The following is a 55,229-nucleotide window of genomic DNA, read 5'->3' on the forward strand; positions in this document are numbered from 1 at the left end:
AGGAGCTTGCTACGAGGATAAGGGACATTATGATTATGATACCCCGAATGATGTTAAGGTTGATTGGGGTAGTGTATGGAATCCTACCGCTTACGTGGGGGAAGAGTTTCGTTTGCAGCCGGAGAAACTGACATGGACTCGACCGCAGGATTCAACGAATTTTAAATTCTGGTGGGAATTGACCAACAAGCTGGATGCCAATGGCAATGTGATCGTCTTGGGCACGGGGCGGGAATTGGTTTTTACCCCGACTGAAGCAGTACGTACGCTTGTGCAATTGTGTGCTCAGGACACGACGAACGGAATCATCACGCAATTGGGTTTTGCTTTTAACGTGAAATCTCCTTACGAGAAGGGCTGGATGATCCTGAGTGATGAAAACGGGCAGTCCGTGCTCTCTTATATCCGCCCGGAATATAAAAAGGAGAATGAGGAGGAGAAGCGGGTGTATGTCCCGTATCTGGATTTCTTCAAGGGACGGCAAACCTTGGGTACGGGGCCCGTGAAGCTGAGAACACTTTACAATTCCTCTTCTCTTTTGTTGGTTATTCAGGAGAGTGGGGCCGTCTGGTTGAATGGGAATTCTCTTGATAAGGAGGTATTCCTGAAAGATGAATTTGTCGGCAGTGGCGTGACGGGCTTGAAGGTGAAGGATTTCGCACAAAGAAATTATGCCGGGTTAGTGCTGGACGAGAGCGGAAAAATCTATACGCGGGTTACCTCGAACGGATCGAGTACTCCTTTCTATTCGACCGAATTTGTGAATTTCCCGTCGGAATACGAGGGTGAGGTTATAGAAATCGATCGGTTGTTACAAGTGGAATCCACTCAGTACACGGCCATGTATGACAAGAAGAAAAATCGTATATTATGGATTAATACCGATTTTTATAAACCCGGCCGGATTATGAAAACAGAAAAAATAGAGTTGGATGGATTTCTGGATTTGAACGATATGGGCGATGCCCGGTTGATTTATTGTGCCGGATATAAAGAGGTATATCCTAATGCGGATATGGTTCTATTGTATGAAAAGGACGGGAAGATTTATTTCCAAAAGTGGCGGGCTACTTACAACAATCGTGAAGATCCGTTATATACCACGATAAAAGATGGCTCGGTGATAGAATTTTCCGGGGCGCAGTATATCACGGAAAATACACTTTTCTATCAATTGCGTATTCGTGATTACTTGTTCTTTGCCGAGAGTGGGGCCATTTATTATTATGATTTAATGACGAAAAAGACAACTCTTTTTTATGACAACTTTCCGGCGGGAACCCGTATCATTGATTTCTCGTCTAATCCACAGGAATCGGAGTTGGGTGTGGTGGTGGAAACACCTTCTGGTTCCAAGTTTATGACCTTTGATATAACAACAACCGGGTTGATAGAACGGAACCCTCCTATTTGGGAGACGAATATTCCCGGCAGGGTATTGGATTTGGAATATAAATATATTTCAGAGACTGATTTTGCTAATAGATCCCGTTATGCAGATTAAGGGGAAGGGATAAACGGGAAATAATGTTAATGCGAGATGCGTCAGAAGTCCAAAACACTTTTGACGCATTTCTTTTTAGTTATTTTCTATGCCATGTTGCATTTCTATCTTTTGTAAATGAAAAAATAGCAATTCGATGTGTTGTGCGAGGTGTAATTTTGAAATTTTCTAATTCGTTCGTGATTTTCTTTGAATGTCGCTATATTTGTATTCATTTTAATATAATGCATGAATGTCAAATGCTGTATTTGTAGATGGGATATGTTTGTCGAATTCGAGAATATTTAAAGAGGTATATGAAGAGTACTTTACCGCTTTAAAGTATTTCGCTATGCGTTATGTGAAAGACGAGGAGGTTGCATGTGATTTGTTACAGGATGTATTTATTAAGCTGTGGGAGAAAGGAGATCGGTTTGAGGACGAGATGCAGTTGAAAACTTATCTGTACCGGGTTGTTCGAAATCATTGCTTGACTTTTATTCGGGATGCTCAACGAAAAGAGAAACGAATGGAGGGCTTTAAGGTGGAGGAGACGGAAGAATCGTTTGTTCAGCAAATGATAGAGGCGGAGGTGTACGCTTTGATAAATGATATTTTTGAAGAGCTTCCGGATGCCTGCAGGAATGTTTACATGAAAAGTCTGGAAGGGAAAAGTCATAAGGAGATAGCCGAGGAGTTGAATATCGCTATCACGACAATCAAGAAGCATAAGACGAATGCAAATAATTATCTGAGAGGGCGTTTGAAGAATCTGATGTGTTTTATGATGTACGTCGGATAATCTTATCTTTATTTTTTTGGAAAAAAAGTGCTTTTTGGAGTACTACCATTTTTACTTTTTGGAGTTCTTAATTAAAATCGAAATAAACGATCCTTTTTTGATCTCTTCAATTTGAAATTTTTATCTGTATTTTTTATTAGACAAAATTCCATTATCAATTCATTCTTAACTCATTAGTTATTTTCTACAAATCAATATTCTTAACCTTATTAATTGATCGTTTGTTGATATTAAGGATTGAGGAAAAATGAATCGTAGAGAGATTGAAAATTTGGTAGTTAAGGCTCTTTTTAAAGAGATTTCGGATGAAGAGCAGCATCGTTTGGACGAATGGCTGGGAGCATCCGAAAGTAATCGAGCTTTGTTTGAACGATTGCATTCTGAAAATTATTTGAAAGGAGCTATTGGCGATCATAACCGGAGATTACGGGAAGAGAGATGGCAAAGATTGAAGAAAGAGACTGTTCAAACGAAAGAACGAAGTCTTCGATCACTTTTGCCACGGGTGGCAGCCGTGTTAATTTTACCGTTGTTGGCGGGTGCAGTTATGTGGTATATGTCGAATGCCGGTAATCCGGGTTCGCAATTGGCCCAACGGGAGATTAAGGTTGGGGGATCAAAGGCGGTTGTCACGTTGTCAACGGGAGAGCGAGTTTCTCTTTTCGGTGATACAACCCTGTGCGTGAATGATGGATTGGCCACGTTGGTGAACACGAAAGATACATTGAATTTCATGAAGAATAACGATATTGTTGTTGCAGATAATAGTTTTAATGTTATTCAGATTCCTCGGGGTGGCGAGTATATCGTGCGTTTGGAAGATGGTACGACCGTGTACTTGAATTCAGAATCGGAGTTGCGTGTTCCCGTGCATTTCGGGAAAGGCGAACGGGTGGTTTGGTTTACCGGAGAGGCTTATTTTAGCGTGAAACACGAGGATAACCGGAAATTTATCGTGAGAACGGATAAAGCGGATATCGCCGTATTGGGTACGGAGTTTGGGGTGAGAGTGTACACGGAAGAGAAGGAGTTATTGACCACCTTAGTGAAAGGTTCCGTGGAAGTGAAAAGCGATAATGACGTGTATCGAATTGTTCCGGGCGAGCAGGCAAAAGTCGATCATGAGGGAAAGATTGTTGTGCGGGAAGTAAACGTGGATGAATTTGTTGCCTGGAAATCGGGACGTATCGTGTTCGTGAATGCCCGCTTGGAGGATATTATGAACGAATTGCAACGATGGTATGATTTTAATGTCTTTTATTCAACTCCAGAATTAAAAGATATACGTTTTACAATGGATATAATGAAGTATAAAGAGGTATCGGAAATTTTTGAATTGATGGAGAAGATTAAGAGAGTGTCATTTAGCGTGAACGGGAATACCGTGATACTAAAATAAAGAGAGCGGTACCGCAAATACCACTCTCCTATATGCCTGATAACAGACTAATGTAAAATCAAAGACAAAGTTATGGAAATAAATTAAAAGAAAAAAGGAAAAATTTAATCATTTCTGCCGCAAACAGAAAGACGAAAAAAGAAGAGAAAATAGATTAATGTAAAATCAAACAAATTACTTTATGAAAAAAGAACGCAAGTGTTTCCGGGTTTTGCCCCGGTGGCTATGCCATTTACTATTATCGGTGAAGATTGTACTGGTTACAGTATCGTTTTCATTCGCGCAACAAAACACGGATCGGGTGAATATTGACATGAAGAATGCTTCATTGTCGGAGGTGTTTGACGAGATTAAGCGTCAGACGAAACTGAGTATCATGTTTAGCAATGATGACGTGAAACATGTGCAACGGAAAGATTACGCGATAAAGAATGCAACGGTTGACGCTGCCTTTAAACAATGTTTGGAAGGTACCGGTTTGGAATACGAGTTGACTAGCAATCAGGTTGTGATTATCCGTAAGGCCCCGATAAAAGCGGAAAAGGTAGAACGTGTTACTCTGACCGGTGTGGTGAAAGATAAACAAGGGGAGACATTGCCGGGCGTTACCGTGATGATTAAAGGAACAACGTTGGGAGGGACTACGGATATTGATGGAAAGTATGCGTTGACGGTACCTTTTACTAAAGATATGATTCTTGTGTTTTCATTCGTGGGAATGGAACCCTTGGAAATAGCTTATAAAGGACAAAGTGAAATCAATGTGGCCTTGGCTCCTTCTGTAACAGAAATGGCTGAAGTGGTTGTAACCGGTATTTTTACCCGAAAGGCGGAAAGTTATACCGGAGCTGCCCGGACATTGAAAAAAGAAGATTTGGCACGGGTGGGTAATACAAACGTGTTGCAGTCTTTAAAGAATCTGGATCCTTCTTTTCAAGTAATCGAGAGTAATGCTTTTGGTTCTGACCCGAATAAAACTCCTGACATTCAAATGCGTGGAGCTTCCAGTTTTTCAGGGATGAAAGATAAATATCAAACAAATCCGAATCAACCTTTGTTTATCGTGGATGGTTTCGAACAGGCTATTGATAAAGTGATGGACATGGATATGAATCGAGTGGAATCTATTACTTTATTAAAAGATGCGACCGCAAAAGCATTGTACGGTTCTAAAGGTGCTAACGGTGTTGTGGTTATCGAGACCATTCGTCCGGAAGCCGGAAGTTTGAAAGTAAGTTACACGGGAAGTTTGGATATACAAGCTCCTGATTTAGGTAGTTATGATTTGTGTAATGCCCGTGAAAAATTGGAGGTTGAGTTGTTGGCCGGGCGATACACTTCTGTGAATAATAATCCGCTTGTTCAGCAACAAAAAGATGAGGCTTACGCGAAGATAAAGCAAGAAGTAGAACGTGGGGTGAATACTTATTGGTTGGATAAACCCTTGCGTACGGGTGTCGGTCATAAACATTCTTTGAATTTTGAAGGAGGAGATGAAGCTATTCGTTATGATATTTCAGTGAATTATAATGATGTGAAGGGTGTAATGAAAGGATCTGATCGGCAGAATTTTGGAGGTGGTTTTACTTTCTCTTATCGTTTCGGGAATTTATTATTCCGGGAGCAACTTACGTTGTCAATGAATAAAGCATCTAATTCACCTTATGGTTCTTTTGCGGATTATGCGAAACTGAATCCTTATTGGAGACCTTATAACGAGGATGGTTCTGTTAACGAGATTTTGGGGTATTATGATAACAATCAATCTACTCCTATTTATAATCCATTGATTAACGCTTCGTTGAACACGAATGATAACAGCAAATACACGGATATCACGAATAATTTCTATATCGAGTGGAATATTTTGAAAGATTTGAAAGCAACCGGACGTGTTGGAGTTACTCACCGTACGGATGAATCTGATATTTTTTATCCCCGTGATCATACGAAATTCAGAAATGTATCTATTAATGATGAGGATTATTTTAAAAGAGGCGAGTACACGAAATCTAACGGGAAAGTGTCTAACGTGAACACGGATATTTCTTTGAACTATTCTAAAATATGGCAAGAGAAGCATGTTTTGTATGCGAATGGTCAATGGAGTATGAGTCAGAATAAATCAGAATCGGTTGCTGTTAAGGCACAGGGATTTGCGAACAATAAGCTGGATTATATAACCCATGCTTTGCAGTACGAGGAAGGTGGAAAACCGACGGGAAGCGAATCATTATCCAGAGAAACAAGCGTTCTGGCATCTATCAACTATTCCTATGATTTACGTTATTTATTTGATGCAAACTACCGGGCGAATGCTTCTTCCTTGTTTGGGGCAGATCGGAGATGGGGACATTTCTGGTCGGTAGGAGCCGGTTGGAACGTGCATAACGAGGCGTTTATGAAAAATCAGGCTTGGTTACAGCAATTGAAACTTCGTGCTTCAACGGGTTATACCGGATCGCAGAATTTTAATTCATACCAGGCGATGTCTACTTATCGTTATTATGCAGAGGAGGTATATGATAATATTATCGGTGCTTACTTGATCGCGTTGGCAAATCCAGATTTGCAATGGCAGAAAACGCAGGACAATAATATTGGTGTAGACTTAAGCATTTTCAATAAGTTCGATATTTCTTTTGATTATTACGTGAAGAACACGAGTAATCTTTTGACTCCTGTAACATTGCCTCCTTCTGTCGGTTTCGATTCTTACGTGGAGAATTTGGGTAAATCTCAGAATAAAGGTTTTGAGGGACGTGTGAATTGGAGAGCCATTAGCGATGCTAACCGGGATTTGCATTTGAGTGTGTTTGCTTCTGTAATGCATAATACAAACAAAATCAAAGAAATTAATAAGGCTTTGTCAAGCATCAATGATACCAATGATGAGGATAAAGGTTTGAATTATAATCCGGATGATAAAGAAAAAACAACGAAACCTTCTGTTCGGTATATTGAAGGACAATCCATGAGTGCAATCTGGGCCGTACGGTCTTTGGGGATTGATCCGGCGACGGGAGATGAGATGTTCCTGACAAAAGACGGAAAGTTGACTTATAAGTGGAATGCCGCTGATCAGGTTGTTTGCGGTGATGAATTACCCAAATACACCGGAACGTTCGGTTTTAACATGGAGTGGAAAGGTTTTTCCGTAAATACTTCTTTCTATTATCGTTTGGGAGGACAGACTTATAATCAAACGTTGGTAGATAAGGTGGAAGATTCTGATATTGAATATAACGTGGACAGACGGGTTTACACGGGACGTTGGACGGCACCCGGTCAACATGCCAAGTATAAACGTTTGACGGATCCAGCTTATTTCACGCGGCCGACTTCACGTTTCGTGCAGGATTTGAATGAATTGCAGATGACATCATTGAATATCGGGTATGATTTCAGGGATTGGAAGTTCTTGCAAAAAGGAATTGTTGAGCGACTAAAGCTTTCTTTCTATATGAATGATGTATTCCGTGCTTCTACTGTAAAAATAGAACGAGGAACAGAGTATCCTTTTGCTCGTTCTTTCTCTTTCCAGTTGCAGGCAACTTTTTAATTACGTGAGGAAATAAAAGAAAAATGGGATTTATGAAACAGAGAATATTAAAATATAGATTTATCACGGGAATATGTTTGGCTTTATTTGCCATGACGTCTTGTGATAGTTGGCTGGATGTTAAGCCCAAAACAGAAGTGGAGGCCGAGGATTTGTTTAAAACGCAAGATGGTTTTAAAGAAGCATTGGCTGGGGTTTATACTTCAATGAATGCAACAGGCCTGTATGGGAGGGAGTTGACATTCGGTATGTTGGATGCTGTTGCTCAGCAATGGAATATTACAGCAGAGGATAATAGCCATACTTATTATGATGCTGTAAATTATGATTATGAATCCACTAGTATCCGTCCGAGAGTGGATACAATGTGGAGTAATATGTACAAGACGATCGCTTATGCTAACAATATTCTGAAATATGTTGATGAAAAGAACGTGTTTACCGGGGATAATCAGCAGATTATAAAAGGAGAGGCTCTGGCTATTCGTGCTTACGTTCATTTTGATCTGTTACGATTGTTCTGTAAAAATGGAATTAGTACATCGGATGAAGACGGGATTCCCTATATATCCGAGATTTCAAAATTGGTAACAAAGTCTGTATCTCCGAAACAGGTGATTGATAACGTGATTGTGGACTTGGAAGCGGCAGCGGAATGTTTGGCTAAAGATCCGATTTTGACGGGACGTGAGGTTTCAACTGATGATGATCACGGATACTTGTTAAATCGTCAATATCATTTGAATTATTATGCCGTTCAAGGTTTAATGGCCCGAGTATACATGTATGTTGGAAATACCACGGAAGCTCGGAAGAAAGCAATGTTAGTGATCAAGGCCCATGATGAACAAGAGAAGTTCCCGTGGGTAAAAAGCGATGACGTGACTGCGGACAAGGAGATGAGAGATCGTACTTTTGCTTCAGAGCATCTTTTCGCCTTGAATAACAAAAAGTTGATTGATAATATTAAAGGTTATTTTACCTCAACTGATAAACCTCTAATGGTGAGAATTCCTACTTCCGAATTATTCCCGGTTTCTGAATACAGATCGTATGCTTTTGATGATATTGCTAATTTGCCGATGAAATTAGCCCAGTATAATGGAAAATTCGTGGCCGGAGTTGGAACCGTGTATCCTAAACGGGATCGGATGCCGATGATTCGTTTGAGCGAAATGTATTATATCATGGCTGAATGTGATAAAGCAGAGCCGACAACCGCTGTAGGTTGGTTGAACACGGTGCTTGCTGCTCGCGGTTATGAAGCTAGTAATTTATTGAAGCCGTCGGAAGTAAACGTGGAAGACGAGATATTGAAAGAGTTCCAGAGAGAGTTCATTTGTGAAGGACAATTATTTTTCTATCACAAAAGAAAAGGAACTTCTTCTTTGAATAACAAAGAGGTAAAATACGTGTTCCCGAAACCGGAAACTGAGTTAGAGTTTGGTAAATAATTTAAAATGAGAATCATGAAAAGGAAATATATGATATTTGTTCTTTTGGGGGTATTGGGAGTATTCTCTGCCTGCCAGAAAGAAAATATTGCGGCCTATTCGGATGCAGAGCGTATCAATGTGGATTTGAGACAAATGAATTTGACGAAAGATACGATAGAGGTTTCTTTAGGTTTTTACGAAGGAGACGTTATGGATATTGACATGAAATTATATGTCATGGGGTACCCGAAAGATTACGACCGGGAGGTTGCTATAGAGGTGGTTAGCAGTAATAATGCCGAAGCGGGTAAAACGTACGAGTTACCGGAGAAAATTATTATGCCTGCAAATGATATCCGGTGTACGATTCCATTGAAGGTTTTGCGTGACCCGGATTTAATGAAGGCTGCCAAATCTTTCCGGATAAATCTGAAAAGTTCTGATGATTTTGAGGTGGGTCTGTATCCCACACTTTACATTAGTGTTACAGATGATGTTCCCACGGTATGGATTGGAGATGAGAATTGGATGAAGGACGGGTCATTCTACTTAAGTATTGAAGATTGCTTTGGGAAGTGTAGCCGGGTTAAATATAAATTTGTATATGAGGTACTTGGAATCTATGATTTTTCTGTTTGGAATGTATGGGGATTCATGTATGATAAAGCCAAATTTGTGCCTGCTAAGAAATTGTTGAAGAAAGAATTGGAGAAGTGGGAGGCCGTTAATGGCCCCATGATGGATGAAAATAATGAACGGGTGACATTTCCGGATTAATGATTAAAAGACGAAGATTATGAACAAAATGAGAAATATTGTTTGGTGTCTTGTGTTCTTAGTAACAGGACTATGGGGTTGTTATGATGACAAGGGTAATTATGATTATAAAGAGTTGCCCGGATTGGAAATTGATACAACCGGATTGAATATCTCGGGTGAGAAAATTGCTTATCAATTCCAGACTTTACTGGTGGATCCTAAAATTAATTATGCGGGTAATAAGGAGGATTTGAGTTATTCTTGGAGATTATACCCGACGAATCCGGTTTTGGATGCGGATAAAAATAGATTTGATACAATTAAACCTTTGGCAACAACTCCGGTGTTTAATGAGGTTATTTATAATGCTCCCGATTCTTATTATTTGACACTGACCGTGGAAGATAAAAGTGTGGATGTGAAATATTACTGGACGTGTAAAATTAAAGTAGAGTCCGAGTTGACCAGCGGATTATGTGTGTTGGACGAACGGGATGGAGAGTACGATTTGAATTTGATCAAGAGTGCTCGTCTGATTACGAACCTGAATCCAGAAGATGAAGGTGCTTTGTATAATATATTCTCGCAAGTGAATGACGGAGAAAAAATAGTAGATGGCCGTTGTTTAGGACTTTCCGGTAGTTCGGTGTTGAATGGAGTCTATGTTTTCGCTAAAAATTCAAATAGTTATAAGTTGAATTTTAACACGTTTGAAAGTATCACGGAGGGTTTTGGTGATTTATTTACCTTCTCTTTAGGTATAATTCCTGATCCGGCATGTTTTGCTCGAAGTACAAATGGTCCGACGGAATTATTTATCAATGATGGTCTGCTTTATTACGTGGATCACATGGCTATGGGAGGGGCGAAAACTTTTGGTGAGGTTACAGGACCCGTTTATGATGCTGCTCCGTTTATTGCAGAAGTAAATACAAGTACTTATACTTCTGTTATTTTTGATAAGTCTCAACACCGTTTCTTGGGAGCCGCTCGGAGTTCCGTGAAAGAATTCTTGAATCTGCCTTCGGATGCAGTGTGGAACATAAATAAGGTTAATAAAGAGTTGGTTTACTTGGGGAGCGGGATGGATAACGAAACTTATGCTGTGTTCAATGACGAGGGAACTTCCAATTATTATTTGTACGTGGCGAATTTCACGGAGGCTTCTTCGGATGAGAATCCGACACCGGCCAAAGCTGTCGCTATTTATAACATGAATAATTGTCCCGGGGTGACGAATAGCACGTTATTTACTTTCGGAAATTTGGGAAAAGTATGTTATTATGCGGCTGGCGATAAATTGTATCAATACAATTACACGGAGTCTGCCAATAAGGCTAATCCAATTGCAGATTTTCCGGCAGCAGGAGAAACAATTACTTATTTGAAAGTCTTTAAACAAAATAATCATGTTCAAAATGGTAAGACTCTTATCGTTGGAACGTGGAATGGTACGGAGGGGAAAGTCTATTTGGTAAACTTTAACGAGGTAAGTGGAACACTTGATCTGAGTAGTATACAATCTTTTGGTCAGTTCGGAAAAATTGTCGACGTGTTATTTAAGTAATATAGGATTAGATTCATGGAGAGTTGATTCTCTCCATGAATATTAATAAGATGAATGGAAATGAGAAAAATCAGAAACATCAAGGTATGGTTTGGTATTGTTAGCTTATTGCTAATATTTGCGTTACCCGTGAATGCGCAGAAGTCTAAATCGATTTTTAAAAATTTGACCTGGGAGCAAGCCGCGGAACAGGCCGAAAAAGAGGGCAAAATTGTGTTGGTCGATGCCATGAGACCGGGGAGAACACCAGAGGATCAGAAGAAACAAGATCAGGCTGAACAAAAGCTATTTGCTAACCCTGGTATTATGGATTTTTGTAATCAACATGTTATTGCTATTCATATTAATATGAACACCGAGGCAGGGAAGGCTTTTGCTCCGAAATTGATGATGAATATGTATCCGACATACGGTTTCTTTATGCCTAATGGCGATATCCTGGGTGTTATTAGTCCTTATTTGTTAGCTCAGAAACCGGAATTGTTCTTGCCGGCAGGCGAGAAGGCTGTGAAAGCGGCAGAGGAGAAAAGAAGTAATAACCGTTCTATTCAGTTTGAGGAAATTGGATTGAAGGAGGCTATGGAGAAAGCCAAGAAAGAAAATCGTTTGATTTTTATTGATGCTTACACGGATTATTGTCAACCTTGTATGTTGATGGTGAAAAATGTATTCTCGTTGAATAAGGTTGCTGATTTCTATAACCAGAATTTTATTAATTTGAAGATACATTTTGGAAAGGAAAAAGAATTAGCGGAGAAGTATGGAACCAGTGGTTATCCGGCCTTTCTGTTTATTAACGGTGACGGTAAGGTCGTGTATTCGGCCGGAGGATATACCGAAGGGGATGAATTTATCGGTTATGGAGAGATGGCTTTGAAAAAAGCAAAGGGGATCGAATTTATCGAAGGTGATTGGCAACAGGCTTTAAAGCAAGCTCAACAAGAGAATAAGTTGATCTTTATGGATTGTTATACTTCTTGGTGTGGTCCTTGCAAACAATTGGCAAAAACAGTATTTACCGATCCGGATGTGGCGAATTTCTTCAACGAGCATTTCGTGAATCTGAAAATGGATATGGAGAAAGGGGAAGGTAAGGAATTGAAAAATCGTTTTAACGTGAAAGCTTACCCCACATTGAATTTTATAAATGGGAAAGGAGAAGTTGTGCATTGTTTGGTTGGCGCTCCGGGAATGAAAGAATTGATGGAACAAGCTCAGATTGCTTTGGAAGGGAAAGGCTTGGCGTATACTCAAGCAGAGTATCAAAATGGTAACCGGGAACCGGAATTAATACAAGCTTATTTGGTTTTCTTGGGGAATGCCGATTTAAGAGATGAAGCTGAAAAAGTTAGTCTGGAGTATTTTGCTACATTGGATAAAAATAACCTGAAAGAAAAAAAATACTGGGATATGTTTGTCAAGTATGTGAATGATGTCGATTCAGATATATTCCAATACGTGTATGAACATCGGGATGAATTCTATTCTATTTACGGGGAAAGAGATGTAAAACGTAAAATTCAAGGAGTGTGGTCTCTGGGTGCAAATGAATTTGTAAATAAGGTCGGGGATCAGATGGAATTGGATAAAAAGGGCTTTAAACGTTACGTGAAGAGAATGGAAAAAGCCAAAGTTGAGGGGAGAGAGGATATTGTGATTAACGCGGAAATGACTAATGCCGAAAAAATAGGGGATTGGAAAACTTATATAGAAATAGGTACGGAGCGTCTTAAAAAAGGTGGTGTTTCTGATCTGTTGCTTTATAATTGGGGTTTGCGAGTAAATAAGCAGTGTAAGGATAAGGTATTGAGATTATTGGCTGCTAAATGGTTTGATGATGCTGCGGCTGAAGCGGCTAAAAAAGAAACAGAGGGGAAGAGGAATATGATGTCGTATAAAACTTACTTTGAGAGAATCGCAAAAGATTTGAAAGCGGATGCTCAGTAAATTGAAAATAATGGATTTGAATGAATTAAAATAATATTTATGAGAAAGATGTTAAGATTATTGTTTGTAGTTTGTATGTTGATTAGTACAAGTACAGTTTTTGCTCAAAAAACCATAACGATCAAGGGAAAAGTAAAATTCCCGTATGATCGTTTCAACATGGAGATCGTGGAGCGTCAAGGATTTGACAAGATTATCCTTGATTCATGCAAGGTAAAACCGGACGGGACGTACGAGTTTAAGATGAAAGTAGACAAACCGGGTGTTTACACGTTGGATTGTCAAAAATGGCAGTCCGTGTCTTTCTGGGCGGAAGATGAGGATCTGGAAATTAATTTCCGGGGAGAGGATACGGCCAAGATTAAAATAAAGAATCCTCCTTACGTTTATATCAATGGTGGGCCGAAAAATGAGGTGATGAACCTGATGAATTGGGATGGCTACCGGGGATATCAATTGATGATCGGAATTTCTCAAGGTGTGTATCGTATTCCGGGAATTGATGATCAGGCAAAACAAGAGGTGTCCGGGAAGTTTTACACGATGTTAGGTGATGAGTCAAGAGCAAGAATGAGATTTCTGGCCGAGCATTATGCTGATCGGAGTAGCGTGTTAGCCGTGTTGCCCATGTTGCGGGGAGAGGAAGATGCCGAATTGGTGGAACAAGTAATCGCCCGTTTGGAGAAAATCAATCCGAATTATGCGCCTTTGTTGAAATACAAAAAAGACATGGCCGAGGCTAAGGCTCAAAAAGAGCGTTTGGCAGAAGGTAAGGTTGCTCCCGAGTTTTCATTCCCGACACCTGACGGGAAAAAGAATCTAGGACCTCAGGATTTCAAGGGGAAGATTTTGGTGTTGGATTTCTGGGCTTCTTGGTGTGGACCGTGTCGGGCGGAGATTCCTCACTTGAAAGAGGCTTACAAAGAATACAGTGATAAGGGCGTGGCTTTCTTTAGTGTTTCTATCGACAAGGACAATGCCGCTTGGAAAAAGGCCATGAAGGAAGAGAATATGGCTTGGCCGCAAGTATGCGCCCCGAAAGCCGGAAAAGACGTGATGAAACAATATCAGTTCTCCGGTATTCCTTATATTCTGGTGATCGACAAAGAAGGTCGTATCGTTGCCAAGAATTTAAGAGGTAAAGCTTTGACCGACAAGTTGGCCGAATTAGTTAGCGGGAAAAAGAAAAGCGTGGCTATGCCTGCCATGGGAATGTAAGCATATCAAAGAGATAGGGGGATGTCGTGTAAGGTTGGGAGTAAATGCTTCTTCTTATCACACAGTTCTTTGCATGCATCTCCCTACTTCTTTTGAAATAGATTTAAAAATGTAAGATATGAGATTATTGCTTTGTTTTGTATTGATGTGCTGTATGTCGGGATTGGCTTCCGCGCAGATGACCGCGGCAAAAAAGATTCCACCAGCCGTTGAAAAGAAAGTTGTGTTGAACGCTAACGCGCAGAAAGTGTGGGATTATCTTTCCGAACCGGGAAATTACAAGAAGTTTTCGGGCGTGCAAGAATTCACTTGCGAGGAAAAAGCGTTGAATGCTAAAATTGAATTGACAACGAAGGCTGGTAAAAAAAGAAGTCAATATATCAGCGTGATTGACTATGATAACTTCAAAATTTGTTACTTTGTAACGAAATCCGATTATGCCGGGGATAAACAATGGGTTTATGCTTTTGAAGTTAAATCGAAGGGGAGCAAAAAATGCGAGGTAACCTTGTCTATTTATTTCGGATTTGATGAACTCTCGCCCGAATTCAAGGAAGGTATCACCAAAGAATTTGATGATATTGTTGCAGGCTTGAAGAAAAAGTTCTAGTAAGAATGGATGTTTGATCTAATATTGTATGTAATGAAGAAAATGTGTTTATTGGTCATGTTATTGGCCGGAATTATTTTAGGTTCTCAAGCTCAGGAAAAAGGTATTCGTTTCGAGCAGACGAAAGAGTGGAAGAAAGTATTGAAGAAAGCGAAAAAGGAGAAGAAGTTGATATTTATTGACTGTTACACTTCTTGGTGTGGCCCATGCAAGATGCTTTCATCACAAGTTTTCACTCTTGAAAACGTGGGAAATCAGTTTAACGCGGATTTCGTGAACGTGAAGTATGATATGGAGAAAGATGCGGATGGCGTGAAGTTGAAAGATGCCTTTGAAATAAAAGCATTCCCGACCTTGGTTTTTGTTGATCCGAAAACGGAACAAGTGGTACACAAGATGGTGGGAGCCGGTTCTGCCGAATGGTTGATGGAAGGCGGAAAGATTGCTAAAGATCCCCAGAATAACCTGAGCGGGTTGACAAAACGCTATGATGCCGGGGAACGTAATGTTGATTTGTTAAGTCGTTACCTGAATGCTTTGGCTTCTGCTTACATGCAAGAGAAACAGGGTGCCGTGGCGGCCGAATATCTGAATGCGTTATCGGATGATGAAATCGTCACGAAAGATAATTGGGATCTGATCAAAAAGAACGTAAACGATCCGTTGTCAAAACCGATGCGTCAAGTTTTAGCTAATGTTGAACGTTTCTATGAAGTGGCTGGTAAAGAAGTCGTGGACTATAAAATAGAAATGACAATCAGGGGAGCCGTGGTGGGAATCTCGCTTTGGCGTCCGGAGCGTGGAGAGTTTGACGAGGCTAGAAATGCCGAGTTGATTAAACTTCTCCAATCTTTGGATTATGCTTTTGTTCCAGGAGCTTTGGCAACCCTGTACACGGCTGAATATGTTCGGAAAGGGGATTATAAAGGTATGTTGAACAGCATGCGAGAGGCATTTAAATATAACGTGTTCAGAAACGGGGGAGAACAAATGTATTTCCAGAATAATATTGAAGCGTTGACGGGATGTGATGATAAAGCTTTGGTGCAGGAAGGAATTGATTGGATTGATGCAAGATGTGCACAGACAAAAGATTATTTCGCAAAAGCCAACTTGATGAATTCAAAGGCTCGCCTATTGACGAAAAATGGCGATACGCTGGGTGCAGACAAAGCCAAGATGGAAGAAGAAAAATATAATAAGGAGGGGGAGAAGAGAAGTGGAGGTAAAGCAGTTAGAGCGATTCGTATGAATTGATAATGGTTTTTTTGTGTGTAGAAAGCAGTCTGCGGTTTATCTTGCAGACTGCTTTTTATTTTGATTATTTGTTTTTAGCAATTTTCGTGATGAAAAGGATGAAGAGGCCTATTCCCACGATGGCTCCAACCGGGTAACTGATAGAGGGCGAAAGGAATAATCCTCCCACTTTGTAGGGGGCGATCAGGAAGTAGGTCGCGCACACGATGCTGAGGAAGGTGGCGGGGATGGACATCATCCAGTGGGCTTTACCTTTTTTAGCCAGATAGGTGGCGGCTGTCCATAAGGTAATGGTTGCCAAGACCTGATTCCCGATCCCCACGTATTTCCAGATCGTGGAGAAGTCCACGTTACAGAGCAAGTAGGCAATGACGAATATGGGAATGGACACCATCAAACGGTTTCTGATCGGTTTCTGGTTAAATCTCAAGGCGTCGGCAATGATCAGTCTCATGCTGCGGAAGGCCGTGTCCCCGGAAGTGATCGGGCAAACGACAACCCCGATGATGGCGATAATCGCTCCGAAGCGTCCTAGCCAAGTGTTGCAGATGGCATCCACGATGATGGCGGGTGTTTTACCGGTGGCGGCCGCCTCATTCAATCCTTCGGCTCCCCCGAAGAAAGCCATGGCCGCCGTGGCCCAGATCATGGCAACAATACCTTCCGAAATCATGGCCCCGTAGAAAATGGGTCTCCCGTATTTCTCGTCTGCCATGCAACGTGCCATCATGGGAGATTGGGTGGCATGGAAGCCGGAAATAGCCCCGCAGGAGATCACGATGAACAGCATGGGGAAAAGAATATTGTTTGTCGGGTCAGCGTGCATGTTTCTCATGGCGTCGAATGTCAACTCTTCCAAATAGAGTTTTCCGGAAAATCCACCGTAAAGGAGGTATCCGCCCACGGCGAGAGCCATGAATATCAAGGCCATTCCCATGAATGGATAAATCTTTCCGATGATTTTGTCGATAGGTAATAACGTGGCAAGGATATAATAGGCGAAGATGATATACAACCACGGGGTCATGCTCATGTTAGTCAGGTTCCCGAGCAGATCTGCCGGGCCGTTCACGAAAGAAACTCCCACGGCTAGCAACAGGAATCCGGTGAAAAAGGTCATGAATTTACGAACGTTGTTTCCAAGGTATTTCCCAACAATATCGGGAAGGCTTGTCCCGTCGTGGCGAATGGAGAGCATACCGGAAAAATAATCGTGGGTGGCACCCATGAAGATACAGCCGATCACGATCCATAAATATGCCATTGGCCCGTAGGCGGCTCCGAGGATGGCCCCGAAAATCGGTCCCAGGCCGGCAATGTTTAAAAATTGGATGACGAAAATACGCCAGGGTTTCAATTCGTGGTAATCAACCCCGTCTTCCAGACGTTTTACAGGAGTTGCGTTTGCCGATGAGGCTCCGAAGAATCGTTCAACGAATTTCCCATAAGTGAAATAAGCAACGATTAATAAACCGATAGAAATAATGAATGTTACCATTTGTTTAAATTTTTCGCACGATCACAAAGTTATAAAAAATGTGGTATATATGATTTTCGGATTCTCGTAAAATGACATCAGTTCTATGAAATATGATTTATTGTAAATGTGCTGTTAAATAATGAATGTGTAGTGAATAGGTTATGAGTACTTGATCACTACCTATAATAAAATAATAAATCATTTATATATATACTTTATGAAGCTTATAATAAATAAGCTTCATATAAGCTTTCTATAAAGTATCTATAAGCTTCATGACGGTACTCATCAGGTAGTCACCAAGCATTAATGACGGATTCATATTTAAACACGCCCTTACAATTCTACTTGCTTAGACCGAACTGGTGTAGATTACTAGCGACATGTTGGGGAGCTGGAGTGAAACCGGTTTGCCGCGTGTGATTGGCAATATTTCAAAGGATTGCGTTTTTCGGGTTCGCGTTGAAATAAAAAAATGGCGATCAGTCAGGCTGTGTGTAGGTAGTTGAGGTTGCTCTGGAACTGATCGCCCGGCCAAGGGACACGATATTGGTATAACCTGTTTCAACAGGAGGAATTAATTCCCTCGTGTTATCCGGGTTATTTCTGGATGTGGAATTGGATGTGGCCGTAGGTAATGTGATAGATCATTGTTATGTAAATTTAATCATTTTTGTTCTACTTTTGAATGTAACAAAATTAGATAGAGGTTTGGTAATTCGGATAGAAATACGAGAGGAATTTTATCTGGATCAGTTCTAAATAGGAATGGTCGTTATTTCTTTATTTCTATTATTGAATATGCCGTGATTTGTAACACTACGGGGATTCGATTTTTGAAACAAAAAGCACCAGTGGCTTTATTTAATGAAAAAACGGTTTATTCGGGTAAATTCGTTTTGTGATTATTTTGGTGTGAATTTTGTTAGTTTATATGGGCCGAAAGATCATGCCGTTTGTATTTATTTAGAAAAAAATATATCTTAGACGGGGCAATCTTAGGCCTGAATACAATGTTTTCGTCCGAAATGTCTATCCGAAGACGGAAGTATGCTGTCCGGCAAAAATCCTGAAGCGTTTTTTGATAACATGGTGGAGATTGGGTTTGTTGATGATTTTAGCGGGTAACTAAAGAATAACATGAAATGAAACAGGAATTTTTACATGATAATTTGTTGAAAGCGATTCGGGAGAAAATCCCACAAGAAGAAAATCTGGCAAGTGTTTTGGGGAATATGTTGTGTATCGGAAAGGAGGCGATCTACCGGAGGCTACGGGGAGATGTTCCGTTCACGTTGTTGGAAACTGCCATGATCTCGAAAGAGATGAATATTTCGATTGATGGGATATTCGAGTCGGTATCCCCGAAAAGTCGTCCTTTTCAGTTGAAGTTGACGGAGTTTATAAATCCGTTAGAGCTTGATTTTTTGATGATGGAGGATTTCGTGAGAGTTTTCCGGTCGATAGAACCGAATTCTTATTCCGAGTGTGCCTCTTCGGCTAATATCCTTCCGCAAGCGCTTTATTTGAATTATAAGTTTCTGGCTCGTTTCTATTTGTTTAAATGGAAGGCGCAACATGACGGGTTAGATGCCGTGCGACCTTTACACGAGATCACGATTCAGGAACGTTTGTTGAATATTCAAAAAGATTTTGTTATCGAAACGCAACGAGTGAAAGATACTTGTTATATATGGGATAACATGATTTTCCTTTATTTGATTAATGATATCAAGTATTTTTCGAGCGTGAATCTGATTTCCGATGATGACGTGCAGGAGTTGAAAGAGGAATTGTTCCATTTTTTGGATTATATAGAACGACTTGCTGCCAAGGGGAAGATGGAAAACGGGAACGGAATTCATTTTTATATTTCCAATATCAATTTTGACACGACCTATTCATATATACAGACCCAGAAATGTAACTTGACTTTGATTAAAGCTTTCACGTTAAACGCGATCGCTTCGTTGGATGACAAGACGTTTGATAGCGTGAAAAACTGGATTTTATCATTGAAGCGTTTCTCGACGTTGATATCGCAAAGCGGTGATTTGCAGCGTATCCATTTTTTCAAAAAACAACGGGAATTGGTTTCGACTTTGTGATTTGTTGAGAAAAAATATATAACTTTGAATAGGAGTTTGGCGTAAATCGACAAACTGGTGATTGTTATCATTTTAAATTGAAATCATCATGAAAATAGTAGTAACGGTATTGTTGATTATGACGGGAATTATGACTGGAACGGGGAAATTTGAATCCGACGTTTTTAAAACAAAAGACGGGAAAGAGTTGAAAATTACTTTTATCAAACATGGAAGCCTGATGTTCGAGTTCGACGGGAAAATCATGTATGTGGATCCGGTTTCCGATTATGCCGATTACACGAAATTGCCTAAAGCGGATGTTATTCTGATCACGCACGAGCATGGTGATCATCTGGACCCGAAAGCTATCTCGGCCGTGGAGAAAGAGGGCACTATTCTTATCGCGAATGCTAACTCTCAAAAAAAGTTAGGCAAAGGAGTTGTCATGAAGAACGGGGACCGTTTACAACCCGCGGGTTGGTTTACGTTGGATGCAGTTCCGGCTTACAACACGACGCCCGGTAGGGAGATTTATCACCCGAAAGATCGGGATAACGGTTATGTACTGACGTTCGGGGGGACAAGGGTGTATATCGCGGGAGACACGGAGGATATCCCGGAAATGCAAAAATTGAAAGATATTGATATAGCCTTTCTACCAGTTAATCAGCCCTACACGATGACGGTGCTCCAGGCGGATCACGCGGCCCGAATGGTAAATCCCCGGGTTTTGTATCCTTATCACTATGGCGATACGAACGTGGCGGAGTTGAAATCTTCCTTGAAGGACGTTCCGGGAATAGACGTGCGAATCCGGCAATTACAATAATCATTATATTTGTGACATTTCAAATTAAAAACTATACTATGAAAGTGAAATTTTGTCAGAGTTGCGGGATGCAGATGACGGCTGCGGAACAATTCGGAAGTAATGCTGACGGTACTCCCAACGAGGAATATTGTAGTTATTGCTATCAGGACGGGGCTTTTACCGAGGATTGTACGATGGACGGGATGATTGATCATTGTCTGGAATTCCTGGATGAATTTAATAAAGATATGGAGCGTCCGTACACGAAGGAGGAAGCGAGATCCGAAATGAAAAAATTCTTTCCGATGTTGAAACGCTGGAAGGGTTGACTTTCTAATTGAAAACGACATAATTGTATTTATCTGTCACTTCGTTTTGTGTGAAGTGAGGATATATTATTGTGTATAAAGGCGAATATAGTTGGAATAAAGTCTTATATTTGTATTATTAAATGAACGTTTAATAATAATAAACTCTTAAATAATATCACACGTACCGATGTTATTTAAACGTATAATAATTAGTTATTTATATTTTGCACAATTCCTCTCAAACTTGAACGTAATAATCTATTTCAGATATTATTAAACGTTCATTTTATGACATCGAAAATTCCAATAAATCAAGATCGTTTAATAAACGGGGACGAGAAGGAATTCAAATCTTTGTTTGATTTGTTGTATGTTGGAATGGTGCAACGTGCTGTTTATTATATAAATGATGCTGACGCCGCGGAAGATGTCGTTCAAGAAGTTTTCGTGCGTTTGTGGGAGAAAAGAGAAGAATTGAAGGGGGTGGATAATCTTCGGGGATATTTATTATTTAGCGTGAAGAATCGTTGTTTGAATTATCTTGAACATCGGCAAGTGGTAGATAAATATAAGCAGCATTATTTGTTACAGGAGGTTCAATATGATGATTGTGATCCGGAATCATTCATCGAGGATATCGCGAAGTTATTGGAAAAATTGCCCGAGAAACGTAGAAAAGTTTTAGAAATGAGCGTGATAGATTCTAAGTCTTATGCCGAGATCGCGGGTGTTTTAGGGATTTCGTTGAATACGGTGAAGGATCATGTAAAAAAAGCATACGCCTTTTTGCGGGAAGAAGCGCGTAAAGAAATTTCTTATCCGGTATTATTTTTTGCCCTCTATTACAGGGAAAAAGCATGTATAAAATAATTAATCTTTAATTTTTTTATTTTTTGAGCCACTCGTTTTATTTCTTCTCCTGTCTTTAGGGTATAAAGCAGAAATAATGGAAATAGATATAGAAGAAATAGTAATAAAACGACTCTCTGAAGAACATTTGTCAAAAGATGAAGAGAAATGTTTTGAAGAATGGTATCAAAATCCGGTTAATCAGGAATATTATCGGGATTTGATAAAGATTCGTTCCGGGCTTATTGCTTCCCAAGCGGGGGAAAAGATCAATAAAGGGTTAGCATGGAATAAAGTACGTCCCGTGCGAAAAATTTTCCGAATGCGGGTATTATTAAAATATGCTGCACTTGTTGTATTACCCCTGTGCGTGGGATTTTTCTTACTTACCAGAGAAAGTAAACGGGAAAAGGTCATTTTCGCGGATGTCATGGTACAACCCGGTAAAAAACAAGCGGTATTGACATTATCCACCGGACAGCAAGTCGTGCTTGCTGATACGATCGTGCACGTGAATGAAAAGGGAATCTCGATTTCTAATTTTCCGGATAAAGAATTAGTATATAAACAAGTTGCCGATACGCTGAAAACGAAGGAAGTTTATAATACGGTCACGGTACCTCGCGGGGGAGAGTACAAATTAACTTTGTCTGACGGGACAACGGTTTGGTTGAATTCGGATAGTTATATTCGTTATCCGGTTGCTTTTTCGGGGGATACGCGATGGGTTGAATTAGAGGGAGAAGCCTATTTCGAGGTTGCCAAAAATGCGGGAAAGTCTTTTATCGTGAAGATGAACGACTATAATGTTCGGGTAACCGGCACTCAATTTAATGTTCGAAATTATTCGAACGAGAATCTGGCAACAACTTTGGTTGAAGGGGGAGTGCAGATCGAAAGAAAGGGGCGAGTTGATAAATTGAAACCCGGTCAACAAGCGGTGTTGGAGGGGAGCGAGATTTGTATCCGAACAGTTAACGTTGAAGAGCAAGTGGCCTGGAGAAACGGGGTCTTTTCGTTTTCCCAGTGTCGTTTGGAGAATATAATGGAAGAGCTTGCCCGTTGGTATGATGTCGATGTATTTTACATGAATCAACAGGTGAAGAATTATCATTTTTCGGCGTGGTTTAAACGTAGTTCTTCTATAAATGAGGTGATAAGTATATTGGAAAAAACTCAAAAAATAAGTCTGGATCTGAAGGGACGAATTCTCACGGTAAAAGATATAAGTAGAAATTAAAAATAAAACAGGAAGCTTGCGCCAACATGCTCCCTGTCTAAAAACTCCTCGCCAAAGGAATTTTAATGTTAAACTTGAAAAACAAAGTTATGAATTTTTTATGTAGAAACCTAATCTGGATTATGATTAAAATCAAGCTGGTATTTCTGGTATTGATTTTGGGCTTTTCTAGTTTAAATGCGAAAGTGTGGTCGCAGCAAGATCGGATTGATCTGGTGTTTGAGAACATGAATATGGTTCAGCTTTTTGAACAGATTCAGCAAAAGACCAATTTGAAGTTCGTGTTTAATCATGAAGATGTTCAAAGGTATACCGTTAGTGGAGAAATGCATTACAAAACCGTGTCGGAGATACTTGATGCTATCTTTGCCGACAAACCTTTACGGTATGAAATTACAAGTGATCATGTCGTGATCTTTTACGCCAAGCAACAGGATGACGAGAAGAAAGTAGCCGGGATTAAAGTGAAAGGTACGGTTACGGACGAGGAAGGGATCCCGTTACCGGGTGTCACGGTGATGATTAAGTGGACAACGATAGGGACGGCTACGGATATTGATGGAAAGTTTAATTTGGAGGTTCCTCAATCCGACACGACGAGATTGGTGTTTTCTTTCGTGGGTATGCAAAATTACGAGTTGAGGGTGTCTAAGAAAAAGACGGAATATAATGTCGTGATGAAGTCTGACACGAAGGCATTGGATGATGTTGTTGTTACCGGTATGTTCACGAAGAAAAAAAATAGTTTTACCGGAGCCGTAAAAAGTATGACGGTAGAAGAGATTAAGGCGATATCTCCAACTAATATTATTAGTGCGATTTCAATGTTAACTCCAGGATTGAGACTTATTGAAAATAATCAGGCAGGATCTAACCCGAATCGTTTGCCGGAAGTTGTTATTCGTGGAACTTCTTCGTTATCCACGGAGGCGGATCAATCAGCAAATCAGCCGTTGATTATTCTTGACGGAGTGGAGATCTCTATGCGAGATTTGTATGATATTGATGTTAACGATATTGAACGTGTGGATGTTTTGAAAGATGCTTCAGCAACAGCCATGTATGGAGAGCGGGCTGCGAATGGAGTTATTGTAATAGAACGTAAACGAGTCTTGAATGATCAATTGCGGTTGACTTATAATTTGGAAGGTTCTTTAGATGTGCCTGATTTGAAGTCATACGATTATTTGAATGCCGAAGATAAATTGGAATTTGAACGTTTGGCGGGATTGTATAATTTCGAGACAATGCAGGGATTTGAGGAGTATAATCGAAAGAAAATATTGATCGCTAAAGGAATGGATACGGATTGGATGTCACAGCCGTTGCGTTCCGGTTTTATAATAAATAATTCGATCGGGGTTAGCGGACGCGGTAGTGGTATGACTTATCGGATGAATGCTAACGTGAGAAACGTGAAAGGTGTTATGAAAAAAGATTATCGTAACACGGTTGGATTAGCGATGTATCTTTCTTATCATGTAGATAATAAGGTTACGGTTTCTTTTCAATCTCAATATTCTAGTGTAAAATGGAAGGAGAGTCCTTTTGGTAATTTTTCCGATTACGTGATTATGAATCCTTATGATGCACCTTATGATGAATATGGAAAAATTATTAAAACGCTCTCTTGGGATATGGCAAATCCATTGTTTGAGGCGCAATGTGGAAATTATAATAAGGGGAATTCTCATTCTTTCACAAATACATTATCTTTTCGTTGGGACGTGGTGCCTGGTTTTTTTATCAACGGTTCGGGAACAATTCTTTCTTCTAATGAAGCAAAAGAAGATTTTATATCACCGGAATCTAATGATTTTATAGGTGTTGTCCGGGAGGAGCGAGGATCACTTGATATGACAAAGACTAAAACATTGGAGTATACGGGGAGTTTGAACTTGAATTATAGTAAAAGTTTCGGAGATAATACATTGTTGACTTTGAATGCTGGAGGGGAGGTTAATAAGAGGGAAGATATTGAAGATGCTTATCAAGCTATTGGATTTTATAAACCTAATTTGAATGCTCCTAATTTTGCAGCCAAATATCCGGAGGCTTCTCGTCCTTCTGCCAGAGAAGATATCAGTACTCGTTTAGGGGTTTATGGCGGATTGAACTTTATTATGAGGAATAAATATTTCGTGGATGGTTCGTTCCGACGTTCCGGTTCGTCAAAGTTTGGAGAGAATAATAAATATGCACCTTTTTGGTCGGTAGGTGCCGGTTGGAATATTCATAATGAATGGTTTATGAAACGTTTCGGTTGGGTGAACACGTTTCGGTTAAGATATTCTTACGGGGTTACCGGTGAGGTTAAATTCGCTCCCTATCAAGCGGTGACAACTTATTTTTATCACGGTGATAATTATTACCTACATGGGATGGGAACTTTGCCTAAAACTATGGGGAATGAAGATTTGACATGGCAATCCACGGGAATGCATAATCTTGGATTGAATCTGAGTATGTGGAATGGGCGTTTGGATTTGACCTTGGATGCTTATATCAAGACAACGGAAGATATGCTGATTGATATGAGTGTTCCTCCTTCCGTCGGAGAGAGTACAGTAATGAATAACTTGGGACGTATGAGGAATAAAGGGATTGAGTTTGATGTGACCGGGCTTATTGTTAATACGAAAAATTGGCGTTTCAGTCTTAAAGTGAATGGGGCTCATAACACGAATAAGATTTTAGCAATCAGTAATGCATTGTTAAAGTATAATAACGAGATGAGTACGGATAAATCGGTTGCGCCTAAAGTGTTGTATCAGGAGGGAGAGTCGGAAACGGCAATTTACGCTGTTCGTTCGGCAGGTATTAATCCGGCGACGGGAGAAGAGGTATTTATCAAGAAAAATGGAGCGTATACTTTGGTATATGATTCGAACGATAAGGTGGTTGTAGGGGATGAAACTCCTGTATTGGAAGGTGCTATATTGCCAATGCTTTCTTATAAAGGCTGGTCGTTGAATTTGAGTATGATGTATCGGTTTGGAGGTCAAAAATATAATAGTACTCGTGCGCAAAACGTGGAAAATGTGAACCCTCGGCATAATGTAGATCGCCGTGCTTTTGACGAGCGTTGGAAAAATGTAAATGATATTCCCCCTTATTTGGATATCGCAAATGCTGACTCTCGTACTTCGATTCATACGAGTCGTTTTGTAGAAGATGATAATACATTGGAAGTAAAAACAATAACCGTAGCGTATGAGTTTAACCCGGAATTGCTAAAATCCATCGGGTTTAAACGGTTGCGCGTGAGTGTCGGGATGAACGATCCTTTCCGTTTGTCAACGATTAAGTATGAACGTGGAACGAGTTACCCGTTTAGCCGTGGATTTGTGTTTTCCATTAGTCCCACTTTTTAATGTAACAGAGATATGAAAAAGATTAAATATTTGATACTTATTCTGTTCGGTTTTTATTCCTGCGATAGTTTTTTGGAGGTTAAACCGACGGGAGAGATCGTGAATGATAAGTTGTTTGAAACGGCCGAAGGTTTTGAAGAGGCTCTTTACGGGAGTTATTCTTTTCTAGCGAGAGAACCATTATATGGTCAAAACTTGAGTTATTATATCATGGATATTGCCGGTCAATATTTTTATAATGATTGGAGTTCTCATTGGAGTCGTCATTTGTGCACGTATGATTATAAGCACATGGATGTTCGTCCCAAGTTAGATACGGTATGGACGACTATGTATAAAGGGATTTCATACGTGAATAATATTTTGGGTAATTTATCGAAAAAAGATTCAACGACTTTTCGTTTGTATGATTTATATAAAGGGGAGGCTTTAGGATTACGTGCTTTTATGCATTTTGAACTTTTACGATTATATGCGGAGAGTTATTTAAAAGCTCCGAACACGCGGGGAATTCCTTATTATGAGAAGTATTCTTATGAAGTTGCTCCTTTTGAAACGGTAAAAGATGCCTATGAGAAAGTTATTCGGGATTTTAAAGAAGCCGAACGTTTGTTAGCGAAGCACGGGGAGTATTTTGATCGAAATGATGAACAGGCTGGAGGGTTTGTTTTAGATCGAGTGATACACATGAATTTGTATGCCGTTCAAGCTTTATTAGCAAGAGTTTATTGGGAGATGGGGGATTTGGAAAAAGCAAAAGATTATGCTTTGAGCGTGATTAATTGTGGCTTTTTTAAACTGGAAGAGAAAACCGATGTTGAAGATATCATGAATGGAGTCATCTCGAACAAGGAGACAATATGGGGAATTTATTCAGAGGAATTTCCGACTTTTACTCGACGTACCATGTATGCGTCGGGCGGAGATTACAGTTTGGATGTTAAAAGTGGTTATGAGGATATCTATAATGAAGATAAAGAAGGATTCGATTATAGGCAGGATAAATGGTTTCAGGTTCTTGGTGATTATGAAGCTACGGGGTTAAGATGTATGAAGATTGTTGACCGTTATAAAGTAAAACAAGCAAGCAGGCCTGTAGCTAAATTAAGCGGATTGAACATGATTAGATTGCCTGAGTTGCATTATATCGTTGCGGAATATTATTTGCGTATGGATGATCAGGATAATGCAACTAAATATTTTGATCCCGTGTTGCGGTCAAGGGGATTGAATGGTTTTGCAGGTCGTGAAGGTATGAAGCTTAATTTGAAGCATATAAATAATGAACGTCGTAAAGAACTTGTTTGTGAAGGACAATGGTTTTTCATGATGAAGCATTATGAAATGACGGCCTATGATAACATAACTGATCAGACGTTCCAACCTTCGTCGGCAATTTACGTGTGGCCGATTCCGGATAGTGAATTTGAGTATAGAGATTAATTTGGTTGATTATGAGAAAATATTTATTGTATATTGTTATCTTATGGTGTTCTTGCACATTATTTTCGTGTACGAATGATGATTACCAGGTGTATAATGCCGAACAGGTAAATAAGATGTATTTTGATCGAGATACTTTTACTTTCGTTTATGGTCCCCGGGAAGATAAGGAGTGTGATTTGGAAATTCCGATTAGTTTGATCGGATTGGCTAATTTGGAGCGGGATGCAGAGTTTAAGGTGAGTATTGATACCCGTAATTCTACTGCCAAGTTAGGAGTCCATTTTAACATGGATGAGATCCAATATTTTAAAAAGGATTCAGTGAAGGGTACAATAAAAATTGATTTTATTCGCTCCGCTTTAATCCGGGATATGCAATATAAATTGTATTTACATCTTGAGGCGAATGACGAGTATGTTCCAACGAATAAAACGGTGTGTACAGTACTTTTCGGTGATATTACTTTGGCACAACCCAAATGGTGGATGCCGGATAGATTAGGTACTTATACCCAAGAGAAATTTGTACTCTTCTTTAAATATTTTAGGGAGACAGAGGATATTGTTCCAGCATTGTATTCGGCTATCGTGAATAACTGGGGCGAATATCTCGATGATGAGAGTTATTGGCGTTTCCCGTGGTTGTTGACGACTTACACGTACGTGGGTTATTTTAAACAATATGTCTATACCCCGATGTACGAGTACTTTTTAGAAACAGGAGATGAACGTTACAGATTACCGAACCCTTTAACGACAGATTATGAATAGAATAAAATATATTGTCGGCATGTTAATCATGCTGTACGTGATGCAGGCTTGCTATGATGATAATTCATCCTTGGCGGATCAACCTATTATTGAAGTAGGTATAAATAGTGGAACAAGAGATTCAATAGATATTTATTTTAATGATACTTTGAAGATTAATCCCGAATTAGAAATTAGTCGTTCGACTGAATTGACTTATCAATGGAGCATGGGAGTATTTAAAGCAGATTCTACTACGGTGTATAAGGAAATATCAACGGAAAAGGATTTGAAGTATATTGTTAGAGAATTGGGGCATTTCCACTTGAGACAGGTAGTTACAAGCGAAGATGGGAGTACAATTAAGTATTATCATGTGTTTGTGAATTCTCCTTTTGAAGAGGGGTTTACAATTTTGGGACGCCGTCCTGACGGGAAAGGAAGTCTTGCATTTATGAAGACTTTGACTAAAAACGAGGAGGCTTCGGGGATGCGCCCTGAGTTTATTCAGAATGCTTTTGTTTTTGCAAATGAGGGTAAAGAACTTTATCTTGATCCTGTAGATTGTGATAAAGTAGAGCAGAGTTTGTACATTTTACATGGAGAAGGGCAAAAATTAGTACAAATAGATGCTAAAACTTTCAAGATACTTATGGAATATGACTTTAGGTATTACGATGCAAATTTTATTCCGACACGTTTGATGTGTTACGATGGCCGATTCAGTCGCGAATTTTATGTTCCTTCAAAAAATGGAGGAGTGGCACAAGTACAAACTGTGGAACAGTATATATTTCCTTATCCTGATCTACCCAAGGAAAAGGGGATCATATATACAGATGCAAACGATCGTCCGAGTTATTTTTCTTCTTGTAATAAAGTGTATATAGGGGCTACACCGGGGAAAGAAAGGAATGTCGTGTGTTTCAGCGGGGCGAATGCAGATCGGGAAATAACGATGCGTAATTGTTATGATTATTTTGAGAATCGTTACGTGATGCATATTTTTCAAAATGAAGAAACGGATGGTAATAATGTTTACGTGATTAATAAAGACGGGGGACAATTGAAGGTAACGGGGATACACCGGATGATGTATAATTTTAACGAGGGAACAGCTCCTTGGGTATTATTTGAACGCGTGTTAGATCGGCCGGAAATTATTACTGAAGCTACACGTTTTCTGGTGAACGATTATTATACATGTGTGTTTTTTTCTCATAAAAATGAAGTTTACAAATGGTTTTACACTCAATTGAACTTGCCTGCAACTCCTTTTATAACGTTACCTGAAGGGGAGGAGATTCGTTGTTTAAATCATTATCAAAGAAATCGCGGAGATGAGGATTATCAAGATTATTCCGTGCAGAAAGAGGTCTATGTTGCTTCTTATAACCCGAATAGAACGGGGGAATATAAAGGGTCATTATATGTTTATAATGCGGATACAGGAGAACTTGTGAATAAATACGAGGGGATTTCTCACGAACCTGTTGCGATGTTTTACAAGATTAAATGATAAACTTCCCAATTATGAAAAAACAGAATATACTATATTTCATGATAATTAGCATGTTGTTGACTTGGATGCTTTCAGCATGTAGAGATTATACATTTGAGAATATACCAGACCCGGTTGTACCCGAAGATATGACTCCGGGATTAAAACTTACGACAGATGTTGTGCTTGTTGATGCTACGGCAGATCCCCGAGGTTTTGAATTACGTGCAATTGGTGGAAAATGGACAATAGAGCCAGAAAGACAAGAATCTTGGTTAAAAGGATTGGAGCCGACCTCCGGAGATGAAGGTAATGCCGTTATTGGAATAACGTTAGAGCGAAATGATGGAATGGAAGAACGTTCGGTAAAATTGATTATCCGACAAGAGCAAACGGGGGTGATCGACACGGTTTTAGTACGTCAATTTACTCATGAATCAAAATATACACGGGAAACGGATAGTTTGTCTTTGATCGTGTTGTATGAGGAATTGAACGTGGAGAACTGGAGAAGTCCGTGGAATCTGAAACAACCGATTACAGGATGGAGCGGGCTTACTTTTGACGAAATTAACGGAGAGCAACGAGTGGTAGGGATTACTTTTAATGATTGGCAGATGAAAGGAGAACTCCCGAACGAGATCGGAAATTTAAGAGAATTGAAAAGTATAAAAATGTCAGGGAATAGCCTTACCGGTAGAGTGCCTAACGGGCTTGTGAATCTGCGTAAACTGGAAATTTTGGATATTTCTTTTTCGGAGAACGTGAGTTGGTTCTTGCCAGAAAATATGTCTGATCTGAAGTCTTTAAAAGAATTTAAGGTCGGAGGCCTTGATATTCATCTAACCTCTTTTGATCGTCTTTATAAAGTGGAAACTTTAGAAGCAATAGCGATTACCTCGTCTAAAATTCAAGGAGAATTACCAGATGGGATTTCAAGTTTGACAAAATTGAAAAACTTGAATCTTGGAGGGACAAGAATAACAAGTTTACCTTCGGATATTACGGCATTATCGGAATTGCTGGTTTTGAATATAGGTAGATGCTCCAAATTAACATCTTTGCCTGAAAATATTGGAGATTTGTCTCAATTGGAACAACTTGATATGAATAATTCAGGCGTGGAAGTTTTACCGGAAGGGTTTGGACGGTTAGCCGGGCTAAAAACGTTAAATATTTCCTATTGCGGCGCATTGAAAACATTATCTCAGGATTTCGGAAATTTGAGAAATGTGACGTCATTTAATATGACTTCCTGTGCGGCTCTGGTGAGTCTGCCGGAAAGTTTTGGCGATTTGGTGCAGTTGACCTCTCTCTCTCTTAGTCGTTGTGAATCTTTAGTTAGTCTACCAGAGAGTATAGGTAAGCTTACCGGTTTGACTTCTTTGGATTTGTCTAATTGTAAATCATTACAAACTCTACCATCGTCTATTAGTAAATTGAGCGGGATCAAGGAATTATCTATGAGTTATTGTGAGTCTCTTTCTTCTTTACCTGAGACGGTGGCTGATATGAAATGGTTGAAGAAAATTGTACTAACGAATACTTCCCTGACGTCTCTTCCTGCCTTTTTCAGTCAAATGACCTCATTGGAGGAACTTGACATTACCGGTCCTTATGAAGGAGGGGGAATGCAGGGTGATGCTGCAACTTTATTTGCCGGGATGACTGGATTGAAGAAATTGAGTGCGGACTATAATAGTTTTTCCGGAGACCTTGCTTGGATAAAGAATTTGCCAAATTTGGAAGTTTTGAAAATGAATAAAAACCAACTTTCAGGAAACATTGACTTTACGAATTTTGGTAGTAAACTCACGGAAATTTCTTTAGCTGAGAATTTATTGACAGGGACGTTAAAAGGTATTGGTAATTTGACAGCGGTAAAGAAATTGGATTTAAATAAAAATCAACTTTCGGGGGCGTTGCCGTCCGAAGTGGGAGCATGTACTGTGATGACAAATTTGAATTTGAAAGATAACAATTTGACGGGGACAATTCCTGTTGAAGTTACTCAAATGATGCAGCTTACTTGGGGAGGTTTAGGGCTTTCCGGTAATCAAATGTCGGGAGTGATTCCTTCGGAAGTGCTTTCGTGGAGTAAATGGAATAATCTTAGTCCTACTTGGAATATTTACCCGCAGCAAGAAGGTTACGGATTTACGAATGTACCGTAGTCTGATAATTTGTTGTTAGTGTGTTGTTTTATTTAAGAAGAAGGCCTTGCAACCTTCTTCTTAAATTATAAATAAAGTATCGGCATGAAAATAATCGTTATAGGACTATTCTTGATTACCTTGTTTGGGTGTAAACAAGCTTCCGTGCAGTTCACGGGAGAGATCGAGAAACAATGGAAGAGTGATAGTGTTGAAGTCGTGTTGTGCGATGCCCGGCGGGGGGAACGTTTGTTCGTGGCTCCTATTCGTGAGGATGGAACATTCCTTTTGTCCGGGGATATAGCACCCGATAAGCTTGTGTTTATTAATTTCCCGAAGGATTATATGCGAATCCCGGTTTATGTGGAGAAGAATCATTACGTTCTTGTCGAGTCGGGTGATAAATATTACGCACTTTCGGAGAATCCGTCGTTACAGAATCAATATGTGGAATTTCAGAAAGAACTTGACGTGTTGAACCGGGATTACGAGGATGCGTGTCGAGGGTATGATACAATTACGGATATTCATCGAAAAGCGGTACGTTCCGAATTGTTAGACAAAAAGTTTACGAAGAAAAACGAATTTGTATTAAAAGGTATCCGAAAATTTGCAGGGACGGAAATAGCGCAAAATCTGATATATGAAATTCTTTTTTATTGCGAGGTGGATTTTAGATTCTTTACCCGGGCAATTGAAGCTTTAGGGGATAGTATCCCTAGTAGTGGAATGAAAACAAAGATTTTTGATACGTATAATAGAATAAAAGCAAAACAGTTGATCGGACAGGCTCCTGATTTTGAATTGCCTGATGTGAAAGGACGGAAAATTAATTTGACTGATTTTCGAGGGAAACATGTGCTTTTAGATTTTTGGGCTTCTTGGTGTGCTCCTTGTAGAAAAAAGAATAAGGAATTGAATCAACAATATCCGGAATTGCAGAAAACGGGTTTGGAAGTTATTTCGATATCGTTAGACAATAAAAAAGAGTCTTGGTTACAGGCCCTGAAAGAGGATCAGGTTCAATGGATTCAGGTAATAGATGAAAGAGGATTCGAACAGAGCCGTGTACGTGCTGCTTATAAAGTGGAGCAAGTTCCCACGGTTTACCTGATCGGACCGGATGGAAATATTCTTCTGAAGAATCCTGAATTACAAGAAATCTATGAAATCATAAAACAAGAGGGGGCATGAGAATGATATTTTGTATTGTAAGTATATTCCTGTTGTTGCATATCGAAGGATATGCGCAACAGAAAGCCATTATTCTGAAGAATGTAAATGTGGTAGATGTCGTTCAGGGGAATATTCACCGGGGGGTGGATATAGTTGTGAAAGATGGGATAATTCAGGCCGTGGGTAAGAATGTAGGGAATGGGATTGTTGGTAACGTGAAGGATTTGGCGGGAATGTACGTGATGCCGGGATTGATTGATGCTCACGTGCATATCGCGAATGATCCGAAAGAGACGCAGGACGATCGAGCCAAACACTTGAAATATTTCTTGCGTCATGGGATTACTTCTATCCGGGATGCGGCGGGTGATGCCCGTGTGTTACGGGATTTGAAAGAGGGAGTTCAACAGGGAAAGTATGAGGGACCCGATATATATTATGCCGCTTTTATGGCTGGTCCTGCTTATTTTGAGGGGAATGACCGGGAGAAAAGTATGGTGGAAGGTTGGCCGGAACCTTATGCTCCTTGGATGCAATGTATCCGTCCGGATTCTGATTTGGATCAAGTCATGAAAGAAGCAAAAGAGTGGGGATGTACGGGAGTGAAGATTTATGGCGGATTTGATCGGGAGGCTTTGTTGCCATTGGTTAGGAAGGCTAAAGAGCATGGATTGCAAGTGTGGGGACATGCCACTTTGTTTCCTGCTAAACCGTGGGATGTGGCAGATGCCGGGGTTCAAGTGATTTCTCATGCTTATATGTTGGAGTGGGAAGGAGTATCCGAGGAGTTAAGTGGTAATATTTTTGAAAATTACGAGAAATTCTACGATAAGATCGATCATGAGAAGATGTCTGTTGAACGTTTTTTACAGACTGTAAAAAAGAAAGGGCTTATTTTTGACCCGACGTTATTTTTGTGCATGGAGAATAAGATGGATTGGGCGACTCGATTCGTGAAGCGAGCGAATCAAATCGGGGTAAAGATTTGTGCGGGTACCGATTACGTTAATGATTTGAATCGTCCTTTCCCTTTCCTGTTTGACGAGCTTGACCTTTACGTGGAGAAATGCGGATTTTATCCGATGGAAGCTATATTTACGGCAACTAAGGTTGCGGCAGAGGTTTTAGGCGTTGGTGATAAGGTCGGAACAGTCGAGGTCGGGAAACAGGCAGATCTGTTGATACTTCCCGAAAATCCGTATGATGATATCAAGGCGTTACGGAAGATAAGCATGATAATAAAAAGTGGGGAAATTATTTAAGTAAGTATGAATCATTAATATAAATTGCATATGGAAAAAAATATTTATTTTTTGATATTTATTTGTTTTAGTATATTGTATGGATGTACAGATAAACAAGATGGACAACAAGTTCAAGATAATGAGACTATTTTGAAGTATGATGGGAGCAATTCTATTGCTCATTCATTTATAAAAAAAATAGAGGAGAATGAGACTAATTTAAATGACATTTTAAGTAACTCTAAAATATTATTGTTTGATTACGCAATGCGTGGGTTTAACAGTAGTAATGAGTTATTTTATGCAATACCAATTCAAGATACGGGCCTTGACAGTATTAGTGAATATTTAATGATGAAGTTGGATGCAGTTAATGAACCTATCGAAAATGAAGGCTATAAGGGACTCTTAGTTGTGAATAAAGATTTTGTCCTTTCAGCATCATTATCCCAGGATATTAATGCTGTTTTAGTGTTTTTAATGTGGAAAGATGGTGGATTGGACATTGATTCTGAATTGTATAATCTTATTTTGAAATTGAATTTTAAGAAAGGAAATCAGATAAATTCTAGATCTTTTGAGAATTATGGATCATATACATGTGATGTTAATTTTGAAATTGACTATTCATTTATGTATGGCGAAAGTGTAAAAGGTAAGAAAGTTTCGTGGTATGAACTGAGGAGTGCATATGATAAAGCTGAACGGTGGGTCCTAACTCATGATGATAATTATAGGGAAAGGGTTGGTCATATAAATGTATCAATAGATACGAATCGATTTTATTTTTTGATATCAGCACCACAGTTTTCTGGGCCAGAAGAAGTTGAGAGTATGGTAAATGCAATTATGTGGGACGTTGAATATAATTTGAATGTGAAATATGCTGGTATAAATTTAAATATTTTATATATGATAACAACGGGACATGGACCAAATTCTGGGTCAGGCTCGGGCTCTAATCCTGGCACGAATCCAGGTGACTCTTATCCACCTATTATTCCTTGGGAACCTGCTAAACCCGGTTTCCCGGAGGATAATCAATTAGATATTCATAGAAGAATATTACGTGTTGGTTTTAGAGGTTCAAAAGCATTTCAAGATAGCTTGTTTAAAGGTGATAGTCTTGCGGATTCAAGAGAATACAGATCGTTAGGTAAATCTTATATTCATGCTTTAGTAGAGCCAGGACAAACAAAAGCTCAAGTACAATCTGCTATGGGAGAATTTTTTAGAGAACAAATGGATTTATATTTTGAGAACGGCAATGTTGTACATCTTGGAATGGCTTTGCATCCTATTATAGATTCGTATTGTCTTGGGCATGACAAAAAATATTGGTTTGATAACCAGTGGCATACTGATGTAATTCATTGTTTTGAAGAAACTTTTAAACTTTATGGTAACGAAGATGCTGCAATAAGTGCTCTTGAAGTATTATTTCAGTATGTTATGGTTGAGGGACAGAGAGATGTATATGCTTTATTCAATCAATGGTTATATAGTAGTTATTATGGTCCACTGAATCCGTATAATATAAAGTATTAGAAGATTTTGAAGGTGAAATTTTGCAATAAGAAAGAGATAGTTCTATTGATGAAATTGTCTCTTTCCTATTTTCACGAAACAGTATTCTTGTCGATTGCTCTCTAGCAATCTTGATGGGGTTTGCGTTTGTTTTGTTGGAGGTGATTCCCAGGGAATTTTAGCTCAGTTTGTCGTGGTGGATAGATTGCTTGTTGTTTGAATTGGAATAAAAAATATGGATTTATACTGTTGAGTATTTTAAATTCTTTTTATTGTTTCTTGAAAAACTTCAGTTTGTAATTTGGTTATAACTGATTAAATGTGCAATGATTTTCGTTTATAAACGAAAATTGTTATTTTGGTGTGTAAGATTTAGGTTATGAACGAAAAAATAGGCATGCTTGGGAGGTACAATTTGAGGGATTCCCCAAATTTGTTGTATCACTTGATGATCTCCTGATGTTGTGTTTAATAATTGGCTTTATGGTCCTTATGGACCTAAAAATCCGCAAAATATGAAGAAATGAAAAATATAGTATTAGTAATGTATCTTTTTTTTCTTGCTTCCTGTGCCTGTTATTATGAAGATATACGTCGGGAGGGGGAGATGTTGAATCCCACGTCTTACGTTTATGATTTTCCAGAAATGGAAGTACGAGAGGTGTTGGATTCTTGTTTTGCTTTATCCACATCGCGATTTCCTCCTGATGCTAGGGGAAAATATCAGATGGGATTAAAATCTCTTTCGCATGTTTCCGGAGAATTGTTTAAAGAAGCACCTATTTTGTACTTTCGTAAGAAAAACGAGAAGATTTTTCCTGTTTCAAGGAACTTGAAATCATACGTGTTTAAAGATCGTAAAGGACGTTTTTTAGATGCGTATGCGGAGTATGTGTTAAGAATTGATTCTGTTGCATTAAAGAAAACAAGTGTAAGTGTTTTTTTGCACAAAAATTACGTGACTATAGGAAGGAAATTGGGACTAAATCCTATTTCGTTGGGTATAACAGTAGATCGTAACAAAGATGTGCCTTCCAGCACGATAGAGGAATACGAGATATTAAAATATATAGGTAATAAATTGGGACAAAAAGGAATGCCTCCGATTCACTATCCTAAAGCGTTGACGAAAGAAGAGATATTGGAGCATTTTCACGATGGATCCTCTTTAAGCTTCCCTTTCACGGAGAAGGATATTTACGGATGGTAGTGTAAAATGATATGAAATCTTCATGAAATATTGTGATCGAAAAAGAAGAAGTTTTCCGAATATAACTTTTCGGAGAACTTCTTCTTTCGAAGTAAATAACGTCTGTATCTTTTATTTTTTCCCTTTACTTCTTTTCCCTTTTTTCCGATCGGGGGCGGCATCTCCACGGCGTCCTCGTCTAAATTTGCGTTCGGTTTTACCCAGACGACTCTCTGGGGCTTTGGAAGTCGTTGGTTTGGAGGTTGTGCTAGCATTTACGCTTTCCGCGAGGGCAAAGTCTAGTTGGCGGGCAACAAGGTTTGCTTTAGCTACTTTCACGAGTACCTGGTCTCCTAATTGGTATACTTTCCGGTGATGGCGTCCCACGATGCAGTAGTTTTCCTCGTCGAACTCGTAGTAATCGCCTTCCAGTTCGTTGATGGCGACGAGTCCCTCGCATTTCGTGTCATTCAATTCCACGTAGAAGCCCCATTGCGTGACACCGGAGATGGTTCCCATGAAATTCTCTCCGAGCTTGTCACTCATGAACTCGACTTGCTTGTATTTGATGGAAGCTCTTTCCGCGTTGGCTGCTATCTGTTCCATGTCGGAACAGTGTTTACACATCTCCTCGTATTTCTCGGCGTTGGCGGAACGTCCCCCGTCAAGATAGCGTTGTAGCAACCGGTGGGTCATCACGTCCGGGTAACGACGGATCGGGGAGGTAAAATGCGAATAGTAGTCAAAAGCCAATCCATAGTGCCCCACGTTCACGGTTGAGTAGACGGCTTTTGCCATGGTACGAATAGCTAAAGTTTCAATCATATTTTGTTCCGGACGTTCCTGTACATCTTCCATTAATTTATTCATGGAAGAGGAAATCTGGCGGGGGGTACTCGTGCGAATCCGGTAACCGAATTTAGCAATGAAGCGGCCGAAATCCTCCAGTTTCTCGCTGTTTGGTTGTTCGTGGATACGATACACGAAGGTTTTGGCTTTCTGATTTTCTTTGACTTTACCGATTCTTTCGGCTACTTTCTTGTTGGCGAGGAGCATGAATTCCTCGATCAGTTTGTTCGCCTCTTTCGAGCGTTTAAAATAGACTCCCGTGGGTTTCCCGTTTTCGTCAATGTCGAAGCGCACTTCAATCCGGTCGAATGCGATAGCCCCGTTCTGGAACCGGGCGGCCCGGAGTTTTTGTGCCAGATCGTTGAGTGTTAATATCTCTGCTTTGTAATCGCCTTCTTCCCCTTCGATCATGGCCTGTGCCTCCTCGTAAGTGAAACGACGGTTGGATTTGATGATCGTTCGTCCGAACCATTGTTTTACGACCTCGGCATTCGTGTTCAATTCGAAGACTGCCGAGAAACAAAGTTTTTCCTCGTCGGGGCGTAGGGAACATAACCCGTTGGACAGGTGTTCCGGCAACATCGGGATCGTGCGATCTACCAAGTACACGGAAGTTGCCCGCGCGTAGGCTTCTTTATCCAGCACGGAATCGGGTGTCACGTAAAAACTGACATCGGCGATATGCACGCCGACCTCGTAATTTCCGTTTTTCAGTTTTTGAATGGAAAGGGCATCATCAAAGTCCTTGGCATCTTTCGGGTCGATCGTGAATGTCGTGATCTCCCGGAAATCTCTCCGGTTTTTTATTTCTTCTGCCGGGATGGCATCTTTTATTTTCTTGGCGGCTTTTTCCACTCCCGCGGGAAATTGCACGGGGAGTTCGAATTCGGCCATGATGGCGTTCATCTCCGTGTCGTTGTCTCCGGGGGTGCCGAGGACTTCCAGTACTTTCCCGATCGGGTTCTTCTGGTTCTCCGGCCATTCCGTGATTTTCACGATAGCTTTTTCCCCGTCTTTCGCCCCGTTCAGTTCGGCGAGGGGAATGAATATGTCGTAGGGTAATTGTTTTCCCGTGGGGACCAGGAATGCGTAGTGCTTGGAACATTGAATGATCCCTACAAAAGTTTCTTTTTTGCGTTCCAGGATTTCCACGACTTCGCCTTCCGGTCTGCGTCTTGCACTCCGGGCGTATACCACTACTTTCACTTTGTCCCCGTTCAGCGCGTGGTTCAACCCTACCTGCGGGATGAAAATGTCGTCCTTACACTCGTCCGAAATCAGGTAAGCGGTTCCCTTGGCGGTGAGGTCTATAATTCCGGTCACGTAAGTCGTGTTGATTTTGAATTTGAATTTCCCGGTGGACTCTTCCGTGAGCATTTCATCGTTTTTCATCTCGTAAAGAACCGTCGTGATCAATTGCTTGGCATTCATGTTCTTGATACCTAATCGCTGGGCTAGTTCTTTATAATTGAAATATTGCTCGGGGTTACCGGAAAATATGTCATATAACAATCGGTGTAATTCTTTCTTACCGATATCTCGCGTGCTTTTCTTTTCTTTTTTTGGCATAATATATATCATAAAATACGAGGAGTTGACGATAAGGTCGTCGTCCTCACTTGAATAAGATTACTAATGTAATGTTTTTTTTCGTATATTAGTAAATTCGGTTTCAAAATCTTGGTTTTTCTTTTTACGTTTGTTCTTCCAAACCTCGATGATTGCCGGGAGAATGGAGAGTACAATAATCAGGATGATCAATAGTTTTAGGTTGTTTTGTACGATTTCCAGTCCCCCGAAAATGTATCCGGTATACGAGAATAAAACCACCCAGATGGTACCTCCCGTAATATTATACAAGGCAAAATGTCGATAACTCATGTGTCCCATCCCGGCCACGAAAGGAGCAAAAGTACGGATAACAGGTACGAATCGGGCCAAGATAATTGTTTTTCCACCGTGTTTTTCGTAAAATTCGTGAGTTTTCGTCAAGTAGCTTTGTTTGAATATTCTGGAATTCGGGTTGCTAAATAGTTTTACCCCGAAAAATCGGCCTATGGTATAGTTGGAAGCATCTCCCAAAATAGCGGCGGCAGCCAGGATTAGTATGGCCAGATGTACGTTAACATCGTTGTTCGGAAGTGAAGCCAACGCCCCGGCCACGAATAACAGGGAATCCCCCGGGAGAAAAGGCGTGACAACCAATCCGGTTTCACAGAAGATAATGATAAATAAGATCCCGTAAATCCACATGCCATACAAAGCAACCATTTCTGTCAGGTGTATGTCAATGTGAAGGATAAAATCAACAAGATAATGAATGTATTCCATAAATAATTTAGTCGTGAATCATTCTGTAAAGATAAGAAAGGGGAGATGTGTTCTTGTTACAATTCGATTAAATTATTTTCGGGCAACAAAAAAAGCTGTCCCGTGAAGAACAGCTTTTCTTGTTTTGAGTTTATATCTTTATTTGATCAGGCCTTTGTCGAATTTTTCTTTTACCTTGATCAACATGTCGTTCGTCATGCTGGTAAGGTCGTATTTCGGGGCCCAACCCCATTCTTGACGGGCGCAAGTGTCGTCCATGCTGTTCGGCCAGCTGTTGGCGATAGCTTGTTTAACCGGGTCAATTTGGTAATCCAGTTTGAAATCGGGCATGTGTTTGCGAATCTCGGCAGCAATTTGCTCCGGTTCGAAACTCATGGAGGCGATGTTGAAACTGTTCCGGTGTTTCAACTTGCTGGGATCTGCTTCCATTAATTGCACTACTGCATGTAAAGCATCCGGCATGTACATCATATCCATGTAGGTACCTGCTTCCACGTTACAAGTGAAGGAACCTTTGCGGATAGCGTCATAGTAAATTTCCACGGCGTAATCGGTAGTACCGCCGCCGGGGAGAGTCACGTAAGAAATCAATCCCGGGAAACGTACGCTTCGGGTATCAACCCCAAACCGGTGGAAATAATAGTCGCTTAAAAGTTCTCCGGTTACTTTGCAAACCCCGTAAATCGTGGTATTGGAACGTTGTAAGGTGTCCTGGGGAGTTTTATCCTTGGGGGTGTCGTTACCGAAAGCCCCGATAGAACTCGGCGTGAACACGGCGCAATTGTTATCTTTGGCAATGTACAAGGAGTTGGTTAAAGCCCCGATGTTGATATCCCATGCCAGTTTCGGGTTCTTCTCTCCCGTGGCGGATAACAAAGCGACCAGGTTGAAGATCGTATCAATGTTATATTTTTTCACGATGGCACTGAAACCCTCCCCGTCAAGGGCGTTCAATTCCTCGAAGGGACCGGCTTCTGCCAATGCTTTACATTTTTCTGCACTGATATCAGCGGCTACCACGTTAGTCTCGCCATAGATAGATCTCAAATAGGGAACCAGTTCGGAACCGATTTGTCCCCCTGCACCAACGATTAATATTTTTTTCATCTCTATTAGTTTTTGTGATGAATGATGTTACTTTTTCTAGTTATAGATTGTAGCGCGAAAATAACTATTTTAGAATCTTTGCGACTAACAAATGGAATATTTTTTTGCCTTTTAACTGAAAATTTGTTCGTCAGAACGGGGTTCTGCTTCATAATATTCATCTATTTGAAGGTTAGGTGCTTTGTAGGCGGCCACGGCGAGTTGATCGCAGCGTTCGTTTTCGGGGATGTTGGCGTGTCCTTTTACCCAGATAAATTTTACGTGATGTTTGCGATAGAGCGCCAGGAATTTTCGCCAGAGATCGGGATTTTTCTTTTTCTTAAACCCCGTTTTTTCCCAACCGAACACCCAACCTTTCTCCACGGCATCGACCACGTATTTCGAGTCGGAATAGATCGTCACGTTGCTCCCCTCGAAGCGCAGGGCGGCAAGCCCGATGATGACGGCGAGTAATTCCATGCGGTTGTTCGTGGTTAACCGGAACCCTTCCGACAACTCTTTGCGATGAGGTCCCGCCATAAGCACGACCCCGTAGCCTCCCGGTCCGGGATTCCCGCTAGCGGCTCCGTCCGTGTATATCGTGATGTTTTGTGGCATATCAATTTTTTTTACGGCGTAAAAGTAATTATTTCCTTTGATATTTTTGTCTTGCTTTGCTCTGGTATGAATAACCCTTTTTCAAGGAAAACACTTGGGATAAACTATATTTTTAAGCGACCATTGCCTCACGTCTAGGCCACCTCTAGGCGACTTGGCCGCCATTTAGCCGCCACCTAACCGCCACTTAGCCGCCATTTTAGTAGGGGATAAGCTTTTTTAACGTTTGCGAGAAATCAGTATCCCGGATCATAAAAGGAATAGCTAACAGGCTATTTCGATACCACGAGACAGTTCATCTCTTGTGTATTCCTTGTTTATCTCTTGTTTATTGTTTTTCGTCCCCGGTGAAATATATTTTTTACATTTTACCGCGACAAATCATCCCAAGGACTTTAAGTGCTTTATGGATTAGGGCGAAAGCGTTTTTCACGTGTTTACCCTAGTCTCGGATAGGGCGTGATATGGTTGTCAACCCTTATTTCTATTTGATCAGTGTTCTAAATGCAAGGGAAAAGGGATAAAACCGTGTGCTTTTCTTGTAAATTGTTAAAATATTCGTACATTTATATCGAGGAAACAACAGGCTTTGTGCGAGTCCTGATAAAATAATAATTATGATGAAATTGAATCGAATAGTCATGGCATGCTTGTTCACGAGTATTTTGTATGCTTGTGGAGAGCGGGTAATTGATTACCCGGCTTTTGAGATCAAGAATTCTTCCGGGTTGGAAATTACCCGGGTAGTGTTGAATGACACGGCCACGGTGGTGTATGCCGAGGCCTATACGTATCCCGGTGGTTGGGTACGGGTTGATTCCAGTATGTATATTCAGGCGGAAGGAAAGCAGTATCTTGTTCAGAGATCGGAAGGGTTGACTCTGAATGAACGTTTCGTGATGACTGATTCTGGGATGTGTTCCTTTAAATTATTTTTCCCCCCGATCCCGCGAGGGGTAAATACGATTGATCTTATCGAGGGACGGATGAATTTGGGTGGATGGCATGTCTGGGGACTTAATTTGAATCCGGAGATAGAGGTGGCCCCCTCTTCGATACAACGGGAAATGGAGGCTCGGACTTGGGAAGAAGCGGATGTTCTGCCTCCTGCCGAATTGAAGATGGGAAGGACGAGAGTAAAAGTGTGCTTGTGCGGTTATCGTGAATTGATGGATGGTCGGGATGTTGAAATTTTGGTCAGTGATTTGTTTTGCGGGGGAAGGGAATTCACGGAAAGAATTGACAAGGATTATAATTGCACTTTTGAGTTTGACCAGTATTCCACGACTTGGGTTTATTTGAGCAATGCGCTTTTTCGCACGTTGATTGTGCTCGCCCCGGGTGATGATGTGGAGGTATACGTGGATCTGCAGGAGGCAACCCGGCAGGCTTCCCGTTACCAGAACAACCGGATTAAGGCTCACCCGTTGGTTTATGTCATCGGGGATAGCAAGTATATTGCTTTGAATCATGCTTTGCAGAATTATTCAAGAGGAAATCAGTTTTTCCCGGAGTCTTTCTACAAGGATATAAACGGGATGAATGCTGATGAGTATACGGCATACGTGATGAAGCTTTACCGGGCTTCTCTGGATAGTTTGGCAAGCGATACGACAATCCCGTCCGGATTACGTCAGTATCTGGCAATTGGTATTAAAAGTTTTGCAGCCAGGTTTATTTGTGACGGGGGACGTAATTTAGAGAGTGCTTATCGAGAAGCCAATAGTATTGATTGGGATCAACGGGAAATAGATTTTGAAGCTCCGGTTTTCACGGATAAGCATTTTTCGATATTAAAAGAATTGGATCTGAATAATTTGAATGTTTTGTATTCCAGAGATTTCCCCTATAGTATAAATGATATTTTTTACCGGGTAAACACGTCGGAACGGTTGGAAAAAGTGCTGGGAACGAACAAGGGATTTCTGTTTGATTATTTTAAAATACAAGGTATATATGGTCAACTGGAAAACATGCAGCCGTTGACAAAAGAGCAACAAAAGAACTTGGCTTCTATTGATCCGTATTACACGCGAGTTGTCGAGCAGGTACAACGGCAGATCGAGGCTAAGGTGGCGGCGAGTAAGGAAGAGGCCGGTAAGCGTATTCGGGAGGTGCCGCAAGTTCCTGTTGAAAAATTATTTGACGCGATTGTGTCTCGTTATAAGGGAAAAGCGGTGTTGGTCGATTTTTGGGCAACTTGGTGTGGACCTTGCCGGAGTTCTATCGCCCAGTTTGAACCCAGGAAAAAAAGGTTCGAGAATGATGACGTCGTTTTCGTGTACCTTACGGGAGAGTCTTCTCCGCAGGTAAAATGGTTGGAAATGATTACTGGTATACAGGGAGATCATTATCGGTTAAGCGAGAGGCAATGGAACTATGTTTGTGATCATTTCGGGATAGATGGAATTCCTTCTTACGTGTTTGTGGATAAACAGGGAAAGGCCAGTTTGAGGGATGATTTTCATCAGATCGGAATAGAAACGGGGTTACGACAAGTGTTGGATTCTATTGGTAATTAATTTATAGAAGGCGGGGACGAAGCGACCTTTAGCTATAAAATTTAGAAAAAAACGAGAGTATCCTGAAAGTTTGTATTGACTTTTCAAGATGCTTTCGTTTTTATTATTGGGGGAATACCATTTTAAATTCTTTGTGTCCGGTTGCCTCGTCTGTTTGTTCGTCTACAATCTTAAAACCTTGTTGTTTGTAAAATAAGATGGCTTGGGTGTTTTCCGTGTAGACGTTTAGTACTAGTTCGTTTTTTAGCTTTTTTGCGTGGGCCATTAATGCTTGCCCGATGCCTCTTCTCTGACAGGAAGGTGCGACAAAAATAGCTGCCAGGTAGTCGCCCACGAGGGAAATGAATCCGGAGATTTTCCCGGTGGTGGTGTCCGTGTAGATATAAGTTTCACTTTGAGGTAAATATATTTCCCGCATATTATCAATTTTACTTTCCCAATAAGAACGGGGAATAAAGGCGTGCCCGATAGTGGAGGCTTCCAACCAGATGTGAAGAACGGACTCTTCGTCTTGTGGTTTATATGGACGGATCATGTTTATTTTTTTTGAGTTTTTAGAATCAAGGTACTTCTTTTTACACCGGGGGCCGTGGCTTCGAATGTAATTTCTCCCTCGTCTTCCCGACTTTGCACGATTGCAGTAAGTTGCCCGTGAAATAATTTCATCTTGGGGGTCTGGAAAGATTCAAGACTGGCGGGATTGCCGTTGGCTACAGCTTTGAAATTTCCTTTCCCGTTTACGGTAAACGAGATTTGGCGATCGTCATCCGGGCAGAGATTCCCGTCTTTGTCTACGATCCGAACGAGAATAAACGCGAGGTCTTGCCCGTCGGCGTGTAATTGTGTTCGGTCTGCCGACAATTCAATATGATGTGGCTTGCCCGCCGTGCGGACTTCTTTTTCGGCAACGGCTTGTCCCTCGGAGTTATAAGCAACAACTCGTAGGGTACCGGGTTCGTAAATCGTGTTCATCCACATCAGGCGATAACGTTTTTGACGGGTAAATGCTTGTCGATCTTCTTTATTTTCGGTGTTCCCCGCTTTCACGGAGGAATTTTTAGTTACTTTTCCTTGGCTTTTCCCGTTGATGAATAGCTCTGCCGAGGGGTAGTTCGTGTAAACGAAGACGGGGATCGTGTCTCCCTCTTTTCCGGGCCATGTCCAATGCGGTAGCACGTGTAGCGTCTCCTGATCCGGGTTCCAATGACTGCGATACAGGTAGTAGCGATCTTTAGGAATTCCGGCCAGATCAATGATCCCGAACAGGGAACTGTGACTGGGCCAATTCGTGTAGTAGGGCGTGGGTTCCCCCAGGTAATCGAATCCGGTCCAAACGAATTCCCCGATACAATAGGGGTAATCTTCGTGCCGAATAAAGTCGTCTTCCGGCAGGTTCGACCAACCGCAATGTTCCACGTCATAAGAAGAGCTTTGATGATCATCGTACGTGTGCATGGAGCGTCGTACGACTGGGAATTTGTATGCACCTCGTGAGCTTATCGTGGAGGCGGTTTCCGTTCCAAGAAGAAGGGGTTGCGGTAATTTGCGGTAGTTTTCCGGATACATGAATGGGCGATAGTTAAAGCCTGGGATGTCCATGACTGCGGCGAAATTGTTGTTGATCACGGCAGTTGGATTATCCATCCCTTGGGTTACCGGGCGTGACGGGTCTTCCCGGTGACAGATATTTTGCAGGCGTAAGGTTAGTTTAGCCCCGGATTCCGATGCTTGTTCAATAACTTCGTTGCCGATGCACCACATGACGATGCTGGGGTTATTCCGGTAATGACGGATCAGGTTGACCAGGTCTTTTTCTACCCATTCGTTGAAATACAAGTGGTAGCCATTTTGACATTTGGCGGCTTGCCATTCGTCAAAACTTTCGGCCACGAGCATCATTCCCATTTCATCGCAGGCGTTGACTAATTCGGGGGCTGGCATATTATGTGACGTCCGGATGGCATTACACCCCATGTCTTTCAGTAACCGGATTTGCCTGCGGATGGCGGCATCATTCACGGCCGCACCCAAGGGACCTAAATCATGATGATTGCAGACTCCTTTGAATTTTACCGGTTTCTCGTTGAGTAAGAATCCTTGGTTTCCCCATGCCAGTGAACGGATGCCGAATCGTGTCGTGTAAATATCTTTCAGCATTCCGTTTTCGAAAAGTTCCGAGGTGGCGGTATACAAGGCGGGATTTTCCGTGTCCCAGCATTGGGGCGAAGGGATGATGAAATCTTGTTTGAACGTGTCGTCGTCATAGAGCGTTAGTTTGTCTGTTCGGGTGGCCACGGTCATTCCCGCCGGATCGTGAATCGTGGTAACAAGCTGGTAGGCTTCTGGCTTTTGTGTCGCGGGTTTTATGATTTGACTTTGAAGGTGTATGCGGGCGAACTCTTTTTTCACCACAGGGGTGTTTATGCGTGTACCCCAAACGGGAATATGGGCTTCTTGGGTGACGATAACATGCACGTTGCGGTATAAACCGGCTCCGGGGTACCAGCGGGAGGATTCGGGCAGGTTTTCAAGGCGTACGGCAAGTGTGATTTCTTTCCCGGGACGAATGAATGGAGAGATGTCGAAGTGAAAGGAGTTGTATCCGTTGGGCCAACAGGCAACTTCTTGACCGTTAATGTATACCCGGGCATTACTCATCGCTCCATCGAAAAGAAGTGAAACCCGTTTGTCGGGAGTGTGATCGGGGATGTTGAATTTTATCCGGTACCAACCGACTCCCACGAAAGGAAGGCCGCCTGTTCGCCCGGCGTGTTCCGTGGGTGCGGTTTGTCCGTCTTGGGTGATAGCGACGTGTTGCCTGTCATTGCGGGAGGAGAACGGGCCATAAATGGCCCAATCGTGAGGGACGGAAACTTGCTGCCATTGGTGATCGTCAAATTCCGGTAATTTACTATCGGGGTGATCTTCTCTCGTGAACTTCCAACCTTTTTGGAGTAGGAATTCATGACGTACTTGTGCGTTCAAAGTAAACCCGGAAAGGATAATAATAAGTAAAAATAGAGGGCCGATCTTTTTCATAAACAGACTATTTAATTGAAACAAATATAGATAAATAAATCTTATTTTGAGATTTTTTTTCTTTTTATGGTTTAATGTATCAGTTTTCGAAAAAAAGTTTGTACCTATGTAATGAATTATTTGGGTTAAACGTAGATATTGGGAGGGGAATGCTTGTTTGAATGTTTGTTGCAATCATTAATAGTGACATGGAAAATAAAGTAATAGATTTCGTGTCTCTCGAACGTTTGTTTGAGGTCATCCCGATGACTGACGATGAAGCGGAAGTTTTCGAGAGATATACTTGTGATTATGATTTTACTTCTGTTGAGGAGCAGGGGCCGGAATGGATTTTTTCTCTGTTGAGCGTGATGCGGTCCGAGTTGGCCAGGGATGAAATAGGGATTGAAGATTACGATCTTTTGAATCACGTGTTTATTCGTATTCTGGAATGGTTGCTCGAGGGTTCCGGTTATTTGAAGTACTATGACGGCGTGAAATTGAATGACGCACGTATGCAAGTAGAGCGTTTTCTGGATGAGGCTATCGCGGGGAGAGAGGCCGCCCGGTTAATTCATGATGGGGATGACGGGAAGTATATCATGGAGAAGTTGGGAAAGTTGACAATTTCCGGTTATTTATATAAAAAATCATTGGTATGGATCACGATCTTGACGATCGTGCGTCTTAGTTCCAAGTTACATCTTTTGCCGGTGCAGGGACTTGTGCTTCTGGTATATCACACGTTGAACAAGAGTTGTCCCAAGATTTTGGATTGTTTTAATGCACGGGTGAAATTGGTAAGAGAACGGGATGATAAATTATGTTTTGACGGGTATTCGGAAGATCAGCTTCGGGAGACGGTATGGATTCTGGGAGCCCGTATTTTGCTTGGAGAGTCCGTACAGGAAGAACTGGCTTGTTTACGCTCGATGTTTTTCAGATACTTGTATGTTTTACTGGATAAGGAGGAAACGTCCATTCGTGAAAATGCTTTTAATTCTTTGCTATTCAATCAGAAGACGGCATTGTTTGCTTGGGAGGATTTGTTGACCTTCTCTATCCCTGAGCTGGCGGAAGCGATTGCCGGGAAAACGATGGAAGCCTTGAGGAATTGTCAACGAAGATTATTCGAGGGGTACGGGCAGGTATTGGTGGAAAATAAGGCCATAACGATAAATTCGCCTGGGGTTTCTAATTTTGTGCCTTTGTTGGACGTGGAAGGAGTTGCTTTGCGTGTTGGGACTGGGCGTGATAAATTGAACTTCGAGGAGGAACTCACGGCTGTGGTAAACTCATGGAGAAGCGTGTATGCTGATTTTTCCGATGAATTGAAGAAAAATATCATACGCAAGCGACGCCCGGTAGAAGGAACTGTTGTGAATATACGTGTAAAGTTGGTGTATAACATGAAGCCGACCTTGGCCTTCGTGTCGATCGTGGACGATCAGTACGAAGGGGACGGTGCGTTGCACGTGAGTCAGATCACGCGGGCTAAACTAGATAGTTTGGAAGATATACTTCAGCCTGGAGATATCATGACAGCCACGGTGATTGAGGCAGAGGACGGGCGACTCCGGTTTTCCATTTGGGAGCAATTGGGGCGGTTTTCGGTTGGAAACGTGCAGGAGGGAGAGCGTTGTAACGCTCTGCTGTTGAACGAGCGGAATGGTATATTAACGTGGCTTGCAGAAGCCGGTTTTATCGTTTATACCCGGACTTCGGAAATGTTTGACGTGGAAGAGGGCGATTATTGTCTGTTGGAGTTAATTCCTGTGCCTTCGTTCGGTAAGATAAACGGTAATATTGTCCAGCTCCAAGCGGAAGGTTTTGATCGTTATGATGCCGTGGCACATCTGATACGCGGGTATGTCGAGAGTTGCAAGAAGGGAAAACAGGTAGAAGGGCCGGAGAATTTTAACACGGGTAAGATAGAGCGTTCCACGGATGTTTCCGGTAAATATGTGAGGGAATTGATCCGGTTATTACAACTTTACCTGACCCGGGAAGTGAATCTTCAAAACCTGAATCTGTTGTATTATCTCCGTTTGTTAGCTCACGTGTTGGGAGATAATCGACTGAAAGGGTATTACGAGTGTCTGATCAATCATTTGATCGTGAAGTACGAGTTTATCAGTGGAAATCTGCATGATATGGATCTGGGAGCACTGGAAAAAGATTTCCGCACTTTCCCGGCGTTGGAACCGCAATGGGCTATTGTGAAAATGCTCGCGTTGTATGGTGATGCTTCCCGGGCGAATGATATTGTTCGTTATTCTCATTCCGATAACGAGTATCTGGCTAAGGTGGCAAAGTTCGTTTTGGCCGGGGAAGTGAAAAGTGAGTCTTCCGGTGGGGCTTGTATCGTTCAGGATGAATTGTTGGATTTGTTACTTGGTGCCCAAGAGTCTGGTGTTATAACGGATAAGACTTGTAAGTTTAAAAATTCGATCGTTTATACAGACGGGGTACGGGGTGTTGATGTGGAAAAACAGATTGATTCGGTCATGCAGGATATTTGTGATTATCTGAATGATGAGGGAGGATTGATTTATATCGGGGTGAACAATAAGGGAGTTCCGGTCGGGGTACAGGCTGATTTGGATTATTTGTGTTGTAATCAGGATAAATACGAGTTATTCCTTCATAAAAGAATCGTGGAGGCTTTTGATAAGGAGATCGACAAGGCGATCAAAATAGATAGAAAACAATTTGGAGACAAGATTGTTTTTGTCCTTTCCGTACCGCCTTCGCATCAACTGGTTGAATATCACTCGACAATTTAGTGTGCAACCGGACGATTGCAAGAGAGGAGGTATTGAATAGATGGATCGAAAGAACCATGTGTCCAATGTAACTACTCCTTTTCATCGTAGAGTTTTGTTGCTGAACGAAGTTTGGAGGCCATGAAGTGAACGAGGGAAGGCGGGGAAAGAACTTTTATCCCCTCGGCGAAACCGAATATTTCACGTTGTAGTTCTTGGTTAATAACAACTTTTATCTCGAAAATGATATCCCCGTTTTTTAGCCTTTCCACGATTCTTTGGGATTTGTGTAAAGGTTTCGTTTCAACGTATGGAGCATTTTGGGGGTTGACTTGAAAACGAACCACTTCGGCCTTCGAGCCTCTGTTTTTGGTTACCCCGACAAGATCATCGAAAAAGGTTGTCAGGTCAAATAGGGTATTCTCTTTGTAGGTTTCTCCTTTGGCGATTTCGAGATGGTGAATCCGGTCAAGGGCCAGGTTTACAAGCGTGGAGGAACCTTGTCTGATGCCAAATACAAACCAGCGATTCCGGTATTCTTTTAACAGGTAGGGATGAAACATGAACGTGGAGGCCGAACGGGCCTTGAAGGAGCGGTATTTCATGGAGAGCACCTGTTTGTTGACAATCGCGTGATATATGACATCCAGGTAGTCGATACCTTTCAGGCTCTCGTTTTTCTCGAAATCGATGACCGGGATGGTTTTCTGGCGGGCTGAGGTCACGTGGTCTTCCAGTCGGTTGATAATATCCCCCATGTTGGCGAAGTACGAGAATCCCTTGAATTGACGTAACACTTCGACGGCCTCGGACATCACGTGCAGGTCTTGCTCGGATAAGGGAGTATTCGTGATACTGTAATTTTCGTCCTCGTATTTGTAGTATTTGTTGTCATATACCACGATCGGAGCATTATATCCCAGTTTTTCACTACGCATGACCTGTATATCCATTTGAATGGTGCGGCGGCTGATTCCTTTAGAGATCCCTTCATATTCATCCAGGGCATCGGAACACGCGTCAATTAAATCTTCAAGGGTCCATCGCCTGTACTTGTTGCGAAGACAATTATCTATTGTTTTATAGCGAATTAGGGCATTCCGGTTTGCTGGCATGAGGATGAGATTAAAATTATTTTTTCAAAAATATGAAAATTATTTTTGTTGCGCAAAAAGATTGCGCACCCGTGCATGCATCTTTGTCGTGTAAAACGAAAAAAGATACAATTATGAGGTTCAATTTTACAAACAAGGGAAAAGATACGACCGTGAATTACATGGGTGCGAGGGCTTACAAGATGACCCCGGAAATGGAATTGTATTCTACCGTGGTAACTTGTGTCGTGGATGATTCTTATTACGAATCAAACGCTGACAGGATAAACCGGATCAAAAATCTGATCTCAAAATGCCGTCCGGAGTTCGTGGCTAAACTGGCCGTGTACGCTCGTACGGAGATGAATTTACGTTCTGTTCCGGTGATTTTGGTTGTAGAATTGGCAAGATTGTATTCCGGGAATGAAGTTGTGAAGCGTGCCGTATCGGGAATCGTGAGACGTGCCGATGAAATTACTGAGGTCCTGGCGTATTACCAGGTGGCCAACGGACGTGAGGGGACGAAAAAACTGAACCGTTTGTCAAAGCAGGTACAAAAAGGATTGATTGAGTCGTTTAACCAATTTGACGAGTATCAATTTGCCAAATATAACCGGGAGACGGCAGTAAGTTTGCGGGATGCCTTGTTTCTGGTTCACCCGAAAGCGAAGGATGAGGCTCAACAAGCTATATTTGATCGAATTGTTTCCGGTAGTCTGGCAACTCCCTATACCTGGGAGACGGAATTGTCCGAGTTGGGTAAGATGTCGTTCGGAAACGAGAAGGTGCGGGCTATGGCTGTTTCTGAAAAGTGGGAAGAGTTGTTAGCGAGTGGAAAATTGGGATATATGGCGATATTGCGGAATTTACGAAATATCGTGATGAAAAGTTCTTCCGTGGCGTTGGATATCGCTTTGGATGTTTTGACAGATAAAAATAGAATCAGGAGATCAAAGCAAATGCCTTTTCGTTATTTGTCGGCTTTCTTGGAAATAAATAAGTTGACCAAAGAATCTTCCATGTTTGAAGAGGAAAAGGCCAAAATCAAGAGAACGTTGTCAGCTTTGGAGCAGGCGTTGGTTGCCAGTTGTGACAACATTCCCGTGTGTGGGGGAAAGACTGTGATATTGTCTGATAATTCGGGGAGTATGTACGGTGACCGGGGAGGAAAATCGTTGGTTTCGGCCATGAGCGACCGTAAATCGGCGGATATTGCCAACCTGTTTGCCGTGTTGTACTGGAACAGGTGCAAGGATACTTACGTCGGTTTGTTCGGCGATCGCCTGGTGGATGCCGGCTTGGATCGTTCGGTGAATGTATTTGAGAATTTCAACATCATTAACCGTGCCGCCAAGAAATGCGGACCGTCGACAGAACGCGGGATATTCGATTACATGGAAAGTTTGATCAAGTCGAAAAAGATCGTGGATCGGATTGTGATATTTTCGGACTGTCAGGTCGGGACGGGATGTAATTGGTATGATAGTAAGGGGCATCGGGGTGATTATTTTAATCGTCTCTTCCAGAAATACTTGCAAATCAACCCGGCTGTGAAAATCTATACGATTGACTTGCGGGGATACGGGAACAGCATGACGAAAGACGATGGGAACGTGATTTTGGTAAGCGGGTGGAGTGAAAAGATCTTTGATATGATATATTACATCGAGCAGGGATCATCCGTCGTGAATGAAATAATGAAGATCGAGTTGCAAAAAAATCAAGCTACGCAAAAAGAGTGCGTACCGGGATGCTAATTTTGTATGGTCAACATGAAAGTTCTTTGAATTAACAGTATAAAGCAAGTGCCGTAGATAAGAGTTACTTCGCATTTACGCCCGTGTCGCGGGTTCGATTCCCGCCACTCCCTCGATGAATTAATTTTACGGGAGTGTAGCTCAGTAGGATAGAGCAGGATATAGTCTTTTCTCGTTTGTTGCCTTGCTTTTTAAGATACAGGACAAGTGCCGTAAAAAAGAGTTACTTCGGTAAAGATGTAAATCTGTGTGGGTTCAAATCCCACTTATCCTTGTGATAATTAAAATAAACTTTTTTGCCTGTTGCCTTGTCTTTAAATGTAAACTAAACGTGGATGCCGTAGGGTAGAGTTACTTCGTTCAAGTGGTTATCGTGGGTTCGAATCCCGCACGGAACTTTACCCGCAGGTCGCTCCGCATATTAATAAAATTAGAGTTATGATAGAATTAAAAGGAAAATATAATCAAGATTGCAAGATTTTTATTGATGAGGTTGAAACGGGAGCCATCGAGCTGGTGCAAAATATTTTGAATAACGAGATATCCGCAGGTGTTCCGGTACGAATCATGCCGGATACTCACGAGGGTAAGGGGATTGTCATCGGGTTCACAATGCCTATGACGAAAATGGTTAACCCGAATTATATTGGTGTGGATATCGGTTGCTCGGTCACGACCTATAAGTTGAATAAACGAATTGAAAAAGAGCGTTTTCCTGTTTTGGACCATGCGATCAGGCGTTCGATTCCTATGGGAATGCATATCCGGAAAGAGAAAACCTTTGATGATTGGTGGGTGAAGGCTTATTTTGAAGAGGTGAATAAGAATATCGCCGCTTTTCAACAAGAGTGGACGCAACGATTCGGAGAGGAGAAGGATGCTATCGTTGTTGATAAAGAGTATATTGCCGGGCTTTGTAAAAAAATAAAGATCAGAGAGAATATTTTCTATTATTCCGTGGGAACACTGGGAGGAGGAAATCATTTTATTGAACTGGGGGAATCCACTAATGACGGGGCGCATTATTTGACGATACATTCCGGTTCAAGAAATTTTGGGTTGAAGGTTTGTAATTACCATGCCAAGAAAATGTATGGAACGAATATTCTCCCGGCGGAGTATCAGGAAGAATTTAAGTATATCACGGAGAATACGTTGCCGACAAGTGATATCCCGAAGAAGTTGGAAGAATTGAAACGTCGGTATGAAGTGGGTAAAAAAGAGCATCTGTTGGAAGGCGAGAATATGTATGAATATCTTGTTGATATGGTTATTGCCCAGACTTATGCGCAATTTAATCATAAAGTGATGGCTTGGGCGATATTTAAGGATTTGGGAGAAGATTATCAGGCCGAGGATGTTGTTTATTCAATGCATAATTTTATTGATACAACGGATTGGATTATCCGAAAAGGGGCTATTCGAGCTTATCAGGGAGAGAAAATGGTTATCCCGTTTAATATGCGTGACGGATTGTTGATTTGTGAGGGGAAAAGTAACCCGGACTGGAACTGTTCTGCTCCTCATGGAGCGGGAAGAGTTCTAGCACGAAGCAAGGCTTTCAAGACCTTGGACATGGATGAATTCACGAGAGAAATGTCCGGGATTTATTCTACTTCCGTCTGTCAACGAACGCTTGACGAGTCTCCGATGGCGTATAAGGACAAGGATGTGATCATGGAAGCAATACAGGATACGGCCGTGATTCTCGATACGATTAAACCGATTATGAATATCAAGGCGTTGTGAGGGAAGAGAAACAGAGATGTTTCTCTTCCTTTTTAGGGGGTGTAAATTAAACTGTGTCATCTTCATTTTTGACTCAACGGTCGGGGATCGGCCAAGCGCCAAGGGGGTGCACCAGCACTCCCGACGAGCGTAAAATTACCATAATTTAAACCTTTCTCCAAATTTAATAGCCAGTTGTTGAGCAACAGCCGCCCAATTCGGGATTGGCATGGTCCATTTTTTCCTGATATTGCGATAAGCCAGGTAAACTAGTTTTTCAA

General features: G+C 41.2%; 37 protein-coding genes and 1 pseudogene (1 of these 38 cut by a window edge). 29 read left to right on the top strand and 9 right to left on the bottom strand.

The genetic code is table 11. The features are described 5' to 3' along the window. The 11 genes from DWW52_RS09705 to DWW52_RS09755 form a co-directional block, all read left to right on the top strand. Window positions 1-1,504, top strand: the 3' portion of a protein-coding gene (locus DWW52_RS09705; RefSeq protein ID WP_118715299.1) for a PKD-like family lipoprotein. Its footprint begins 47 nt before the window's first position; 1,504 of the gene's 1,551 nt are visible here — the last part of the coding sequence; the start codon falls outside the window, past its left edge; its stop codon occupies window positions 1,502-1,504. Between the two features lie 232 nt (window positions 1,505-1,736). Continuing rightward, complete coding sequence (locus DWW52_RS09710; protein WP_199691979.1) at window positions 1,737-2,285, top strand: RNA polymerase sigma-70 factor; 549 nt, start codon at window positions 1,737-1,739, stop codon at window positions 2,283-2,285. Between the two features lie 247 nt (window positions 2,286-2,532). Next, complete coding sequence (locus tag DWW52_RS09715; protein WP_118715300.1) at window positions 2,533-3,684, top strand: FecR family protein; 1,152 nt, start codon at window positions 2,533-2,535, stop codon at window positions 3,682-3,684. A gap of 181 nt (window positions 3,685-3,865) precedes the next feature. Further along, on the top strand, window positions 3,866-7,246 hold the full coding sequence (locus DWW52_RS09720) for a SusC/RagA family TonB-linked outer membrane protein (RefSeq protein ID WP_118715301.1): 3,381 nt from the start codon (window positions 3,866-3,868) through the stop codon (window positions 7,244-7,246). 32 nt (window positions 7,247-7,278) lie between these two features. Further along, entirely contained in the window at window positions 7,279-8,700 is a 1,422-nt protein-coding gene (locus DWW52_RS09725; RefSeq protein WP_158582547.1) for a RagB/SusD family nutrient uptake outer membrane protein, read from the top strand. A 15-nt stretch (window positions 8,701-8,715) separates the two neighbouring features. Then, window positions 8,716-9,459, top strand: coding sequence for a DUF4843 domain-containing protein (locus tag DWW52_RS09730; RefSeq protein ID WP_158582548.1), 744 nt, complete (start codon window positions 8,716-8,718; stop codon window positions 9,457-9,459). Window positions 9,460-9,478: 19 nt separating this feature from the next. Beyond that, window positions 9,479-11,008, top strand: coding sequence for a PKD-like family lipoprotein (locus DWW52_RS09735; protein ID WP_118715304.1), 1,530 nt, complete (start codon window positions 9,479-9,481; stop codon window positions 11,006-11,008). Between the two features lie 60 nt (window positions 11,009-11,068). Then, window positions 11,069-12,955: a thioredoxin fold domain-containing protein gene (locus DWW52_RS09740; protein WP_158582549.1), complete on the top strand. Its 1,887-nt coding sequence runs from the start codon at window positions 11,069-11,071 to the stop codon at window positions 12,953-12,955. 39 nt (window positions 12,956-12,994) lie between these two features. Next, entirely contained in the window at window positions 12,995-14,173 is a 1,179-nt protein-coding gene (locus tag DWW52_RS09745; RefSeq protein WP_118715306.1) for a TlpA disulfide reductase family protein, read from the top strand. A gap of 118 nt (window positions 14,174-14,291) precedes the next feature. Beyond that, a complete protein-coding gene (locus DWW52_RS09750) occupies window positions 14,292-14,783 on the top strand; it encodes an SRPBCC family protein (RefSeq protein WP_118715307.1) in 492 nt (163 codons plus the stop codon). A 33-nt stretch (window positions 14,784-14,816) separates the two neighbouring features. Next, a complete protein-coding gene (locus DWW52_RS09755; RefSeq protein WP_118715356.1) occupies window positions 14,817-16,040 on the top strand; it encodes a thioredoxin domain-containing protein in 1,224 nt (407 codons plus the stop codon). Window positions 16,041-16,104: 64 nt separating this feature from the next. Here the strand turns inward: DWW52_RS09755 and DWW52_RS09760 are convergent, their stop codons facing one another. Then, window positions 16,105-17,538 (bottom strand): carbon starvation protein A, encoded by a 1,434-nt coding sequence (locus tag DWW52_RS09760; protein WP_118715308.1) that lies wholly within the window; start codon window positions 17,536-17,538, stop codon window positions 16,105-16,107. Window positions 17,539-18,665: 1,127 nt separating this feature from the next. On the opposite strand from DWW52_RS09760, the gene DWW52_RS09765 reads away from it, so the two are divergent. The 14 genes from DWW52_RS09765 to DWW52_RS09830 all read left to right on the top strand — a co-directional run bounded on the left by DWW52_RS09765 (window position 18,666) and on the right by DWW52_RS09830 (window position 37,201). Continuing rightward, entirely contained in the window at window positions 18,666-19,628 is a 963-nt protein-coding gene (locus DWW52_RS09765) for a hypothetical protein (RefSeq protein WP_118715309.1), read from the top strand. Window positions 19,629-19,716: 88 nt separating this feature from the next. Next, window positions 19,717-20,439, top strand: coding sequence for an MBL fold metallo-hydrolase (locus tag DWW52_RS09770; protein WP_118715310.1), 723 nt, complete (start codon window positions 19,717-19,719; stop codon window positions 20,437-20,439). A 38-nt stretch (window positions 20,440-20,477) separates the two neighbouring features. Further along, window positions 20,478-20,750, top strand: coding sequence for a zinc ribbon domain-containing protein (locus DWW52_RS09775; protein WP_118715311.1), 273 nt, complete (start codon window positions 20,478-20,480; stop codon window positions 20,748-20,750). Between the two features lie 270 nt (window positions 20,751-21,020). After that, the gene (locus DWW52_RS09780) at window positions 21,021-21,602 is read left to right on the top strand and encodes an RNA polymerase sigma-70 factor (RefSeq protein WP_118715312.1); all 582 of its coding nucleotides are present in this window, start codon (window positions 21,021-21,023) and stop codon (window positions 21,600-21,602) included. A 76-nt stretch (window positions 21,603-21,678) separates the two neighbouring features. Next, the gene (locus tag DWW52_RS09785) at window positions 21,679-22,821 is read left to right on the top strand and encodes a FecR family protein (protein ID WP_118715313.1); all 1,143 of its coding nucleotides are present in this window, start codon (window positions 21,679-21,681) and stop codon (window positions 22,819-22,821) included. Between the two features lie 122 nt (window positions 22,822-22,943). Then, the gene (locus tag DWW52_RS09790) at window positions 22,944-26,195 is read left to right on the top strand and encodes a SusC/RagA family TonB-linked outer membrane protein (protein ID WP_158582550.1); all 3,252 of its coding nucleotides are present in this window, start codon (window positions 22,944-22,946) and stop codon (window positions 26,193-26,195) included. Window positions 26,196-26,207: 12 nt separating this feature from the next. Next, window positions 26,208-27,638: a RagB/SusD family nutrient uptake outer membrane protein gene (locus DWW52_RS09795; protein ID WP_118715315.1), complete on the top strand. Its 1,431-nt coding sequence runs from the start codon at window positions 26,208-26,210 to the stop codon at window positions 27,636-27,638. An 11-nt stretch (window positions 27,639-27,649) separates the two neighbouring features. Further along, complete coding sequence (locus DWW52_RS09800) at window positions 27,650-28,411, top strand: DUF4843 domain-containing protein (RefSeq protein ID WP_118715316.1); 762 nt, start codon at window positions 27,650-27,652, stop codon at window positions 28,409-28,411. Next, entirely contained in the window at window positions 28,404-29,909 is a 1,506-nt protein-coding gene (locus tag DWW52_RS09805; RefSeq protein ID WP_148315347.1) for a hypothetical protein, read from the top strand. Before DWW52_RS09800 ends, DWW52_RS09805 begins: the two co-directional genes overlap by 8 nt. 14 nt (window positions 29,910-29,923) lie before the next feature. Then, window positions 29,924-32,065, top strand: coding sequence for a hypothetical protein (locus tag DWW52_RS09810; RefSeq protein ID WP_158582551.1), 2,142 nt, complete (start codon window positions 29,924-29,926; stop codon window positions 32,063-32,065). A gap of 84 nt (window positions 32,066-32,149) precedes the next feature. Further along, window positions 32,150-33,238 (top strand): peroxiredoxin, encoded by a 1,089-nt coding sequence (locus DWW52_RS09815; RefSeq protein WP_118715319.1) that lies wholly within the window; start codon window positions 32,150-32,152, stop codon window positions 33,236-33,238. Beyond that, entirely contained in the window at window positions 33,235-34,482 is a 1,248-nt protein-coding gene (locus DWW52_RS09820; protein WP_118715320.1) for an amidohydrolase family protein, read from the top strand. The genes DWW52_RS09815 and DWW52_RS09820 overlap by 4 nt, the downstream gene beginning before the upstream one ends. A 30-nt stretch (window positions 34,483-34,512) precedes the next feature. Then, a complete protein-coding gene (locus DWW52_RS09825) occupies window positions 34,513-36,012 on the top strand; it encodes a hypothetical protein (RefSeq protein WP_118715321.1) in 1,500 nt (499 codons plus the stop codon). Window positions 36,013-36,514: 502 nt separating this feature from the next. Further along, complete coding sequence (locus DWW52_RS09830; protein ID WP_148315348.1) at window positions 36,515-37,201, top strand: hypothetical protein; 687 nt, start codon at window positions 36,515-36,517, stop codon at window positions 37,199-37,201. 111 nt (window positions 37,202-37,312) lie between these two features. Here the strand turns inward: DWW52_RS09830 and rnr are convergent, their stop codons facing one another. The 4 genes from rnr to rnhA all read right to left on the bottom strand — a co-directional run bounded on the left by rnr (window position 37,313) and on the right by rnhA (window position 42,064). Next, a complete protein-coding gene (rnr, locus tag DWW52_RS09835) occupies window positions 37,313-39,598 on the bottom strand; it encodes a ribonuclease R (protein WP_118715357.1) in 2,286 nt (761 codons plus the stop codon). Window positions 39,599-39,661: 63 nt separating this feature from the next. Then, window positions 39,662-40,360, bottom strand: coding sequence for a DedA family protein (locus tag DWW52_RS09840; RefSeq protein ID WP_118715323.1), 699 nt, complete (start codon window positions 40,358-40,360; stop codon window positions 39,662-39,664). 138 nt (window positions 40,361-40,498) lie between these two features. Further along, window positions 40,499-41,467 carry an NAD-dependent epimerase/dehydratase family protein gene (locus DWW52_RS09845; protein ID WP_118715324.1) on the bottom strand — a complete coding sequence of 323 codons (969 nt, stop codon included), beginning with the start codon at window positions 41,465-41,467 and terminating at the stop codon, window positions 40,499-40,501. A gap of 111 nt (window positions 41,468-41,578) precedes the next feature. Further along, a complete protein-coding gene (gene rnhA, locus DWW52_RS09850; RefSeq protein ID WP_118715325.1) occupies window positions 41,579-42,064 on the bottom strand; it encodes a ribonuclease HI in 486 nt (161 codons plus the stop codon). A 617-nt stretch (window positions 42,065-42,681) separates the two neighbouring features. Between rnhA and DWW52_RS09855 the strand changes: the two genes are divergently transcribed. Next, window positions 42,682-44,586: a TlpA disulfide reductase family protein gene (locus DWW52_RS09855; RefSeq protein WP_118715326.1), complete on the top strand. Its 1,905-nt coding sequence runs from the start codon at window positions 42,682-42,684 to the stop codon at window positions 44,584-44,586. Between the two features lie 103 nt (window positions 44,587-44,689). Here the strand turns inward: DWW52_RS09855 and DWW52_RS09860 are convergent, their stop codons facing one another. Together DWW52_RS09860 and DWW52_RS09865 are read right to left on the bottom strand one after the other, a co-directional pair. Then, a complete protein-coding gene (locus DWW52_RS09860) occupies window positions 44,690-45,121 on the bottom strand; it encodes an N-acetyltransferase (RefSeq protein WP_118715327.1) in 432 nt (143 codons plus the stop codon). Window positions 45,122-45,123: 2 nt separating this feature from the next. Then, window positions 45,124-47,625: a glycoside hydrolase family 2 TIM barrel-domain containing protein gene (locus DWW52_RS09865; RefSeq protein ID WP_118715328.1), complete on the bottom strand. Its 2,502-nt coding sequence runs from the start codon at window positions 47,623-47,625 to the stop codon at window positions 45,124-45,126. Between the two features lie 188 nt (window positions 47,626-47,813). Here DWW52_RS09865 and DWW52_RS09870 point away from each other — a divergent pair, with 188 nt between their 5' ends. Next, window positions 47,814-50,390: an RNA-binding domain-containing protein gene (locus tag DWW52_RS09870; protein WP_158582552.1), complete on the top strand. Its 2,577-nt coding sequence runs from the start codon at window positions 47,814-47,816 to the stop codon at window positions 50,388-50,390. A 71-nt stretch (window positions 50,391-50,461) separates the two neighbouring features. Here DWW52_RS09870 and DWW52_RS09875 read toward each other — a convergent pair whose 3' ends face one another. Continuing rightward, on the bottom strand, window positions 50,462-51,484 hold the full coding sequence (locus tag DWW52_RS09875) for a YafY family protein (protein ID WP_118715330.1): 1,023 nt from the start codon (window positions 51,482-51,484) through the stop codon (window positions 50,462-50,464). Between the two features lie 113 nt (window positions 51,485-51,597). Here DWW52_RS09875 and DWW52_RS09880 point away from each other — a divergent pair, with 113 nt between their 5' ends. Both DWW52_RS09880 and DWW52_RS09885 read left to right on the top strand, forming a co-directional pair. Then, window positions 51,598-53,220 (top strand): TROVE domain-containing protein, encoded by a 1,623-nt coding sequence (locus DWW52_RS09880; protein ID WP_158582553.1) that lies wholly within the window; start codon window positions 51,598-51,600, stop codon window positions 53,218-53,220. Between the two features lie 438 nt (window positions 53,221-53,658). Beyond that, window positions 53,659-54,969 carry an RtcB family protein gene (locus tag DWW52_RS09885; protein ID WP_118715332.1) on the top strand — a complete coding sequence of 437 codons (1,311 nt, stop codon included), beginning with the start codon at window positions 53,659-53,661 and terminating at the stop codon, window positions 54,967-54,969. Between the two features lie 135 nt (window positions 54,970-55,104). On the opposite strand, the pseudogene DWW52_RS21260 reads toward DWW52_RS09885, so the two are convergent. Continuing rightward, window positions 55,105-55,229, bottom strand: a pseudogene (locus DWW52_RS21260) (IS256 family transposase); the annotation flags it as partial.

This window comes from Odoribacter sp. AF15-53 (genome assembly GCF_003479425.1).
Taxonomy (GTDB): domain Bacteria; phylum Bacteroidota; class Bacteroidia; order Bacteroidales; family Marinifilaceae; genus Butyricimonas.

Excerpts from the sequence above, each read along its gene's own strand:
- DWW52_RS09710 (WP_199691979.1), top strand. The coding sequence starts at position 1,737 with ATGTCAAATGCTGTATTTGTAGATGGGATATGTTTGTCGAATTCGAGA.
- DWW52_RS09715 (WP_118715300.1), top strand. The coding sequence starts at position 2,533 with ATGAATCGTAGAGAGATTGAAAATTTGGTAGTTAAGGCTCTTTTTAAA.
- DWW52_RS09720 (WP_118715301.1), top strand. The coding sequence starts at position 3,866 with ATGAAAAAAGAACGCAAGTGTTTCCGGGTTTTGCCCCGGTGGCTATGC.
- DWW52_RS09725 (WP_158582547.1), top strand. The coding sequence starts at position 7,279 with ATGAAACAGAGAATATTAAAATATAGATTTATCACGGGAATATGTTTG.
- DWW52_RS09730 (WP_158582548.1), top strand. The coding sequence starts at position 8,716 with ATGAAAAGGAAATATATGATATTTGTTCTTTTGGGGGTATTGGGAGTA.
- DWW52_RS09735 (WP_118715304.1), top strand. The coding sequence starts at position 9,479 with ATGAACAAAATGAGAAATATTGTTTGGTGTCTTGTGTTCTTAGTAACA.
- DWW52_RS09740 (WP_158582549.1), top strand. The coding sequence starts at position 11,069 with ATGAGAAAAATCAGAAACATCAAGGTATGGTTTGGTATTGTTAGCTTA.
- DWW52_RS09745 (WP_118715306.1), top strand. The coding sequence starts at position 12,995 with ATGAGAAAGATGTTAAGATTATTGTTTGTAGTTTGTATGTTGATTAGT.
- DWW52_RS09750 (WP_118715307.1), top strand. The coding sequence starts at position 14,292 with ATGAGATTATTGCTTTGTTTTGTATTGATGTGCTGTATGTCGGGATTG.
- DWW52_RS09755 (WP_118715356.1), top strand. The coding sequence starts at position 14,817 with ATGAAGAAAATGTGTTTATTGGTCATGTTATTGGCCGGAATTATTTTA.
- DWW52_RS09760 (WP_118715308.1), bottom strand. The coding sequence starts at position 17,538 with ATGGTAACATTCATTATTTCTATCGGTTTATTAATCGTTGCTTATTTC.
- DWW52_RS09765 (WP_118715309.1), top strand. The coding sequence starts at position 18,666 with ATGAAACAGGAATTTTTACATGATAATTTGTTGAAAGCGATTCGGGAG.
- DWW52_RS09770 (WP_118715310.1), top strand. The coding sequence starts at position 19,717 with ATGAAAATAGTAGTAACGGTATTGTTGATTATGACGGGAATTATGACT.
- DWW52_RS09775 (WP_118715311.1), top strand. The coding sequence starts at position 20,478 with ATGAAAGTGAAATTTTGTCAGAGTTGCGGGATGCAGATGACGGCTGCG.
- DWW52_RS09780 (WP_118715312.1), top strand. The coding sequence starts at position 21,021 with ATGACATCGAAAATTCCAATAAATCAAGATCGTTTAATAAACGGGGAC.
- DWW52_RS09785 (WP_118715313.1), top strand. The coding sequence starts at position 21,679 with ATGGAAATAGATATAGAAGAAATAGTAATAAAACGACTCTCTGAAGAA.
- DWW52_RS09790 (WP_158582550.1), top strand. The coding sequence starts at position 22,944 with ATGATTAAAATCAAGCTGGTATTTCTGGTATTGATTTTGGGCTTTTCT.
- DWW52_RS09795 (WP_118715315.1), top strand. The coding sequence starts at position 26,208 with ATGAAAAAGATTAAATATTTGATACTTATTCTGTTCGGTTTTTATTCC.
- DWW52_RS09800 (WP_118715316.1), top strand. The coding sequence starts at position 27,650 with ATGAGAAAATATTTATTGTATATTGTTATCTTATGGTGTTCTTGCACA.
- DWW52_RS09805 (WP_148315347.1), top strand. The coding sequence starts at position 28,404 with ATGAATAGAATAAAATATATTGTCGGCATGTTAATCATGCTGTACGTG.
- DWW52_RS09810 (WP_158582551.1), top strand. The coding sequence starts at position 29,924 with ATGAAAAAACAGAATATACTATATTTCATGATAATTAGCATGTTGTTG.
- DWW52_RS09815 (WP_118715319.1), top strand. The coding sequence starts at position 32,150 with ATGAAAATAATCGTTATAGGACTATTCTTGATTACCTTGTTTGGGTGT.
- DWW52_RS09820 (WP_118715320.1), top strand. The coding sequence starts at position 33,235 with ATGAGAATGATATTTTGTATTGTAAGTATATTCCTGTTGTTGCATATC.
- DWW52_RS09825 (WP_118715321.1), top strand. The coding sequence starts at position 34,513 with ATGGAAAAAAATATTTATTTTTTGATATTTATTTGTTTTAGTATATTG.
- DWW52_RS09830 (WP_148315348.1), top strand. The coding sequence starts at position 36,515 with ATGAAAAATATAGTATTAGTAATGTATCTTTTTTTTCTTGCTTCCTGT.
- rnr (WP_118715357.1), bottom strand. The coding sequence starts at position 39,598 with ATGCCAAAAAAAGAAAAGAAAAGCACGCGAGATATCGGTAAGAAAGAA.
- DWW52_RS09840 (WP_118715323.1), bottom strand. The coding sequence starts at position 40,360 with ATGGAATACATTCATTATCTTGTTGATTTTATCCTTCACATTGACATA.
- DWW52_RS09845 (WP_118715324.1), bottom strand. The coding sequence starts at position 41,467 with ATGAAAAAAATATTAATCGTTGGTGCAGGGGGACAAATCGGTTCCGAA.
- rnhA (WP_118715325.1), bottom strand. The coding sequence starts at position 42,064 with ATGCCACAAAACATCACGATATACACGGACGGAGCCGCTAGCGGGAAT.
- DWW52_RS09855 (WP_118715326.1), top strand. The coding sequence starts at position 42,682 with ATGATGAAATTGAATCGAATAGTCATGGCATGCTTGTTCACGAGTATT.
- DWW52_RS09860 (WP_118715327.1), bottom strand. The coding sequence starts at position 45,121 with ATGATCCGTCCATATAAACCACAAGACGAAGAGTCCGTTCTTCACATC.
- DWW52_RS09865 (WP_118715328.1), bottom strand. The coding sequence starts at position 47,625 with ATGAAAAAGATCGGCCCTCTATTTTTACTTATTATTATCCTTTCCGGG.
- DWW52_RS09870 (WP_158582552.1), top strand. The coding sequence starts at position 47,814 with ATGGAAAATAAAGTAATAGATTTCGTGTCTCTCGAACGTTTGTTTGAG.
- DWW52_RS09875 (WP_118715330.1), bottom strand. The coding sequence starts at position 51,484 with ATGCCAGCAAACCGGAATGCCCTAATTCGCTATAAAACAATAGATAAT.
- DWW52_RS09880 (WP_158582553.1), top strand. The coding sequence starts at position 51,598 with ATGAGGTTCAATTTTACAAACAAGGGAAAAGATACGACCGTGAATTAC.
- DWW52_RS09885 (WP_118715332.1), top strand. The coding sequence starts at position 53,659 with ATGATAGAATTAAAAGGAAAATATAATCAAGATTGCAAGATTTTTATT.